57 protein-coding genes and 1 riboswitch (2 of these 58 only partly in view) are annotated in these 56,042 nt (G+C 57.1%); of the genes, 32 read left to right on the top strand and 25 right to left on the bottom strand.

Going from position 1 to position 56,042, the window contains the following annotated elements; all coding sequences use genetic code 11:
• A protein-coding gene (locus AC2FJB_RS05950; protein WP_117869361.1) for an AMP-binding protein crosses the window boundary here: on the top strand, positions 1-800 show its 3' portion. Its footprint begins 700 nt before the window's first position; the window shows 800 of its 1,500 coding nt (coding positions 701-1,500); its start codon lies beyond the left edge, outside the window; it ends in the stop codon at positions 798-800.
• A gap of 324 nt (positions 801-1,124) precedes the next feature.
• Positions 1,125-2,147 carry an alpha/beta hydrolase gene (locus AC2FJB_RS05945; protein WP_496717247.1) on the top strand — a complete coding sequence of 341 codons (1,023 nt, stop codon included), beginning with the start codon at positions 1,125-1,127 and terminating at the stop codon, positions 2,145-2,147.
• Between the two features lie 177 nt (positions 2,148-2,324).
• Here the strand turns inward: AC2FJB_RS05945 and AC2FJB_RS05940 are convergent, their stop codons facing one another.
• The 3 genes from AC2FJB_RS05940 to AC2FJB_RS05930 all read right to left on the bottom strand — a co-directional run bounded on the left by AC2FJB_RS05940 (position 2,325) and on the right by AC2FJB_RS05930 (position 3,682).
• The gene (locus AC2FJB_RS05940) at positions 2,325-2,666 is read right to left on the bottom strand and encodes a hypothetical protein (RefSeq protein ID WP_496717248.1); all 342 of its coding nucleotides are present in this window, start codon (positions 2,664-2,666) and stop codon (positions 2,325-2,327) included.
• 144 nt (positions 2,667-2,810) lie between these two features.
• On the bottom strand, positions 2,811-3,047 hold the full coding sequence (locus tag AC2FJB_RS05935) for a hypothetical protein (RefSeq protein ID WP_496717249.1): 237 nt from the start codon (positions 3,045-3,047) through the stop codon (positions 2,811-2,813).
• Entirely contained in the window at positions 3,038-3,682 is a 645-nt protein-coding gene (locus tag AC2FJB_RS05930) for a plasmid recombination protein (RefSeq protein WP_496717250.1), read from the bottom strand. Before AC2FJB_RS05930 ends, AC2FJB_RS05935 begins: the two co-directional genes overlap by 10 nt.
• Positions 3,683-3,810: 128 nt before the next feature.
• On the opposite strand from AC2FJB_RS05930, the gene AC2FJB_RS05925 reads away from it, so the two are divergent.
• Positions 3,811-4,035, top strand: a complete 225-nt coding sequence (locus AC2FJB_RS05925; protein WP_496717251.1) for a hypothetical protein — start codon at positions 3,811-3,813, stop codon at positions 4,033-4,035.
• Between the two features lie 126 nt (positions 4,036-4,161).
• Positions 4,162-4,338 carry a hypothetical protein gene (locus AC2FJB_RS05920; protein WP_162896785.1) on the top strand — a complete coding sequence of 59 codons (177 nt, stop codon included), beginning with the start codon at positions 4,162-4,164 and terminating at the stop codon, positions 4,336-4,338.
• A gap of 461 nt (positions 4,339-4,799) precedes the next feature.
• Here AC2FJB_RS05920 and AC2FJB_RS05915 read toward each other — a convergent pair whose 3' ends face one another.
• Positions 4,800-5,513, bottom strand: coding sequence for a GntR family transcriptional regulator (locus tag AC2FJB_RS05915; RefSeq protein WP_496717252.1), 714 nt, complete (start codon positions 5,511-5,513; stop codon positions 4,800-4,802).
• Between the two features lie 230 nt (positions 5,514-5,743).
• On the opposite strand from AC2FJB_RS05915, the gene AC2FJB_RS05910 reads away from it, so the two are divergent.
• The 6 genes from AC2FJB_RS05910 to AC2FJB_RS05885 all read left to right on the top strand — a co-directional run bounded on the left by AC2FJB_RS05910 (position 5,744) and on the right by AC2FJB_RS05885 (position 11,076).
• A complete protein-coding gene (locus AC2FJB_RS05910; protein WP_496717254.1) occupies positions 5,744-6,931 on the top strand; it encodes an ABC transporter substrate-binding protein in 1,188 nt (395 codons plus the stop codon).
• 94 nt (positions 6,932-7,025) lie between these two features.
• The gene (locus AC2FJB_RS05905; protein ID WP_299896066.1) at positions 7,026-7,895 is read left to right on the top strand and encodes a branched-chain amino acid ABC transporter permease; all 870 of its coding nucleotides are present in this window, start codon (positions 7,026-7,028) and stop codon (positions 7,893-7,895) included.
• 19 nt (positions 7,896-7,914) lie between these two features.
• The gene (locus AC2FJB_RS05900; protein ID WP_117869353.1) at positions 7,915-8,886 is read left to right on the top strand and encodes a branched-chain amino acid ABC transporter permease; all 972 of its coding nucleotides are present in this window, start codon (positions 7,915-7,917) and stop codon (positions 8,884-8,886) included.
• Positions 8,883-9,665, top strand: coding sequence for an ABC transporter ATP-binding protein (locus AC2FJB_RS05895; protein WP_117869352.1), 783 nt, complete (start codon positions 8,883-8,885; stop codon positions 9,663-9,665). Before AC2FJB_RS05900 ends, AC2FJB_RS05895 begins: the two co-directional genes overlap by 4 nt.
• A gap of 3 nt (positions 9,666-9,668) precedes the next feature.
• The gene (locus AC2FJB_RS05890) at positions 9,669-10,391 is read left to right on the top strand and encodes an ABC transporter ATP-binding protein (protein WP_117869351.1); all 723 of its coding nucleotides are present in this window, start codon (positions 9,669-9,671) and stop codon (positions 10,389-10,391) included.
• Positions 10,392-10,398: 7 nt separating this feature from the next.
• Positions 10,399-11,076 (top strand): aspartate/glutamate racemase family protein, encoded by a 678-nt coding sequence (locus AC2FJB_RS05885; RefSeq protein WP_117869350.1) that lies wholly within the window; start codon positions 10,399-10,401, stop codon positions 11,074-11,076.
• A 768-nt stretch (positions 11,077-11,844) separates the two neighbouring features.
• Here the strand turns inward: AC2FJB_RS05885 and AC2FJB_RS05880 are convergent.
• Together AC2FJB_RS05880 and AC2FJB_RS05875 are read right to left on the bottom strand one after the other, a co-directional pair.
• Positions 11,845-12,588, bottom strand: a complete 744-nt coding sequence (locus AC2FJB_RS05880; protein WP_496817956.1) for an FG-GAP repeat domain-containing protein — start codon at positions 12,586-12,588, stop codon at positions 11,845-11,847.
• On the bottom strand, positions 12,588-12,911 hold the full coding sequence (locus tag AC2FJB_RS05875; protein WP_170572242.1) for a 2Fe-2S iron-sulfur cluster-binding protein: 324 nt from the start codon (positions 12,909-12,911) through the stop codon (positions 12,588-12,590). Before AC2FJB_RS05875 ends, AC2FJB_RS05880 begins: the two co-directional genes overlap by 1 nt.
• A gap of 127 nt (positions 12,912-13,038) precedes the next feature.
• Between AC2FJB_RS05875 and AC2FJB_RS05870 the strand changes: the two genes are divergently transcribed.
• Positions 13,039-13,410 carry an OB-fold nucleic acid binding domain-containing protein gene (locus AC2FJB_RS05870; protein ID WP_117869347.1) on the top strand — a complete coding sequence of 124 codons (372 nt, stop codon included), beginning with the start codon at positions 13,039-13,041 and terminating at the stop codon, positions 13,408-13,410.
• Positions 13,411-14,214: 804 nt separating this feature from the next.
• Here AC2FJB_RS05870 and AC2FJB_RS05865 read toward each other — a convergent pair.
• A complete protein-coding gene (locus AC2FJB_RS05865) occupies positions 14,215-14,913 on the bottom strand; it encodes a glutathione S-transferase N-terminal domain-containing protein (RefSeq protein WP_496717256.1) in 699 nt (232 codons plus the stop codon).
• Between the two features lie 121 nt (positions 14,914-15,034).
• A riboswitch (SAM riboswitch) is annotated at positions 15,035-15,112 on the top strand.
• Between the two features lie 61 nt (positions 15,113-15,173).
• Here AC2FJB_RS05865 and metZ point away from each other — a divergent pair.
• Positions 15,174-16,379 (top strand): O-succinylhomoserine sulfhydrylase, encoded by a 1,206-nt coding sequence (metZ, locus tag AC2FJB_RS05860; protein WP_496717257.1) that lies wholly within the window; start codon positions 15,174-15,176, stop codon positions 16,377-16,379.
• 232 nt (positions 16,380-16,611) lie between these two features.
• Positions 16,612-17,715: a GTP cyclohydrolase FolE2 gene (folE2, locus tag AC2FJB_RS05855; protein ID WP_496717258.1), complete on the top strand. Its 1,104-nt coding sequence runs from the start codon at positions 16,612-16,614 to the stop codon at positions 17,713-17,715.
• A 340-nt stretch (positions 17,716-18,055) separates the two neighbouring features.
• On the opposite strand, the gene AC2FJB_RS05850 is transcribed toward folE2, so the two are convergent.
• Complete coding sequence (locus tag AC2FJB_RS05850; protein ID WP_496817952.1) at positions 18,056-18,805, bottom strand: hypothetical protein; 750 nt, start codon at positions 18,803-18,805, stop codon at positions 18,056-18,058.
• An 11-nt stretch (positions 18,806-18,816) separates the two neighbouring features.
• Here AC2FJB_RS05850 and AC2FJB_RS05845 point away from each other — a divergent pair, with 11 nt between their 5' ends.
• Both AC2FJB_RS05845 and AC2FJB_RS05840 read left to right on the top strand, forming a co-directional pair.
• Positions 18,817-20,265, top strand: coding sequence for a TrkH family potassium uptake protein (locus tag AC2FJB_RS05845; RefSeq protein WP_299644524.1), 1,449 nt, complete (start codon positions 18,817-18,819; stop codon positions 20,263-20,265).
• Positions 20,265-21,839 (top strand): thiamine pyrophosphate-binding protein, encoded by a 1,575-nt coding sequence (locus AC2FJB_RS05840; protein ID WP_496717261.1) that lies wholly within the window; start codon positions 20,265-20,267, stop codon positions 21,837-21,839. The genes AC2FJB_RS05845 and AC2FJB_RS05840 overlap by 1 nt, the downstream gene beginning before the upstream one ends.
• 51 nt (positions 21,840-21,890) lie before the next feature.
• Here the strand turns inward: AC2FJB_RS05840 and AC2FJB_RS05835 are convergent, their stop codons facing one another.
• Positions 21,891-23,630 carry a serine protease gene (locus AC2FJB_RS05835; protein ID WP_496717262.1) on the bottom strand — a complete coding sequence of 580 codons (1,740 nt, stop codon included), beginning with the start codon at positions 23,628-23,630 and terminating at the stop codon, positions 21,891-21,893.
• Positions 23,631-23,836: 206 nt separating this feature from the next.
• On the opposite strand from AC2FJB_RS05835, the gene AC2FJB_RS05830 reads away from it, so the two are divergent.
• Positions 23,837-24,766 (top strand): glycine--tRNA ligase subunit alpha, encoded by a 930-nt coding sequence (locus tag AC2FJB_RS05830; RefSeq protein WP_496717263.1) that lies wholly within the window; start codon positions 23,837-23,839, stop codon positions 24,764-24,766.
• 8 nt (positions 24,767-24,774) lie between these two features.
• Here AC2FJB_RS05830 and AC2FJB_RS05825 read toward each other — a convergent pair whose 3' ends face one another.
• On the bottom strand, positions 24,775-25,407 hold the full coding sequence (locus AC2FJB_RS05825) for a MarC family protein (RefSeq protein WP_496675070.1): 633 nt from the start codon (positions 25,405-25,407) through the stop codon (positions 24,775-24,777).
• Between the two features lie 78 nt (positions 25,408-25,485).
• On the opposite strand from AC2FJB_RS05825, the gene AC2FJB_RS05820 reads away from it, so the two are divergent.
• The 9 genes from AC2FJB_RS05820 (at position 25,486) to glmM (ending at position 37,754) form a co-directional block, all read left to right on the top strand.
• Entirely contained in the window at positions 25,486-26,007 is a 522-nt protein-coding gene (locus AC2FJB_RS05820) for a DUF6446 family protein (protein WP_496717264.1), read from the top strand.
• An 8-nt stretch (positions 26,008-26,015) separates the two neighbouring features.
• Positions 26,016-27,224 (top strand): sodium/glutamate symporter, encoded by a 1,209-nt coding sequence (gltS, locus tag AC2FJB_RS05815; protein WP_496717265.1) that lies wholly within the window; start codon positions 26,016-26,018, stop codon positions 27,222-27,224.
• Positions 27,225-27,233: 9 nt separating this feature from the next.
• Positions 27,234-29,453 (top strand): glycine--tRNA ligase subunit beta, encoded by a 2,220-nt coding sequence (gene glyS, locus AC2FJB_RS05810; RefSeq protein ID WP_496717266.1) that lies wholly within the window; start codon positions 27,234-27,236, stop codon positions 29,451-29,453.
• An 89-nt stretch (positions 29,454-29,542) separates the two neighbouring features.
• Entirely contained in the window at positions 29,543-32,083 is a 2,541-nt protein-coding gene (locus AC2FJB_RS05805; RefSeq protein ID WP_117869333.1) for a putative PEP-binding protein, read from the top strand.
• Positions 32,084-32,237: 154 nt separating this feature from the next.
• Complete coding sequence (locus tag AC2FJB_RS05800) at positions 32,238-32,912, top strand: cell wall hydrolase (RefSeq protein WP_299896120.1); 675 nt, start codon at positions 32,238-32,240, stop codon at positions 32,910-32,912.
• 74 nt (positions 32,913-32,986) lie between these two features.
• Positions 32,987-34,360, top strand: a complete 1,374-nt coding sequence (locus tag AC2FJB_RS05795) for a multicopper oxidase family protein (protein ID WP_496717268.1) — start codon at positions 32,987-32,989, stop codon at positions 34,358-34,360.
• Positions 34,361-34,461: 101 nt separating this feature from the next.
• Complete coding sequence (locus AC2FJB_RS05790) at positions 34,462-35,382, top strand: dihydroneopterin aldolase (protein ID WP_117869331.1); 921 nt, start codon at positions 34,462-34,464, stop codon at positions 35,380-35,382.
• Complete coding sequence (gene folP, locus AC2FJB_RS05785; RefSeq protein ID WP_496717269.1) at positions 35,379-36,377, top strand: dihydropteroate synthase; 999 nt, start codon at positions 35,379-35,381, stop codon at positions 36,375-36,377. The genes AC2FJB_RS05790 and folP overlap by 4 nt, the downstream gene beginning before the upstream one ends.
• A 33-nt stretch (positions 36,378-36,410) precedes the next feature.
• On the top strand, positions 36,411-37,754 hold the full coding sequence (gene glmM / locus AC2FJB_RS05780) for a phosphoglucosamine mutase (protein ID WP_117869329.1): 1,344 nt from the start codon (positions 36,411-36,413) through the stop codon (positions 37,752-37,754).
• Here glmM and AC2FJB_RS05775 read toward each other — a convergent pair.
• Positions 37,751-38,653 (bottom strand): DMT family transporter, encoded by a 903-nt coding sequence (locus AC2FJB_RS05775; protein WP_299896131.1) that lies wholly within the window; start codon positions 38,651-38,653, stop codon positions 37,751-37,753. The genes glmM and AC2FJB_RS05775 overlap by 4 nt on opposite strands.
• 134 nt (positions 38,654-38,787) lie before the next feature.
• Positions 38,788-39,810, bottom strand: coding sequence for a ketol-acid reductoisomerase (gene ilvC / locus AC2FJB_RS05770; protein ID WP_117869327.1), 1,023 nt, complete (start codon positions 39,808-39,810; stop codon positions 38,788-38,790).
• A 131-nt stretch (positions 39,811-39,941) separates the two neighbouring features.
• Between ilvC and AC2FJB_RS05765 the strand changes: the two genes are divergently transcribed.
• Both AC2FJB_RS05765 and AC2FJB_RS05760 read left to right on the top strand, forming a co-directional pair.
• Positions 39,942-40,397: an Lrp/AsnC family transcriptional regulator gene (locus AC2FJB_RS05765; RefSeq protein WP_117869326.1), complete on the top strand. Its 456-nt coding sequence runs from the start codon at positions 39,942-39,944 to the stop codon at positions 40,395-40,397.
• Positions 40,394-40,852, top strand: coding sequence for an Lrp/AsnC family transcriptional regulator (locus AC2FJB_RS05760; RefSeq protein WP_117869325.1), 459 nt, complete (start codon positions 40,394-40,396; stop codon positions 40,850-40,852). Before AC2FJB_RS05765 ends, AC2FJB_RS05760 begins: the two co-directional genes overlap by 4 nt.
• Before the next feature lie 6 nt (positions 40,853-40,858).
• Here AC2FJB_RS05760 and hutC read toward each other — a convergent pair whose 3' ends face one another.
• A complete protein-coding gene (gene hutC / locus AC2FJB_RS05755) occupies positions 40,859-41,560 on the bottom strand; it encodes a histidine utilization transcriptional repressor HutC (protein WP_496717271.1) in 702 nt (233 codons plus the stop codon).
• Between the two features lie 231 nt (positions 41,561-41,791).
• Between hutC and AC2FJB_RS05750 the strand changes: the two genes are divergently transcribed.
• Positions 41,792-42,919, top strand: a complete 1,128-nt coding sequence (locus AC2FJB_RS05750; protein WP_496717272.1) for an aminotransferase class V-fold PLP-dependent enzyme — start codon at positions 41,792-41,794, stop codon at positions 42,917-42,919.
• A gap of 12 nt (positions 42,920-42,931) precedes the next feature.
• Here the strand turns inward: AC2FJB_RS05750 and AC2FJB_RS05745 are convergent, their stop codons facing one another.
• The 3 genes from AC2FJB_RS05745 to AC2FJB_RS05735 form a co-directional block, all read right to left on the bottom strand.
• Positions 42,932-44,128 carry a UbiH/UbiF family hydroxylase gene (locus AC2FJB_RS05745; RefSeq protein WP_117869323.1) on the bottom strand — a complete coding sequence of 399 codons (1,197 nt, stop codon included), beginning with the start codon at positions 44,126-44,128 and terminating at the stop codon, positions 42,932-42,934.
• A gap of 74 nt (positions 44,129-44,202) precedes the next feature.
• Positions 44,203-44,451, bottom strand: coding sequence for a hypothetical protein (locus AC2FJB_RS05740; RefSeq protein ID WP_117869322.1), 249 nt, complete (start codon positions 44,449-44,451; stop codon positions 44,203-44,205).
• Positions 44,452-44,536: 85 nt separating this feature from the next.
• Positions 44,537-45,181 carry a pyrimidine 5'-nucleotidase gene (locus tag AC2FJB_RS05735; protein WP_299896145.1) on the bottom strand — a complete coding sequence of 215 codons (645 nt, stop codon included), beginning with the start codon at positions 45,179-45,181 and terminating at the stop codon, positions 44,537-44,539.
• A gap of 100 nt (positions 45,182-45,281) precedes the next feature.
• Here AC2FJB_RS05735 and AC2FJB_RS05730 point away from each other — a divergent pair, with 100 nt between their 5' ends.
• A complete protein-coding gene (locus tag AC2FJB_RS05730) occupies positions 45,282-45,929 on the top strand; it encodes a GntR family transcriptional regulator (RefSeq protein WP_117869320.1) in 648 nt (215 codons plus the stop codon).
• A gap of 3 nt (positions 45,930-45,932) precedes the next feature.
• Here the strand turns inward: AC2FJB_RS05730 and AC2FJB_RS05725 are convergent, their stop codons facing one another.
• Positions 45,933-47,810, bottom strand: a complete 1,878-nt coding sequence (locus AC2FJB_RS05725) for a glycosyltransferase (protein ID WP_496717273.1) — start codon at positions 47,808-47,810, stop codon at positions 45,933-45,935.
• Between the two features lie 81 nt (positions 47,811-47,891).
• Positions 47,892-49,058 carry a glutamine-hydrolyzing carbamoyl-phosphate synthase small subunit gene (gene carA / locus AC2FJB_RS05720; RefSeq protein WP_299896151.1) on the bottom strand — a complete coding sequence of 389 codons (1,167 nt, stop codon included), beginning with the start codon at positions 49,056-49,058 and terminating at the stop codon, positions 47,892-47,894.
• 183 nt (positions 49,059-49,241) lie between these two features.
• On the opposite strand from carA, the gene AC2FJB_RS05715 reads away from it, so the two are divergent.
• The gene (locus tag AC2FJB_RS05715) at positions 49,242-49,727 is read left to right on the top strand and encodes a GatB/YqeY domain-containing protein (RefSeq protein WP_117869317.1); all 486 of its coding nucleotides are present in this window, start codon (positions 49,242-49,244) and stop codon (positions 49,725-49,727) included.
• Positions 49,728-49,748: 21 nt separating this feature from the next.
• Here the strand turns inward: AC2FJB_RS05715 and AC2FJB_RS05710 are convergent, their stop codons facing one another.
• The 3 genes from AC2FJB_RS05710 to ctaD all read right to left on the bottom strand — a co-directional run bounded on the left by AC2FJB_RS05710 (position 49,749) and on the right by ctaD (position 52,665).
• The gene (locus AC2FJB_RS05710; RefSeq protein WP_299896154.1) at positions 49,749-50,240 is read right to left on the bottom strand and encodes a DUF2244 domain-containing protein; all 492 of its coding nucleotides are present in this window, start codon (positions 50,238-50,240) and stop codon (positions 49,749-49,751) included.
• A gap of 44 nt (positions 50,241-50,284) precedes the next feature.
• A complete protein-coding gene (locus AC2FJB_RS05705) occupies positions 50,285-50,884 on the bottom strand; it encodes a 2-hydroxychromene-2-carboxylate isomerase (protein WP_496717274.1) in 600 nt (199 codons plus the stop codon).
• Positions 50,885-51,006: 122 nt separating this feature from the next.
• A complete protein-coding gene (gene ctaD, locus AC2FJB_RS05700; RefSeq protein ID WP_117869314.1) occupies positions 51,007-52,665 on the bottom strand; it encodes a cytochrome c oxidase subunit I in 1,659 nt (552 codons plus the stop codon).
• Between the two features lie 305 nt (positions 52,666-52,970).
• On the opposite strand from ctaD, the gene AC2FJB_RS05695 reads away from it, so the two are divergent.
• On the top strand, positions 52,971-53,390 hold the full coding sequence (locus AC2FJB_RS05695) for an HIT family protein (RefSeq protein ID WP_496675096.1): 420 nt from the start codon (positions 52,971-52,973) through the stop codon (positions 53,388-53,390).
• On the opposite strand, the gene AC2FJB_RS05690 is transcribed toward AC2FJB_RS05695, so the two are convergent.
• The gene (locus tag AC2FJB_RS05690; protein WP_117869312.1) at positions 53,391-53,813 is read right to left on the bottom strand and encodes a MerR family transcriptional regulator; all 423 of its coding nucleotides are present in this window, start codon (positions 53,811-53,813) and stop codon (positions 53,391-53,393) included.
• 82 nt (positions 53,814-53,895) lie between these two features.
• Here AC2FJB_RS05690 and AC2FJB_RS05685 point away from each other — a divergent pair, with 82 nt between their 5' ends.
• Positions 53,896-54,837: a cation diffusion facilitator family transporter gene (locus AC2FJB_RS05685; RefSeq protein ID WP_496717275.1), complete on the top strand. Its 942-nt coding sequence runs from the start codon at positions 53,896-53,898 to the stop codon at positions 54,835-54,837.
• Between the two features lie 92 nt (positions 54,838-54,929).
• Here the strand turns inward: AC2FJB_RS05685 and AC2FJB_RS05680 are convergent, their stop codons facing one another.
• The 3 genes in view from AC2FJB_RS05680 to AC2FJB_RS05670 are tightly spaced (at most 39 nt apart) and all read right to left on the bottom strand, a layout consistent with a single transcriptional unit that may run on beyond the window.
• Positions 54,930-55,172 (bottom strand): hypothetical protein, encoded by a 243-nt coding sequence (locus AC2FJB_RS05680; protein WP_496717276.1) that lies wholly within the window; start codon positions 55,170-55,172, stop codon positions 54,930-54,932.
• Positions 55,153-55,809: a lipoyl(octanoyl) transferase LipB gene (gene lipB / locus AC2FJB_RS05675; protein ID WP_299896171.1), complete on the bottom strand. Its 657-nt coding sequence runs from the start codon at positions 55,807-55,809 to the stop codon at positions 55,153-55,155. Before lipB ends, AC2FJB_RS05680 begins: the two co-directional genes overlap by 20 nt.
• Before the next feature lie 39 nt (positions 55,810-55,848).
• Positions 55,849-56,042: the 3' portion of a DsbA family oxidoreductase gene (locus AC2FJB_RS05670; RefSeq protein WP_496717277.1), read on the bottom strand. 466 nt of this gene lie beyond the right edge of the window; only the last 194 of its 660 coding nucleotides appear in the window; its start codon lies beyond the right edge, outside the window; the stop codon is at positions 55,849-55,851.

Genomic DNA, 56,042 nt, shown 5'->3' with positions numbered 1-56,042 from the left:
GGGACCAGTGCGAAGAAGCGAAGGCGACATGGTTCTCTGTCGTGCCGACAATCATCTCGCACCTGCTCCACTCTGACATAACCCCGTCACCCAACACCCGGGATCGGTTACGCTTCGGCCGTTCAGCGTCATCCCCGCTTGCACCCGATGTGCAAACTGCATTCGAAGCCCGTTTCGAAGTGCCGATTGTTGAAACCATGGGCCTGACCGAAACCGCCGCCCAGATACTATCGAACCCATTGCCGCCGGGCATTCGCAAAATTGGCTCACCGGGCAAGGCGTTTGGCAATGAGGCATGCATCCTGTCGCCTGATCTGATTCCTCTACCACCTCATCTGCAAGGCGAGATCGCTGTGCGTGGACCAAACGTCATGCGCGAGTATCTCAAGAACCCCGACGCAACCGGCGAAACCTTCACCTCGGACGGGTGGCTTCGAACAGGTGACTTGGGCCATATCGACAACGACGGGTATTTCTTTGTCACCGGTCGACTGAAGGAACTGATTATCAAGGGCGGGGAAAACATTGCCCCTCGTGAAATCGACGAAGCATTGTATTCGCATCCTGACGTAATTGAAGCCGCCGCTTTTGCTCGCCCGTGCAAAACTTATGGTGAACGTGTGGAGGCGGCCGTTAAATTGTGTGATGGCTCCACGTTGTCGTCCGAACAACTTGTCGAGATTTGTGTCCAAAAGCTCGGCGCGTTCAAATCTCCAGACACGGTTTATTTACTGGAAGAATTGCCGAAAGGCCCATCCGGTAAGATCCAAAGGATCAAACTGCCTGAGATGACGCGGTGAGGGTTGAATTCTCGACACAAGTAAGCATCGAGTAGAACGAGTTGTGATGAGGCGCGCACAACTCATTTCAACCTGCCGCCGTTCGGGACTATGAGGGCGGTCTACGAAAGTTAGCTGACATTCGGACAGACAATGCGAATATCAGCTTCGTCCGCATAGCGGTCGCTCATGCCAAGTGCAGCGAATGACCGCAATGAGCCCCATGGGGGTCGTAGAATTTGTCGCTGGACTCGAGCTGTATTGATTGTAGCGTTCTACGCAGACCGTCGGAAAAAACCTGCATACTTGCAGTGTAGTCTTGGCATTTTAATGGGAGCATCTTTTATGGAAATTTCGAAACGCCTTTCAGGACTTTTCACGAAAGCATGTGTTGCCGTGACGGTTTTCGCGTCGTCTGCATTGGCTGATGGAGAATTTGGCTACGAAGTTGAGTTGGATGTGCCTTATGGAAAAGGCGTGATTAGTTCAGACGGGGCGTTGGTCGAGCGCGACCTGCTGCTGGATGTTTACACACCTTCGCCAAACAATGCCGATTATACCGCATCCATTTCGAATACCGACACGCTCAAGCCCGCTGTCATCCTGATCCATGGCGGGGGCTTTCAACGTGGAGGGCGGCGTCAAGCGCCATATACGGAATTTGATGCGATCCACGACCGCATGGAAGACTATGCTCATTTGCTCACACCAATGGGCTACGTTGTCTTTGTTGTCGAGTACCGTTTGGCCCCGGAGTTGCCAGAACCAGAAATGGCCTTGGATGCAGATTGGGTGGTGACGATAGAAGAGGATTTAACAGACGCGGGAATGCGACGCGTCAATTTTGCCCGAGGTTCACTGGGTCTTGGCCCCCTCGAAGGAGACGAAGGCAAAGTTGTTGTTTGGAAAACCATCCTTTCTGCGGCAGAAGATTTGGAAAAAGCAGTTAACTTCGTCCGTTCTTCGTCTGAGCGGTTCGGAATTGACCCGGAAAGAATTGCGCTAGGTGGTCACTCTGCTGGCGCGGCAACAGTCATTAACACTGCGCATGGCCTTGATGCGCCTGTAACGGCCATTTTTCCATTGTCACCGCCTCTTTCAGCGATTGATCTGTCCAAGACCGTCACGACGGCGGACGAGACACCGACACTGCATGTCATTTCACAATACGATGAACCCGCCGTCTTGGAAAAGGCCCCTGGCTTCACTGCGGCAATGCGTAATGCAGGCGCGGACTATGAATTGGTTTGGATCCCCGGGTTTCCCCATTTCTATCCTCACAATACGCCCTCACTCGGTGACGATGGAACACGACAAGCCTTGAGCGCGCGTTTGATTGACTTTCTTGACAAGCATCTGAGGCAGTAGGGCCTACCGGCGAATTTCGAAGGGCAGTTTTGTCCGCATTGCCGACCCTGGAGGAGGGCGACGTGAAGGTCCGCTTTAGACACTGCGAGCACCCCGAATAGCCAAAGCGGCAAAAAAAACACATTGAAGAAGGGCACGGATTGATCCGCGCCCTTTTTCTGTTCGTTTTGGGTGCCTTTAGCCGCTTACCCCTTGGGTTCCGGATCTGGTCTTGCCATCACCTTCGGCTTGCTCTTTTTTAACCCCCCGCAGTTTCTCGACTTCTTGGTCGATGCCTGCTGGGCGCAGCGGATGACGCTGTATCTTTTTTACGGCGCCGATTTTTGCAACGGCTTCAAAGAGTACGAAGACTTTGCGCCCGAAGGCATCGTCTTCCGTCGTGGCTTCAAGGAATGTAGGCAGCGTATTCGCAAAGGCCTCCATGATTTTTGCGGTGTCCTCGGCTTGCGCTTTGCCGATGTCTGCAATGATTCCGAGCGCGCGAAATTGCGCCGAGGAGAGGTTTGTCAGTAGATGCATGAGAAGTCCCTCTTGTTTAACATAATTTTTTGAGAGCACTTGCTCCCTGTGAAAGCCGGTGGGGGCTTCTCGCCGCCACCGACACTCATCACGTATGTTCGTTGGTCTTTAGCGAGAAAAAAGTTTGAGGGGAGTTTGACACCTTTAAACCTCGGGATCCTTGTTTTGCCCTGGTTGGTGCCATTTATTGATCGCGCGCTTGAGTGTCGTGATGCGCCCCACCAGTGACCGACGCGCTTTGATGATCTCTTTCTTCGCGCGGTCCGGAAGGGATGCCGACGCTGCGACAATCGCGTCATCCGCCGCTTTGATCTCTTCAAAATGCGCCTGCACCTCAGCTTGGGCTTCCTGCCATGCCTCCTCGCGGGCTTTTATGCGCAATGCAAAAATGCTCTTCCAAACAAGCGCGCGGCGAAGGATTTGCCATTAGGCTGTGTCATCTCCGCCAGCGTTTTGGGGTCGCCCTCCGCGACGGCCTTTGCGGTCTGTATTACGGTCGCGGCTTGGTTCTCGCGTTTGCCTAAGTGGGCTTCACGCTCTGTCAGCTGCCATTCTTTCTCTTCCCGCCATTTGCGCGGGCTAACGTGCTCCACATACTCCGGAAGGCTCGCGAGTCCCTCGTTCTCATTGGCGCTTGATGTCTGATCTTTGCGATGCTGATGCACTGTGTCTCGCAATGCCTGCTTGCGCCGCTCTCCGCGCTTCAATCCAAGCTCTGCAAACCAATCTCCAACGCTGTCCTGCGCCTTCTCATAGTCCTTGATCAGCGGATGCACCGATGGCTGCAGCATCTTGCGCCCGTCTTTGGTTTGTGAGCGCGGCAACACAACCGAGTGGATACGATAGGTGGTCTCATCAAGATCAGCCCGTGCGAGAATGACATCATCTCCAAAGCTGTCTTTGAGCCACGCCACAGCCGCTTGCTCAAATTGGTCCTGGCGACTCTCACCAAACAGGTGGTCTATGTTGTCGTGATCAAACGCTGCAAACCAGTCCTTGCGCGCTGTGATGATCACCTCACGCAGAGGACCATGACGCGTTGCACGCCATACAAAGTGCCAATGCCGCGCGCCGTCTTGCGGTGCGGATAGCCTAGGAGAAGATTTTCTCTGCGCGAGACCTCGATGCGTTGGAGTGTATGCTGTTGCGGCTGATCGAAGTTGTCGACACTGGACGGCGCACCGAGTTTATCTCAGATGAGAACCACGTGCCCGGCGGCTACCATATCGAAGAGTTGGAGCCGAAGGCGCGGGATCTGGACAACAAAATCCAGCCCCTGATGTCGTTGCGCACAACCCTGCAAACACTCGGCCGATTGCGTCGATCCGAGCAAATCGCGCTGACGCTGCGCGGCCAGGATATGACCTGACCTGCAACGATCCGGAGGCGCAAAGGCGCTTTCGGATCAAACCATCCAAACTGTTTTCTGCAAAAATTCCGTCGGTCCCAAGTTCCGACTGCCACTCACGGCTGACACCAACACAGGGACCCCGACATGGACAGTACACCCCTTCAGTTCACCGCTCAGGCCGTCAACGCGCCACAGGGCGCAAACAACCAAACACAGATCGCCCTGCGCGGTCTGCTCAAGCTGATGGCGCGCGCCGAGGTGCAAGCCATCGCGTCGCAACCCGCCGCCAATTTGAACCACCCCATCAAGGAAACGCCATGACTCTCCGCGCCGTCGTTTATGCTCGTTGTAGCTCAGACTTGCAGAAATCCGTCTCGAGGAAGAGCAGGGCTATCTGGCGATGCTCATCGACAAGATCACGCTGATGCCGGAAAAGGGAGCGCAAAACGGGTTGCAAGCCGAGATGCATCTCAGAAGCGGGGCATTGTTGGGTGGCAGCTCCGAGGACGAACCCGTTGTTGTCCCCTGTTGAGAGTGAGGGCGTGGAAGCGGGCGGGAAGAAGACATTCGCTGCTGACGCATAAATTGCCAGGCACTGAGTTAGAAGCGGACTTTCAAGTTATCAAACGTTCGATCAGTTGAAAACGGGCCACGGCCAATTTAGAGCTATACGATGAGCTTGTGCAATGAAGCGCCCTGAAGGTTACGAGATGATTGAATGCCGCAGATTGTGTGCCCACGAGCGACGCCAAAAAATCCTGCGGCACGACCCCAAATGCGAGTTACATTCGCCCGCTTAATATCTTCGCCAAATCAGGTTCTGTCTTTTGGGTTTGTTCGAGGTCCAGCGAATTCTGAACATGAAGAATATGGTGACGTATGGCGTCTTCGGCCGCTTGCGGCTGGCCATCTGCAATCGCGTCAATGATCGAAGTATGTTCGTCATCCGGGCAGGTGGCATTGCGGTTTGATCCGAACAGGGCAACGATCAGTGAAGTGCGGGTGACCAACTCTCGCAGAACGCGGGTCAGAACCGAGTTCTTGTGACATCGCGCCAGTTCGACGTGAAAGGCACCTGAAAGACGGATCATTTCAGTCCTGTCATCATCACTTCGTGCAATCTCTTCTTTCTCGACATGCGCACGTAGGGCTTGAACACCCTCATCACTGATGCCACGCGCCAGTTCTCGCACGATGCCAGTTTCAATCATCAGACGGGCAACAAAGACCTCGCGGGCCTCATCGGCGCTGGGGCAGGCAACATACGCACCACGATTGGAACGCAGATCGACGATCCCCTGGCTACTTAGCAGCAACAGCGCGCGGCGCACGCGCATTCGGCCGACGCCGAAGGTCTCACACAATGCCAGTTCGCTCAGCTTGGTTCTGGGAGCCAGTTTCTGCTCCATCACCGCAGAATAGATCCGATCAACGATCATTTGTTCATCAGGATCGGTTCGCAGGGTGCCTAGCTTGTCTTCAGATTCGTCCGTCATCTCGTCTCATTCCGGTGGGGTAAGCCTGAAATTTGTTAATAGCTGCAAGGCTTTCTTCTTACAATATATCGGAGTTTTGTTGACAATATCAATATTTCGCACAACAAAAAGTGTTGACAGAAATTGTTAACAATGCAGAACTTGACGCGTTCACCGGGATTCGACCGATGAAACAGTCTATTTTTGCAAGCGCCCGAAAGAGGCGCCGATACCTCAGTAGGGAGGAAATAATGAAACGCAGAACTCTGATGAAATCATCGGCTGCTTTGGCGCTGGCCGCATCCGTGCTTGGATCGGCCGCCTGGGCCGAGAACCCGGTCCTTAAGATAGGCTTTGTTGGCGTGACCTCTGGTCCGGCGGCGGCCTGGGGCATTTCCAATCAGCGCTCGATGGAAGCGCGAGCTGAATGGATCAATGAGGCTGGTGGTTACAAAATTGGTGACACCACCTACGATATCGAAATCGTCTCGTTTGACGATCAGAAAGACCCCAAGCGCGCCATCGCCGGTATGGAAAAGATGGCGCAAGAAGGTATCCACTATGTGGTCGGCCCCAACGTGGATGACGGTGCCGCAGCGGTGCGTCCGGTCGCCGAAGCGCAAGGGATAATGTACTTCCCCTATGCCTTCCCGAAAGAGCTGTACTCGGCCCCCGCATCGAATGCCGTTCTGGGTATGGTTGCCAATTATCAGTCCGGTCCCGCGATCTATAAATACCTCAAGGATGAAAAGGGCGTGAAGTCTGTTGCTTTCGTCGCCGCGAACGAGTCCGATCCGCTGAGCCAGCGGGATGGCGGTATCGAAGCGGCCAAGGCGTTGGGGCTTGAGGTTGTTTCCGACAACGTGACTTATCAGGTGGACACCACCGATTTCACGCCGGTGTTGACCCCGGTTATGCGCACGCAGCCGGACTTGCTGGTTCTGTCCGGCGTTTCCCCGGCCAATGCGCCTCAGCTGATCCGTTCAGCGCGCGAGCTCGGGTTCCAGGGTATCATCTCAACCGAAACCGCGCAGGATGCGACGGTTCTGCGTGAAGGGGCAGGCGATCTGGCCAATGGGTTCATTTCGGTTGGCGGCGCGTCAACGCCCGAGATAGCATCGGATGACATGAAGGAATTCGTCAAACGCTATACTGATATGTTCGGCGAATATAACGACGAGTCCAACACCAAGGTCTATGCGTTGGAGTACATTCTGGCGACGTTGAATGCCAACCCGGCTGGTATCGAGGATGTCGCGGCGTTCCAAACCACGATGGACACGTTCGAGGCCCCCAACCCGTTCATGAAGGGAGACGCCAAGATGCGCTATGTGGGCACGACGTCGTTCGGGCAAAAGCGTCAGATTGCCGTTCCACTTGTCGTCAATGTCTATCAGGACGGTGCGTTTGAAACGCTCTTTGTCGCTGAAGTCGACTGAGGCAATACTCCCAACCAAGGCAAAAGCCTACCGAGCCACTGACCTCCCGGGCTGATCTCCAGCCCGGGATACCCGAACCTTACGCGGGATACTCATGGAACAGATACTAGCAAATGGCATCTATCTGGGCGCGCAATATGCGATGATCGCCCTTGGATTGACGCTGATTTTCGCCCTGATGAACGTGCTGAATTTTGCCCATGGGCAGATGTATGTTCTTGGCGGTTTTGTCACCTATACGTTTTACGGACAGCTGGGCTGGCCGTTTGTGCTGGCGCTTTTGGCGTCCTGTATCACACTTGCAGTGCTTGGCGCATTGATTGAGCGTTTTCTGTTTGCGCCGGTCATACGTCGATCTTCCCGCGAGGAGAGCACAATGCTTCTGGCGGCAGGTTTGGCGTTCTTTTTCGACGCGATCATCTTGCTGGTCTTTGGCGAGAAGCAACGCGGTGTTCCCAAAATCGTCGACGGTGTTTTCAATTGGGATTTCCGATTGATCATGCCCTATGATCGCATCCTGATCTGCGTTTTGGCCATCCTGTCGATCATCTCGTTTATCTTGTTCATGCAGTATTCCAAAACTGGCCGAGCGCTGCGCGCGCTGGCGCAAGATCGGACGGCGGCGCAGTTGATGGGGGTCAACGTTGCCCGGTATTCGATGATCGGGTTCGCCCTGGGTGCCATGCTGGCCGGTCTGGTTGGTGGATTGCTGGTGACGATCACCGGCGTCAATCTTGGCATGGGCGGACCGACCTCGATCAAAGCCTTCATGATGGTGATGATCGGAGGTGCGGGTGTGATCTCAGGCGCGATTGCGGGCGGGATTATCCTTGGCTTTCTCGAAGCCATTGGTCTGGCCGTCCTCTCGCAGTATGGCGATATCACCTATCTGCTGATTTTCGTCTCGCTGATGATTTTCCTGGCCATCCGTCCGCAGGGGCTGATGGGCAAACCGTGGGGATAACACAGTGCCGAAACTCAACATGATCCAATGGGTCGGCTTGGCTATCTTCCTGCTGACCGTCTTCATCGCAATACCTGGTTTTATCACAGCATCGGGGCGATCCGACCTGTATTATACTCTGACCTCGGTGGCGCTCTTGTCTATAGCCAGCGCAGGAGTTTGGCTAACTTTCTATATCGGGCGCATCAATATCGGTCAGGGGGCATTTGCCCTGATCGGGGCCTATGTTTCAGCCGTTTTGGTGACCAAGGCCGGTATGTCCTTTTGGCTGTCGTTGCCGCTGGCGGGGCTGTTCGCCGCCGCTGTGGCGGTTGTGATCGGGGTTCCGATCCTGCGCCTGCGCGGTGTCTACTTTGCCATGATTTCACTGGTGCTGACGCAGGTGGTCACCCTGACCGCGCTGGCCTTGCCAATTACGAATGGGGCCAAGGGTATCACCTCGATCCCGCTGCCCGGAGGGGTGTCGGTTCTGGGCCTGACCCTGATCCCGGATTTCGCGACGCTGGAAAACCCAAGGCTTGCCTTCTACTACGCCGCCAGCGTGCTGATGGTGCTGACCTTTGCCGCCATGTATCGGCTGGTGAATTCGCGGCTTGGCCATCTGTGTCGGTCGATGCAGCAGAACGAGGAGTTGGCCAGTTCTATCGGCGTCAACATCTCGTACATCCGGGTCATCGTGTTCGCGATCTCGTCCTTTCTGGGCGGTATTGGCGGGGCGATGTTCGGCTCAATCGCACAGTCGGTTTACCCTTCCAGCTTTCAGGTCGCCGACAGCGTGAACTTCATGCTGAATTGTTTCCTGGGCGGTTTGGGATATGTCTTTGGCCCAATGCTGGGCACACTGGTTCTGTATTTCGGTTGGGACCTGCTGTTTGAATTGGGTCGCTTCCAACTGTTGGCCTATTCCAGCTTGCTGATCATCCTGATGTTGGTGCTGCCCAACGGCCTGCTGAGCCTTCGCCTTCCCGGTAAAAAGGGGGCCGACAAATGAGTCATCTACTGGAAATCCGCCATGTCACCAAGAAGTTCGGCGGTTTGACCGCCAACAGCGATATCTCCTTCAATGTCAATGAAAATGAGATCCTGTCAGTGATCGGGCCAAACGGGGCTGGAAAAAGCACACTGTTCAAGATGATCTCGTCCTTTTTGCCTACAACAACGGGGGAGGTGCTGTTCAAGGGCGAAAGGATTTCGAACCTGAAGCCGCATGTGGTGGCGCGTAAAGGGGTCGTTCGCACGTTTCAGGAAACGACTATCTTCAAGTCGATGACCGTGCGCGAAAGCATCATCGTCGCGCAGCATTTGCGGGCCCGCGCCTCATTGGCGGGGTATTTCTGGGGCACCAGGATGGCGCATGAGGATGTCGACAGCTTTGGCCAATATGCCGACGATCTGATCGAATTCCTTGGCATGACCGAGATCGCCAATGAGCAGGCCTCGAACCTGCCACAAGGGAACTTGCGGGCGCTGGGAATTGCCATTGGATTGGCCACTGATCCCAAGGTCCTGCTGTTGGATGAACCCTTTGCCGGGATGAACCATGACGAAACCATGAAAATGGTCAATCTGGTGCGCAAGGTGCGCGATGACCGGGGTGTTACGGTGCTGTTGGTGGAACACGACATGCCTGCGGTGATGAATATATCCGACCGGATTGTGGTTCTAAACTTTGGCGAAATGATCGCCGAAGGGACGCCTGGGGAAATCCAGAACAACGAAAAGGTCATCGAAGCCTATCTGGGCAGCGCGGATGACGAGATCGGGATCTGAGCCATGACAAAGATGTTAGAATTCAAGGATGTCGAGCTCTACTACGACCATGTCTATGCGCTGAAGGGTGTGTCGATCGATCTGGAGCAGGGAGAAACCGTTGCGCTGATCGGCGCCAACGGTGCGGGCAAAAGCTCGATCCTGCGGGCGATCACAGGGTTGGCTCAGGTCAAGGCCGGCTCGGTTTCTTTTGAGGGTGAACAGATTGACGGTGCCAATCCGGCAGACATCGTATCCAAAGGTATTGCAATGGTGCCCGAAGGACGCCGTGTCTTTCCCTATATGACTGTGAAAGACAACCTGCTGATGGGGGCGTTCACCCGGTCGAACAAAGCAGGCATCCAGCAAACGCTGGATTCGGTCCTGGAACGGTTCCCACGGCTGAAAGAGCGCTATTCCCAATCGGCCGGCACCCTGTCGGGTGGCGAACAGCAGATGATGGTCATCGGACGTGCGCTGATGGCAAAACCGCGCCTGTTGTTGCTGGACGAGCCGTCGCTGGGCATCGCGCCCAAACTAGTACAGGATATCGCCCGTTCGATCGTGGCCATCAATCGAGATGAGGGTGTTTCTGTGCTGCTGGTCGAACAAAACTCGCGCATGGCGCTGTCGATTTCGCACCGGGCCTACGCGCTGACCACCGGTAATGTCGTAATTTCTGGAAAATCCAAGGAACTTCTGACCGATCCCCGGATCAAAGCCGCCTATCTTGGCGGAGAAGTGTGAGGATGTTGTGAAACTGCTTGTCGTCAATCCCAACACCACCAGTTCCATGACCCGAAAGATTGAGGCGGCGGCCCGGGCTGTTGCGGATCCGGAAACTGAGATCATTGCCACGAGCTCGCAAGATGGTCCGGCTAGTATCCAAGGCTATCTGGATGTTTCCACTTGCGTGCCTGGATTGTTGGACGTTGTTAAAGAACATCCGGATGCTGATGCCATTGTTGTCGCTTGTTTTGATGATACCGGTGTTGATGCGGTGCGCTGTGTCACATCGGCTCCGGTTATCGGTGTGGGCGAGGCCGCATATCACGCGGCGTCGATGATCAGTCCAAAGTTCAGCGTCATCACGACATTGTCCCGCTCTCTTGCAGGATTGGAATCGAACCTGTTGCGCTATGGTTTAGACCGCCGTTGCGTTCGTGTTCGCGCATCAGACGTACCGGTTCTAAAACTTGAGGAAAATGACCCGAACACCGTCGACAAAATCAGGGCCGAGATTCGGGCCGCTATTGATGAAGACAGGGCTGAGGCCATTGTTTTGGGTTGTGCAGGGATGACAGACTTGATGTCGCATTTGTCCGAGGAATTTGGTTTGCCGGTTGTTGATGGCGTTGTGTGTGCTGTCACCTTCGCGGAGGCGTTGGTCAAAGCCAAACTAACAACGTCGAAGCTCTGTTCTTATGCCTGATCATCACAATCGGGAACTTGCGTTGTGTCGCAAATTATCGAAGTGCGGAAAATACCCGCCCGCCAACACAGATCTCCCACAACAACAGCAATTTTGAAAAATCCAGGGATCCAAGGTATATCGAATTGCTTCATTCGGATCATGTTCGCAACCTCGATCCTATCTAACTTAGCTTTTGCATGCCCGAAGGATGTGATTCAGTACATGTGCCAAACAAGCTGATTAGCAAACCGGCAAGCGTGTTCGATCAGGATTTCAAAAATTTCAACCTGACTTCCTGTACATCGGCTGTCCATCCGAACCGCTTCAGGATCTTGTTTACTTTTCAAATATCGGTTCTGCAAAGTTCAGAGCGACCAAGATGTGCGTCTTTGTATTGGCGCGCTTCGGAACGGGTAGGGAGGCACGCTAAGATGCAAAGCAAGCGCTTCTTTGGGGTATGTCCTTCAGCTTTTGGTCTGGGTTTTGGTGACGCGCGAATGGCTGCTTTCGGGAAGCCGCATTGCAGCGAACCAATACTTCTTGGACAGCTGCAAAGGCCCGATTTTGACGTTCGCGCTTGGGCAATGCCCGATGGATCACAATCAGGGGTGACAACTTCTCGACCGCAACTGAAAGTACAACTAACGAACGGGCTAAGGTCGCTGCCCCCTCGGTTTTGCGGTCTCCCGGCGCTGTGCGCGTTCGCGGTCGAAATCGTCCACTGGACGATTTCCTTTCAACCGCCCACCCCCCCCCAGGGTGTTTTTGGCCAGATGAAGAGGCGGATCAGCAGTTCAGGGCTTGGGCTAGGCTTTTGTGGCCTTTGAACGGGCCCAGGTCAGATTTGATCCAGCCGTTGTCATAGGAGACGCTGACGATCCGCGACCAGTCGGCGCTGGCTGCGATCAGTTCAGGGCGGTCGCCGCAGGTGCGCAGGCCGCCGGAAATGAAATCTTCACCGATCCTGTGGTTGGTCAATCCGGGCAGAGCGGCGACTTCTGCCAACCCGCCGTCTTTGAAGCGCCAGATACGCAATGTTTTGGCCAGGTGAGGGCGGTCGATGTAAGCGATCTCGATATGCCCGTCGCCGTCCAGGTCGGCGGCCCCAATCGGGGCGAGCCAGCGGAAGCGGGTACCGATATGAGGCGTGGCTGCGATCTTTTCTCCGGCGGCGTCGTAGATCGCTAGTTGAGCCCCTGATTTGTTGTGGGATTCAACGACAATTGCTTCGCGTGCACCATCTCGGTTGACGTCTGCCAAGCGCGGAGCGATGTCTTCGAACACGCGATCCTGTGGCAGGCGAACAGTTACGACCGTATTGCCGGTCGTGAATTCCAGCGCGCCATATTCGATAGTGTCACCCAAGACGCCATGGGCGTAACGAGTGGTTGGTTCTGTGAAGCGGGCGTCGTTAATGGTATCTGCCGTGCCAGCTAGTGGCAGCGTGAGCCAAAGTCCAAAAGGTAAGAAAGCGCCGCGCGCCCGTTTTTGCCAAAAGCAGCGGGGCAGCCACGGCGCCTTGTTGTGCATCAGATTTGTTTTTCGGGCATCTGAACGACCAGCCCGTCCAGCGCATCCGTGACTTTGATCTGGCAGGTCAGGCGCGAGCGGGCCGGATCGGGCTCGAACGCAAAGTCCAGCATGTCTTCTTCCATGTCATCCTTTGCCGGAATTTTCTCGACCCAGTCGGGATGGACGTAAACATGGCAGGTCGAGCAGGCGCAGGCGCCGCCGCAATCGGCCTCGATGCCGGGAATGTTGTTGTCACGGGCCCCTTCCATGACGGTCAGTCCGTTGGCGACCTCGACTGTATGTTCGGTACCGCCGTGCTCGACATAGGTGATCTTTGCCATTGCGTGCGTCTTCCTTTTGCGATGTTCGATTTCTTCCTTAGTGAAGGCATTTAGGTCTTTCCAGCCTCATTTGCGACTCAGTGCGCCGTGTCTGGACTTTCTTGCCATTTGTTCTACTTTTGTTCTTATGCTTGTTACACCCATTCGCCCTGTGGCTTCAAACCGTGATTGGCCGCGCCCGCCGTCTTGTCTGCCTTCCAACCAACTGGATTCCCCGTCCGAGGGTGCGCGCGTGGCTGTGGCCGGGCTGGTGATCCTGCGGCAGAGGCCGGGGACGGCCAAGGGCGTGATCTTTCTGACGCTTGAAGATGAGACCGGGATCGTGAATGTGGTGGTCTGGCGCAAAATCTACGAACAGTTCCGCCGTGCGGTGATTTCGGGGCGGTTGCTGAAAGTGACAGGCCGGATGCAGCGGGCGCATTCAGTGACCCATGTGATTGCGGAAGATATCGAGGATATTTCGGGGATGTTGGATGTGCTGGTGCGGGGCGAGGGGTAGGCCAGCTTTCACGGGCAAAAGCCGACGTCTGCGTTGCCGCCTTGCGCGCACCAAGACCTGTGCTCGCCTGGTTGCCCCCTGATGCAACGGCGGAACAGAGGCGCTTTTTTGCCACTTTGGCGCTGGTTGGTCGACTCTTTGATGCCGCGTGAGTAATGGCAGGCAACTCTATGTGTCGCCTGTGTCAGAACGCAGACGCGATTGCACGCTACTCACATCATCTCAGAGTCGGTTCAGATGCCCAACGTAACACAACATGGATCTTTCGAAAAAAACGTCCAGCTGGATGAGAGCCAGATAACCAGTCGCCTCGGGGAGCTCTTGGCGCTTACACGCTCAAAGGGATATGTGCATACCGCCAGAATGATCGAAGAAGCATTGAATGCCCATTCTTTCGAGCACAGACATCTTGGGAAAACCCAAAAATACCTCTCGGAATTGCAACATCTAAAGCGCAAAGAGATGACACGTTTGGTGGAAGAAACCGGTGAAAAAATGCACTCGGTTCCCAACTTTCGTTCGGCGCGCTCGAAGGTGCCGGGTGGCCTTTCTTTCGATACGAATGAGCGACCCGCAGAACCAGTTGGGACAAACGCGGTAAGGAAAACGCAAGCGGCTTTTGTCCTGACGCCCCGGATGCGCGTTGACCACAGAAATACTGCCGCGTTGCGCCGTGGGGTTTGGAGGAATAGACTGATGTCTTTCCCTGCGGAACCCGAATTCAAGTTTCGCTAGCCGATCCCGCCGCGGCCGAGGCAGCCAGGGCCGATGATTAGCGTCAATCCAAACGGGTTTTCAACGCAGTCATCGTTTGAACAAGACCTCCTGCGCCTGCTTGTCGCGATTGTCTCCACGTAGATCTGCGTGCAGAGCGCGCCCGGCCTGAACGCCGGGGCGGGCGCCGACGGCCTTCAGCCAGCGCGCAAAGTGGGGTTTGTCCTCCAGCACTTGCTGCTGCCCTTCCCACAGGCTGGCCCAGCCCCAGATCGACATGTCTGCAATCGAATAGAAGTCTCCTGCAACGTATTCGTTCTCGGCCAGCCGTCTGTCGAGTACCCCGTAAAGACGACCGACCTCGGCCCGGTAACGGTCTTTGGCGTAGGGCAGGTCCTGTGGGGGGCTCAGCTGAGGGGCGTATTTCAGGAAGTGATGCGCCTGACCGGCCATTGGACCAACGCCGCCCATCTGCCACATCAGCCATTCTTCGACGGCGATCCGATCACGCTCGGTCTTGCCATAGAACCGCCCGGTCTTGCGGGCCAGATACATCAGGATTGCGCCGCTTTCAAAAACCGAGATCGGTGCACCATCTGGCCCGTCTGGATCCACGATTGCTGGCATCCGGTTGTTCGGGGCGATCTTCAGGAATCGGGGGTCGAACTGATCACCCTTTCCGATATCGATCAGATGAGTGGTGTAGGGCAGCTCCATCTCTTCCAGAGCGATGGACACTTTCCAGCCGTTCGGTGTGGGCCAGAAAAACAGATCAATCGGGTCAGCCATGTGTTCTCCTGATGTTGGGGGGATCATGCGGGTTTCTGCCGGCTCGGCAAGTGCGGCTTACGAAAGCGTGACCGAATGCAAGCCGGGCTTGACCGCAAACCGCCCGAGGCGTATTGCCATCCCAGAGCTACGTGGCGATTTGTTACCGGATTGCGGGCCACGCTAAACAACACCGCTAAAAGGTCAGGATGAAAGACCCCTTTCGCTTGGCCGCGTCTGGGGTTTTTTGTTTGCCTCCGCCAGAGGCTGAAAGGAATGAGATGAGCGAGAACTGGAACAAGCGCACACAAGCCGTCCATGGCGGTATCCGCCGCAGTCAGTACAATGAGGTGAGCGAGGCGATTTTCCTGACGCAGGGCTTTGTCTACGAAAGCGCCGAACAGGCCGAAGCCCGGTTTCTGGAATGCGGCCCCGATGAGTTCATCTATGCCCGCTATGGCAATCCGACCGTATCTATGTTCGAACAGCGTATAGCGGCACTTGAAGGTGGCGAGGACGCGTTCGCGACGGCCTCGGGCATGGCGGCGGTCAACGGTGCGCTGACCTCGATGTTGAAGGCCGGGGACCATGTTGTTTCAGCAAAGGCACTGTTCGGGTCCTGCCTGTACATTCTTGAGAACATCCTGACCCGTTTTGGCGTCGAAGTTACCTTTGTGGACGGCACCGATCTGGAGCAATGGCAGGCAGCGATCCGCCCGGACACCAAGGCGGTCTTCTTCGAATCCATGTCGAACCCGACTCTTGAAGTGATCGACATCGCATCCGTGTCCGAGCTGGCCCATGCAGTCGGTGCCATTGTGGTGGTGGACAATGTGTTCTCGACGCCAGTCTTCTCGCGCGCGATAGAACAGGGCGCGGATGTGGTCGTTTATTCGGCAACCAAGCACATTGACGGGCAGGGCCGTGCGCTGGGCGGCGTCATCATCGGCACCAAGGACTTCATCCGCGGAACCGTTGAGCCGTATCTGAAGCATACCGGCGGCGCGCTCAGCCCGTTCAACGCCTGGGTCATGCTCAAAGGTCTGGAAACCATGGCGCTGCGCGTCAATGCGCAGGCCGACAGCGCGCAAAGGATCGCGGAGGCGCTTGAAGGGCATCCCGCTCTGTTGCGTACCCTTTACCCTGGTTTGAAGACCCACGCGCAAAATGCTCTGGTTCAATCGCAACTTGGCGGGAAGGGCGGAACCGTGTTGTCTCTGGATATCAAGGGTGGCAAGGACGCGGCTTTTGCTTTCCTGAATGCGATGACCATTCCTGTGATCTCCAACAACCTAGGCGATGCCAAGTCGATCGCGACGCACCCGGCGACCACCACCCACCAGCGTCTGAGCGATGCACAAAAAGATGAACTGGGCATAACGCCGGGCCTGATCCGTTTTTCAGTTGGCCTGGAAGACGCCGGGGACTTGATGGCGGACATCCAACAGGCATTGGAGGCTTCGCAGAAAAAAACTGGAGCACAGTGAAAAGCCTCTTACCGCCTGGGGGCGTCGCGTTGTCTGTGAACGCGGCGTCTTTTCGGGTGGTATTCACAGTTGAGGCCTGACCTTTGCGTCTGCGAAAGGCGTAATTCGTTGCGAAATGACGGTTTTGCGCCGGTTTTTTCAATCCGGACTGCTATTTCCTGCGTAATGGGTTAAAATAGTAAGTGACCTGCAGCCGTATATATTCTGCCGACCATTCGAGGAACCGCAGCCGATGAACGTTCACCCGCGCGACATTGATGATACTCCGGATCAGGAAAAAGCCGCCGAGGCTCTGAAGGTTCTGCGGCAATGGGCGGAATCTGCGACGGCATCCGAGATCAGCCAACTGGATCCGGCTATTGCGCGGCTGGTGCACGGCCTGACTGCGGTGAACTATCCTTCGCTCTCACGCGAGTACCCGGATGGTTTCTCAGTTGACGCGGATTACCGCGCGACATTGCCTGATTTGCAAAACGGTCCGTCCAGCCTGATCCGCGGTGCCAAGCAGCAGATCCAGCATGTCGGCATCTCGAATTTCCGCCTGCCGATCCGATTTCATCGGAAAGAGGGTGAAGACCTGACGCTTGAGACGTCAATAACCGGTACCGTCAGCCTTGAGGCCGAGAAAAAGGGCATCAACATGTCCCGGATCATGCGGTCATTCTACAAACATGCTGAGCGCACATTCAGTTTCGAAGTGATGGAGGCGGCGCTTGACGACTACATGACCGATCTGGACAGTTTCGATGCCCGTATCCAAATGCGGTTTTCCTACCCGGACAAGATCAAGAGCCTGAGATCGGGTCTGGAAGGGTACCAGTATTACGACATCGCTCTGGAACTGGTGGAATCCAACGGTGTGCGCCAGAAGATCATGCATCTGGACTATGTCTATTCCTCGACCTGCCCGTGCTCTTTGGAACTGAGTGAACATGCCCGTTCCACGCGGGGACAATTGGCGACACCGCATTCGCAACGTTCTGTCGCGCGGATTTCCGTGGTCGTCGATTGCGACGCCGATTGTCTGTGGTTTGAAGACCTGATCGAGCTTTGTCGACGCGCGGTTCCGACCGAAACGCAGGTCATGGTCAAACGTGAAGATGAACAGGCATTTGCCGAGCTAAACGCCGCCAATCCGATTTTTGTCGAAGATGCGGCGCGCTTGTTCTGCGCTGAATTGCTGGCAGATCATCACGTCGGTGATTTCCGGGTTGTCGCCAGCCATCAGGAAAGCCTGCACAGCCACGACGCCGTGTCGATTCTGACCGAAGGACCAACCTTTGCGGCATCCAGCTTGGATCCAAGACTGTTCACAACCCTGTTTCACGTTGGGTGAATACACCTGCGTAAGCGGTTAGAATTTAATCAGAGATTTCATCTGTAGGCGCCCCTTTGCCGCAATGCAGCAAAAATGCTGCATCTGCGCGGTTTTTTGTTGTATGTCCATAGGGAATGCAGCAGCCGTTGTATGCCAATTGAATGGTGAACGGCCCTGAAAGGAGGCCGAGACGTGAGACGCCTTGGACTGCAAGACCGAAACCGTCGCTCGAGAAATCGAAGCGGACAAGGCACTTTAGTCACAAATCTCGGGCTGCATCGTTTTTACAGGAGAAACATGTAATGAATCCGATTACCCAACCGCTGGAGTTTCAAGCTGCGGCAATTCGCATGGCAGGCTACGCAATGGTCAACCAGATAAAGATCATGCAAATTGTGGCCCGTTCTGCGTTTGAACTGCCCATGGCACCTGTGCAAGCACTGCACTCGGCTGCATCAGCTCCTGCAAAACCGATTAAAATGACGACGGTCAAGGCCAATGCTACCGCGCCGCGCGTGTCAAATTCAACGGCCCAAAAGACCGCTGTTGCGAAGAAACCGGTAAAGAAGGTTGTTGCGGTTACACCGAAACCCGAACCCAAACCTGCAGAGTTTTCCGCGAAGCCACGCGCCGCCGCCACCCCTAGGGTTGAAACTGCAGTGAAAGCCAAACCAGCACCAAAACCGGCACCGCAGCCAAAAACAGAAACGAAACCGGCTGTATCTGGTGCCAATAACGTTAAGCCGGTTGCACGGAACGCGACCCCTGCCGCGTCTTCCTCGGGTGCAGCAGCCCCGGTGAAAAAACCTCGGGCCCGACCTGCGGATTCCGCGACCAAGGCGCCCTCCGCACGGTCCAAAGCTGCTAAGACGCTTGAAAAAACCGAATCGACCCGAGCAAAACCCGCGCCCCGTACGCCCAAGGCAGCATCTTCGAAGCAAGCGCCTTCTGCTACGCAGCCAAAACCCGCGGCAGCGGTAGAGCAATCAAAACCGCAGGCGCGCAAAACCCGGTCGCCGTCGAATCCACCCGCGATGCCGGGGGCAGATACCAAAACAGACGCGTAATCCGGGATCATCTGCTTGACACGGTCGGGCTGGCGCGCCAACGCTGCGCGTTATGATGGATCTTCGCCCGGTCGGATATGTGATTGGCTTGCTGGTCGCCATTCTTGGGGCGACCATGTTGTTTCCTATGCTTGCGGACATCATCGAGGGTCGCGGCGAGTGGAATGTCTTCCTGGAAAGCGCGATCATCACGATGCTGACCGGATCCGTTCTGGCGATGAGTTGTTCGAATGGCGTGGGCGAGGGGTTGACCATTCGGCAGACCTTTCTGTTGACAACAGGGGTCTGGGTTGCGCTGCCCGTCTTCGGTGCAATTCCGTTTCTGTTCGGTGAAACCGAGCTGCGCTTTGTCGATGCGTATTTCGAGGCGATGTCAGGACTGACGACGACAGGTTCGACCGTGATATCAGGGTTGGACACGCTGCCGCAGGGGCTTTTGTTGTGGCGGGGTATCCTGCAATGGCTGGGGGGTATCGGTATCATCGTTGTCGCCATGGTGTTCCTGCCGGAATTGCGGGTTGGTGGCATGCAAATCTTCCGATCGGAAGGATTTGAAACCATGGGAAAAATCCTGCCACGCGCGCAAGAGATTGCGGGACAGATTTCCCTGATCTACGTCTTTCTGACTCTTGTATGCGTGCTGGTCTATGCCGGGTTAGGGATGAGTTTTTTTGACGCGTTGGTGCACGCATTCACGACGATGTCTACCGGCGGTTTTTCGAACTATGATGCCTCGTTTGGAACATTTTCAGGCCCGGCCGAATATGCTGCATCCGTCTTCATGATTTTGGCGGCTCTTCCCTTTGTGCGCTATGTCCAATTGGCCAATGGTCATACGGCGTCCTTATGGAAAGACAGTCAAATACGGGCATTTCTGGCGACCATTCTGGTTCTGGTTGTCATCATGTCAGTCTTTCTGACCTCGGTCTTTCCCCATCACTGGGAACAGGCGTTCCGCGAGTCGTTGTTCAATATCACCTCGATCATCTCGGGGACAGGATATGCCAGTGTCGATTACATGGGGTGGGGCAGCTTTCCGATCATGTTGTTTTTCCTGATCGGATTGATCGGTGGATGCGCGGGGTCGACGGCGTGTTCGATCAAGGTTTTCCGGTATCAGTTGCTGTTTGCCTCGATCAAAAGCCAGATCAAACGGATCAGGTCCCCTCATGGCGTGTTCATGCCGCTCTATGATGGAAGGCCGGTCGGACGGGACGTTCTGACCTCGGTGATGAGTTTTTTCATGTTCTTCGTTCTGTCGATGGGCGTGTTGTCCTGGGCGTTGGCACTGACAGGTCTGGACTTCATTACTTCCGTGTCCGGGGCCGCGACAGCGCTGGCCAACGTTGGTCCGGGTCTTGGCGATCAGATCGGGCCTGCGGGTAATTTTGCAGGTCTTAACGATACGGCCAAATGGCTGCTGACAACCGGAATGCTGGTCGGGCGGCTCGAGCTTTTGGCCGTATACGCGATCTTCACCGTTCAATTCTGGAGAGGCTGATGAAAAGACCCCTTGGCGCGCAAATCTCGCATATGCTCAAGGATCGTGGTGTGGATGTGATTTTCGGCATTCCCGGTGTCCACAATCAGGAAATGTATCGCGGTATCGAAGAGGCCGGAATCACGCATGTTCTGGCCCGGCACGAGCAGGGGGCTGGTTTCATGGCTGACGGTTACGCGCGTGCGACCGGCCAGCCCGGCGTCGCCTATGTGATCACCGGTCCCGGTTTGTGCAACATCATGACCCCGATCGGACAGGCCTACAGCGACTCGGTTCCGATGCTGATTCTGTCCTCCTGTCTGGATGAAACACAGGCCGTCCGGGGCCAGTTGCACCAGATGAAAGATCAACGTGCCGCCGCCGGTACGGTTGCGGATTGGTCTCTACAGGCCGATTCCGCCGAAGCTGCCTATGGGCTGATAGAACGGGCGTTTGAAGAATTCGAGCTTTTGCGCCCGCGACCCAAGCACATTCAGGTGCCCATCGCACAGTTGGAGGCCGAGGCCGACCCGGCGCCGTTCCCCAACCAGCCCGCGCTGCGCACCAAAGCGTTGCCGCCTGACGTGTCATCGGTTGTGTCCATGTTGAACCTGGCCCGCAGGCCGCTGTTCATTCTGGGTGGGGGCTGCAAATCCAATGAATGGCGGCAGATTCTGACGCAGCTGGGGGCGGCGTGCTTTACCACCTATGCCGGACGTGGGCTGTCGGGCGCAAATTATCCGCTGGATTTCGGGTCCATGTTGCCGCGTCCTGGCAGTGCCGAGGTGATAGCATCGGCTGATCTGGTGATCGCGGTAGGGGCCGAGCTGGGCGAGGTCGATTTGTGGCGGCATGAGTTGGGGCACAAGGCGACCTTGATACGCGTTGATCTCGACCCCGAGGTTCTGTCTGATCGCCGCCGCGCCGCCATCAAGCTGCAAGTCGACAGCCAGAGCTTTGCCCGCGCCCTGTGGCACGCAACCCAGGACATGAAACCAGCAACGGGCTGGTCAGCCGAGGAAGTGGCCGACACGCGCGCCCGCTGGCGTGCTGAGGTGGATGCCGGGCGGCCGGGAATCGTGCCGATTGCAGATGCCCTGCGTGCGGCCATGCCGGCCGACACCATGATCTATTCGGACATGACGCAATTTGCTTACGTAGCAAAAGAGGTATGGGACATGGCCTATCCTCATCACTGGCATCATCCGACGGGGTTTGGCACTCTTGGCTATGGGTTGCCCGCCGGTATTGGCGGGGCGGTTGCCCGACGCCGCAAACCCACGGCCGTTATCGCCGGGGATTACGGGTTCCATTACACGATGCAGGAACTGGGCGTGGCGGTTGAACTGGGTTTGTCGCTGCCCATCATTCTATGGGACAACGGCAAACTGAAAGAAATCGAGGACAGTATGGTGCGCAGTCAGATCGCCTCCAATGCGGTCATGGCCCACAATCCTGATTTCTGCAAACTCGCCCAAGCCTTCGGTGCGCGCTCTTCAGCACCTTCGAATGTGGCAGAGATGCAAAGTGCAGTCCGAGCCGCATTCGACGCGCCTGTGCCAACCTTGATCCACGTGACACCTGACATTCTGTAACAAAAAAGCGCCGCACTTTCCTGCGGCGCTTTTTGTTGATGTGCTGTCGGATCAATCCCAGCAGCGAACCAGAACCGTCATCCCGGTTGCGCGCCGGTTCAACTCATTGGGCGAGATCCGTGTGGTTTCCTCGCTCGCCTGACCGGCCACTCCGGCCTCTGCCAGAATTTCGGTCAACCGATCAACGGTGGCCGCAAGGCTGACCGAAGCGGGCAGGGTGCGCCCTTCGGACGGTGTAGGCAACAGCATTCCGACGACGTTGCCGCTGTCATTGAAAACGGGGCCGCCTGCGTCGCCGGGTTGGGCGTTCAACGCCAGACGCTTGACGCCCGCCTCACCTTTCAGCCCACGAACGTCAGCGACCTGCCCGAAGGTCAGAGAAGGGCCGCCCAATGCGCCCTCATAGGAATAGCCGGACACGGCCACCTCCGACTTGATGCGCGGAATGGCGGCACTGAATGCGGCGACGCTCATGGGGGCGAGTGTCTTTGCAGGACGCAGGACTGAAACGCCAAGTTCAGGGTCTGTCAGGGCCAGTTGAACCTCCTGATCACCATCCAGCGTGATCCGCGTGCACCTGTCTGCGGCCTCAGAAACCGTCAGTACTGTCCCATTCTCATCCGCGAAGAAACCAGAGCGCGTCAGTCGGGGCTTGCGGACCTGAAGGCCCGACACCAGATCAATGCGCTGTTCTGCGGATGCACCGGCGGCGGCATCCAGAACCGCATCCGTTGTGCTGAAGCTGGACCTCATCGCTGACAGAACTCGCAGGCGACGTGCCTCGTCTCCTTCGGGCCAGACAAGGGTGAAACCCTTGATTTTTCCATCCGCCAATTGCGCTTGTGTAAAGGACACTATGCCGTTGCCGCGTCCTTCAAGGGTAAACCGGTCGCGGCCCAGTTCACGAGAGCCATTCAGCGGAACGATCTCAAGCGATTGCATCACCTCGTAAAGGGCGCGGAGCGTGTTCTTGTCTCCCTCCTGGCTGATCAGGAGCGCCTTGGCGTTCAGGTCAGAGATGCTTTTGAAATGTGCGAACGGGGCTTCATAACGATCAAGGCTCAGAGCGCCCAGAGGCATGTCGAGCACAATCCCGGCCTTGTCGTCGGAATACCGCTCCATTCCGACAGAGATCAGCGGCGCGTTGTATTCATCCATCAGGGCCTTGCGCTGCAAAGTGGTCAGCACCCCCGTTGCATCAAACCCGTTATAGCGCTGCCAATCGCTCATCGAGCGGCGGGTGCCTTGCCCGAACGCACCATCAATGGTCGAGTTGTAAAACCCGGCCGCGCGCAGAGCCGTTTGCAGATCTTTGCGTTCCTGCGCGGTCAGCAGACGTTCGGACTGCAGCGCCTGTGCGCGGTTTTCATCCGAATTCTGAGGCGTGACCACGGCCGGGGCTTCTTCCAGTTGCGCTGCCGGTTCAATTGGTGCCGCGACGGTGCCACGGTTCAGTACATTTGCTCCGACGGGCCAGAACTGTTGTCCCATCGCACTGGAAAATGCGATGTAGCTGTCGCGCGGGATCTGGCCCTCGGTCTGATAAACGCGCAATACCTGTTCGGCGTCAGTGCGTGCATAAGGGCCGATCACGATTGCATACCAGCCGCTGTTCAGACGAAATCCGTTCACGTCCGGTAACGCGCCGGCATAGGCCTGTGCCCGCTCTTGTGCTTTGCTCAGCGAGGGCTGAGCCTCGATCTGGACCCAGACGCCGGGATCTTGTTGCGCGGTTGCGGCGCGCAGGCCGACCAGAAGAAACAATAGGATTATTGAAAATACGCGTGTCATAGTCTGCCCGTTTTATGCAGTGTTCGTGCTTTGGCACAGAATACGCGAATTCACTTGCGAAACGCCATGCCATGAATGCGGGGAATTTGCTGTGTGGCCCTGCAGATACAGGCTTGGCCCCAAGCCCCGTTGACGCCCCTTGGCCCCTTGCATAGGAAGGGCAAAACCGACCGGAACCGGGCGTAAAGGCGCCCAGAGGGAATGTCATGACCGAACCGACCAGCGCACCGCGTTCATTTCAGGAGATCATCCTGCGGCTTCAGACCTATTGGGCGACAAAAGGCTGTGCGATTCTGCAGCCCTATGACATGGAAGTTGGGGCCGGAACGTTCCATCCCGCGACGACCCTGCGCGCGCTGGGATCCAAGGCTTGGGCCGCGGCTTACGTTCAACCGTCGCGCCGCCCGACGGATGGGCGTTACGGTGAGAACCCGAACCGGTTGCAGCACTACTATCAGTATCAGGTGCTGATCAAACCCAGCCCACCGGATCTGCAGGAACTGTATCTGGGGAGCCTGCAAGCCATCGGTATCGATATGGATCTGCATGACATCCGGTTCGTCGAAGATGACTGGGAAAGCCCAACACTCGGCGCGTGGGGCCTGGGTTGGGAAGTCTGGTGTGACGGAATGGAAGTAAGCCAGTTCACCTATTTTCAACAGGTCGGCGGGCATGACTGCGCACCGGTATCAGGCGAACTGACCTATGGGCTTGAGCGTCTGGCCATGTATGTTCTGGGCATTGATCACGTGATGGACATGCCGTTCAACGATCCCCAGTCGCCCAGCCCTTTGACATACGGCGATATCTTCAAGCAGACCGAAGAGGAATACGCCCGCTGGAACTTCGATGTCGCGAACACCGAGGTCCTGCTGCGTCACTTCGAAGAGGCCGAAGTCGAGTGCGCCGCCATCCTGGCGCAGGAGGATGTGGACCCCAAGACTGGCAAACGCATCATCATGGCGCATCCCGCCTATGATCAATGCATCAAGGCGAGTCACATCTTCAACCTGCTGGACGCGCGCGGGGTAATCTCAGTGACAGAACGGCAGGCCTATATCGGGCGAGTTCGGGCGCTGGCCAAACAATGTGCGGATGCATTCGTGCAGACCGAGGCCGCCGGGTTTCAGGCCTGATGAGGCAATCAGGCCAGTCCGGGCAAAAGTGCTTTGAGTCCGTCTGCGATCATGCTGACGGCAATGGCGGCAAGGATCATGCCCATGAAGCGGCTCATGATCACGCGCGCGTTGCTGGACAATCGTTCAGCCAGCCACGCGGCGTTCCAGAACGTGATCAGAAGCAGGCCAACTATGGTGAGGAATACTCCTGCATAAACAAAGGCTTCGACCGGAGTTTGGACCTGATGTGCATACAGGATCAGGGTGGTTATCGTGCCGGGGCCCACCAGGATAGGAAAGGCCAGCGGGTAAAAGGCCACAGTGTCTGGTTCGGGGTAAGCCTCCTTCTCTCCCTTCGTTCCGTGGTGAGAGGTGCTTTCGTTTCCGTTCAGCATGTTGAGGCCGATCATCATGACGACCAGGCCACCGGCGACGCGCAGGTGATTGACGCTGATGCCAAAAAGGCCAAGTGCTTGACTTCCAACCAGCGCAAAGGCACCACCAAGGATCAGGCAATAGATCACCGTCTTCACCGCAATCTTGCGCTGGTCGGCGGCAGGCAGGTCCTGAGTGACGCTCAGAAACACCGGCAGGTTGGTAACCGGGTTCATGATCGCAAACAATGCGCCGAAAAAACCGACAGCAAGCGTGGAATCCATGGTGTTGACCTCATTAATGCCTGTACCCGGATGAAACCTGTCCTATTTTACAAGAACTTGAAAGAGGCGGTTTAAGAGATGACGGGAAAACTGCTGGCAATTGTCCTGTTGCTGTCGGCCCTGGTCGCCGGGGCCGGAATGTATTATTTGCAGATCTACGGTTTCTACTATGAGGTCGAAGCGCAACCCGGTCAGGACGTGGTCCTGATGACGGAAGAAGGCGATACGCCCGTCCCGATCCCCTATTCAGAGTTTCAGGCGATCGACGCAGACAGTTCTCCGATCCGCTACCGCGGCTGTTTTGAAACGGATCTAAAACCGGATCAGATGGCCGGATTTATTCCTGTCGAAAACCCCGAACCATTGACCGCGCCGGGTTGGTTTGACTGTTACGACGCCGTGTCGCTAGGCGATGCGCTGAAATCAGGTCAGGCTCAGGCGTTCTTGGGTGTGAAAAACATCCATTTCGGCGTCGACCGGATTGTGGCGGTTGCCAAGGACGGCAAGGGGTATGTCTGGCACGCGTTGAACAATTGCGGTGAAAAAGCCTATGACGGTACGGTAGTGGGTGAGGAGTGCCCAAAACACCCTGATAACTGAGGAAAACCATGGCCGACGCCGTTTTGATCCCGGACTTCATTACTGCAACTCTGGGCTTTGCGGTGTATTTGTTGGGTGCCCGGATTAACAGCAAAGTCGCGGTTCTTAGACAGTTCAACATTCCTGAACCGGTCACAGGCGGCCTTTTGGCCTCGCTCGTGGTCTTGCTTCTCTATCTCGTTGCCAATGTTGAGCTGTCATTCGAGTTGCAGACCAGGGACGCTCTGCTGGTTCTTTTCTTTGCCGGAATCGGGTTGAACGCGCGGCTTTCTGACTTGATTGCCGGTGGTAAGCCTTTGGTGATCCTGCTGATTTTGACGCTTTTTACGATCTTTGCGCAGAACGTTATAGGCGCGGCGGGGGCTTCCTTGTTTGGCTATCCGGTGCAAGCCGGCGTTCTGTTCGGTTCGGCCGCATTGATTGGTGGACACGGAACCGCAATCGCATGGGCACCCGAAGTGGCCGGCGCAACGGGTCTGGACGGTGCAACCGAACTTGGCGTTGCTGTGGCAACGCTTGGTCTGGTGCTTGCAGCGCTGGTGGGTGGCCCCATCGCCCGTCTTCTGGTGGAAACACGAGGCCTGTCGCCGGACCGCCCTGACGAAGAACATACGGTCGGACTGCCGGAAAAAACGACCGCGGCCACCGAAATTGACCATATGACCATTATGCGCGTGCTGCTGCATCTGAACCTTGCGATTATTCTGGGCTATGCGCTGGGCGAGGCGATTTCGGCAGCGGGGCTGAAACTGCCGCTGTTTGTGCCTTGTCTGATCATGGGCATCGTGATCTCGAATGTCCGAGCGGCCATCGCTCCGTCGGCGCCGCCGGTTGCGCGTACACCGTCACTGGCATTGCTGTCTGAATTCGCTCTTGGTGCTTTTCTGGCAATGTCATTGATGAGCCTGCAGTTGTGGACCATCGCGGAACTGGGCATGGCAATTGCGGTGATCATGTCGGCGCAAACTCTGTTCACGGTCGTTTTCGTGATTTGGGTTCTGTTTCCCTTGATGGGCTCGAACTATCGGGGGGCGGTGCTGGCAGCGGGCTTCGGGGGATTCGCCCTGGGCGCCACACCCACAGCGATTGCAAATATGACCGCGGTAACCAAGCGATATGGGCCTTCGCCTATTGCCTTTATCGTGCTGCCCCTTGTATCCGCCTTCTTTGTGGATATCGCAAATGCCATCGTCATTCAGACGATCGTAAATTTCTAAGGACCGACAATGCCCGACTTGCTGATCGAACTGTTTTCCGAAGAGATTCCTGCGCGGATGCAAGCGCGAGCAGGTGAGGATCTGAAAAAGCGGATTGCCGATGGTCTGGTCGAGGCTGGCTTGACTTATTCAAGCGCTGCCACCCTGACGACACCCCGCCGTCTGACATTGGCGGTGGAAGGTCTGCTGGCGCAAAGCCCGACAATCCGGGAAGAGCGCAAAGGACCCAAGGTCGGCGCGCCGGACAAAGCGATTGAGGGTTTCCTGCGGGGCGCGGGCATGACCCGCGACCAACTGGAAGAGCGCGAGACGCCCAGGGGCGCCGTTTATTTCGCCACCATCGAGAAGGCGGGTCGTCCGGCCGCCGAGATCATTGCCGAAGTGCTGGAGGCCACCATTCGCAATTTCCCATGGCCCAAATCCATGCGTTGGGGCAGTGGCAGTCTGCGGTGGGTCCGTCCGTTGCATTCCATTCTGTGCATCCTGACCGATGACGCCGGGGCGCAGGTCGTTCCGATGGAGGTCGATGGCATCCGTTCCGGTAACACCACAGCTGGTCATCGTTTCATGGCCCCCAACCGGTTCCCGGTTACGTCTTTCGAGGACTATGCCGCCAAGCTGAAACGCGCATTCGTGATTCTGTCACCGGATGAACGCGCCGAGCACATCTGGAATGATGCGCAGAACATGGCTTTTGCCGCCGGTCTGGAAATTGTAGAAGACAAGGGACTGTTGGCAGAAGTGGCCGGTCTGGTCGAATGGCCCGTGGTTTTGATGGGCCAGATCGATGACGAGTTTCTGGAACTTCCGCCCGAAGTGTTGCAGACCTCGATGAAAGAGCACCAGAAATTCTTTTCGGTGCGCAACCCCAAGACAGATCGGATCGAACGGTTCATCACCGTCGCCAACCGCGAAACCGCTGACAATGGCGCGACCATACTGGCAGGGAACCAAAAGGTGCTGTCGGCACGTCTGGCCGATGCCAAGTTCTTCTGGGAGAACGACCTGCGCATTGCCAAGTCGGACATCACCCAATGGACCCGTGCGCTGGAGAACGTGACCTTCCACAACAAGCTGGGCACCCAGGCCCAACGGATTGATCGCATCGCGGCGCTGGCCCGTGAACTCGCGCCGGTGACGGGCGCCGACCCGGATCAGGCCGAGAAAGCCGCGCGTCTGGCCAAGGCCGATCTGAGTTCCGAGATGGTCTATGAATTCCCCGAACTTCAGGGGCTCATGGGGCGTTACTATGTCGAAGCGGCAGGCGAAGACGCTGCCGTGGCTGCTGTGGCGCAGGAACACTATTCGCCGCTGGGCCCATCGGATGACGTGCCAACCGCGTCGCTGTCGGTGACCGTGGCACTGGCGGACAAGCTGGATACGCTGACCGGGTTCTGGGCGATTGATGAGAAACCTACCGGGTCGAAAGACCCGTTCGCGCTGCGTCGCGCGGCGTTGGGTATTACTCGGTTGGTGTTGAATAACAACCTGCGTCTGAAGCTGGATCGATTTTTTGACAGCCAACTGGTTCGCGCAGAAAGTGCCGCGAATGATGCGCTGGCGACCGATGATATCAATGCGTTGTTGGGTGAAATCGCGGACCATGGCGTCTTTGGTGCGGCTTTCCAGGCGGTCAAGGAAAAGCTGGCTGAGATGCCGAACGGCGACTTCCTGAGATTGGAAAAAAAGGTTCCCGATACGTCCGATGACCTTTTGTCCTTCTTCCATGACAGGCTCAAGGTCTTCCTCCGAGATGAGGGCATCCGCCACGACATCATCGACGCCTGTATCGCGAAGGATGGAAATGACGACCTCAATCTGCTGGTCAAACGTGCGCGCGCGTTGAATGCCGTGATCGCGACCGAGGATGGGGAAAACCTCGTGCAGGGGTTCAAACGGGCCAACAACATCTTGACTCAGGCCGAGGAAAAGGACGGAGTGGAATACTCCTACGGAGCAGATGTGAAATTCGCCGAGACCGACAGCGAGAAGGCGCTTTTTGCGGCTTTGGATAGGGCTCAGTCGCAGATCGATGTGGCTCTGAAGTCCGAAGACTTCCCAATCGCTGTGGCCGCCATGGCCGCGCTGCGCGGACCTGTGGATGGGTTTTTTGAGGACGTTCAGGTCAACACCAACAATGACGTTGTCCGCCGCAACAGGCTGAACCTGCTCAGTCAGATTCGGCAGGTTTGTTCCAGCGTGGCCGATCTGTCGCGGATCGAAGGTTAAAACCTCGGGCACGCAGCGATGTGTGCCCACAACGCCCTTGCACGAAGGGCGCAAGCGCTTATGCTGCACGCAAATCAAAAGGTGCTGCAGTGCAGAATAATCCGCATACCACGCTCATTACACCCGATGCTCCGGTCACGGCTCATACGCATGGCGGGCGGGCCAAATGTCTGCAACGACTGGTTCGGCTGGACCTGCCGGTGCCCCGGACCGTCGCGTTGTCGTTTGATGCAGTCCACCAGATTGCGGAAGGCGATGTTCCGAACCTTGACGCGATCCTTGAGCAATTCGATCCGGCGACACTGCTGTGCGTCCGACCAAGTTCCGAAGATCCCGACTGGGGTGGGCCCGGTGCGGTTCTGAACATTGGTATGAATGATGCACGCTACGTGGATCTGTCCGATACCATGGGGGCAGAGGCTGCCGCAGCGCTGTATCGCAGGTTTGTTCAAAGCTATGCGATCCACGTGGCGCGGCTGGACGCGGACGTGTTCGATGACATCGACATGGATGGCAGCGAAGGTCTGCGCCATTCCCTGCGCGCATACGAAGATGAAACGGACGAAGCCTTCCCGCAGGACCGCGGTGAGCAGTTGATCGGGGTTTTGCGCTCGATGGCCCGCGCATGGGACGGGACATCCGCACGGCTGCTGCGGCAGGCCAAGGGCGCCCCCGCAGATGCTGGTCTTGGGCTTGTCATTCAAGAGATGATCCCAGGGGTCGGACAAGGTGAGTGCGGGTCAGGTGTGCTTCAACTGGTCGACTCCACCACCGGAATGCCGCAGATCACAGGGCGCTACCTGAGCCAGAGCCAGGGCCGGGATGCGCTGGGCGAAGATGTGGCAGCGCTGTTTCTTGAAAAAGACCCGCGTGGACCGTCGCTTGAAGAAGTCGCACCCAAAGCGTTTGCCGAGTTGAAGGAACAAGCTGCGCTGATGCGCAAAAAATTGCGCGAAGAAATGCAGGTCGAGTTCGTCATTCAAAACGGCAAAGTGCATATTCTGGATGGCGTCCGGGTTCAGAGAACTTCGCGCGCGGCGATGCGAATTGCCGTTCGTCTGGCTGAAGACGGGATCATACCGCCGCAGGAGGCGGTGATGCGTGTCGACCCCCACGCGTTGAATGAACTTTTGCACCGGCAGGTCCATCCGGAAGCGCGGCGTGATGTGCTGACGACGGCCATCGGTGCCAGCCCGGGCGCTTCAACGGGAAAGATCGTGTTTACATCTGCAGAAGCGCAGGCCAGTGCCGCGCGCGGGGAGGCCTGTGTCCTGGTTCGCCGCGAAACCTCGCCCGAGGATGTGCGCGGGATGCATGCTGCCGTTGCGGTTCTGACTGAAAAAGGCGGGATGACCAGCCATGCCGCCGTGATTGGTCGTGGGCTTGGCTTGCCCTGTATCGTTGGCGCTTCTGACATCCGGTTCCAGACAAAACAGAAGATGCTGACTGCGCCCGATGGTCGTGTCTTCAAAACTGGCGATGTTCTGACCATCGATGGCAGCTCTGGACAGGTGCTGGCGGGGCAGCCTGCCATGCTTGAAGCCGCGCTGGATGATTGCTTTCAGACATTGATGGCGTGGGCCGATGCCGAGCGTGATATTGACATCCGCGCCAATGCCGACACACCGGCCGATGCGCAAACGGCGCGCAATTTTCAGGCGCAGGGGATCGGCTTGTGCCGGACAGAGCATATGTTCTTTGAGCCCGGCCGCCTGATCGTGATGCGCGAGATGATTTTTGCACAAACGTCGTCGGGCAGGGCGGCTGTGCTGGAACGATTGCTTCCGATGCAGCGTGAGGACTTTGTTCAGCTGTTCAGAATCATGGAAGGGCAGCCCGTCTGCATTCGCCTGTTCGACCCTCCATTGCACGAGTTCCTGCCAACCACGCGCAGCGGTCAACGGGAATTGGCCGAGGCGCTGGATTTGCCGGTTTCCGATGTCGAGCGTCGGGTTGATGCGATGACCGAATACAATCCGATGCTGGGCCTGCGCGGTGTTCGTCTGGGTGTGACCGTGCCTGAAATCTATGACATGCAAGCGCGCGCGATCTTTGAAGCCACGCTGGATGCCAGAAAGAATGGTGCCCCCGTCGTGCCCGAAGTGATGATACCGCTGGTATCCGCGAAACGAGAGGTCGAACTGGTCAAGTCCCGCATCGATACGGTGGCGGCGGCGGTAGCGTCAGAACGAGGGCAGGAGTTTGAATATCGGCTGGGTGTGATGGTCGAAACCCCGCGCGCCTGTCTGCGCGCAGAAGAGATTGCCCCGCAGACCGCGTTCATGAGTTTCGGAACAAATGACCTGACGCAGATGACCTATGGTCTGTCCCGCGACGACGCTGGGCGCTTTATGTCGGCGTATGTTCGGCAGGGAGTGTTTCGGGAAGATCCGTTCCACGTTCTTGATCCGGATGGGGTAGGGGAACTGCTTAAGCTTGGAGCTGAGCGGGGGCGCGCTGCGAAACCGGATGTGACCCTGTCTGTTTGCGGAGAACACGGCGGAAACCCCGAATCAATCGCCATCTGTCGCGATCTGGGGTTCGACTATGTGTCATGCTCTCCGTTCCGGGTTCCTGTCGCTCGGCTGGCTGCCGCTCAACTGGCGATTTCCTCCAGACTTGGGGGTTGACAGGGCCTGAAAACCCAAGGATTAGTGGGTTATCTGGACACTCGTAGGCGAAATTTATCTTCGTTACGGGCAAGATTCCACTTGCATTTTTCCTAAGACTGGACCTTTGCGCTCGATTGCGTTAGATGCCTCGTCGCGCCCGCCGGGGGAGGGTATGGCGCGTGAAGTGCCTGTGCGAGGTTATCTGATGCTACGTTACATAATGGCTGTTGCCACAATGGCGGCAACCGTGCTGCCGAGTGCGTCCTTCGCCGAGAGGGAAGCGATTGATACTGCAAAGAAAGAACTTGTCGCCCGCAGCGAATTGCCGGCGCAAAGCTTTCGTGACTATTTCAAACTGTTCCAGCCCCGTAAGGCGGCTAAACCTGTTGAAATAACATACTCCAAGGACTGGCTTGACCAACGGCCCAAGGCGACCGGTGACGAAAACTGGAAGTGCCTGTCCGAGGCGTTGTACTTCGAAGCCCGTGGCGAAAGCGTGCGCGGTCAGTTTGCAGTGGCCGAGGTTATTCTGAACCGGGTCAAGAGCAGCCGCTTTCCGAGTTCATTGTGTGGTGTAATCCGCCAGGGGACCGGTAAGAAATACCAGTGCCAGTTCACGTACACTTGCGACGGCCGCAAAGAAGTCATTCATGAGAAGAAGGCCTATGAGCGCGTATCCAAAGTCGCTCGTGCAGCTATTGATGGTGTTGGCAAAGAGCTGACCGAAGGGGCGACGCACTACCACACGACAGCGGTCCGTCCATCTTGGTCGCGTGTCTATAAGCAGACTGCGCGGATTGGTGTGCATATTTTCTACCGCCACAACTATCGGACAGCGAGCAACTGATTGACGCACCCGCGCTGGAAGCTTGATGGCGCGATGCGGGTTGCAGTCTATATTACGGGCTCAGGAGGCCCGTAATGCTTTTCACCCGACGACACATTCTGAAAACAGCCGTCGCAGCCACAATTCTGCCGGTCGCGGCCCGGGCCGGTTATCCGCCGCTCAAGGCGCATGTGACCCGCCAACGCGTTGCACCTCAAGGGTTTCCTGACACAACAGTCTGGAGTTACGGTGACACAGTCCCCGGAACGGCCATAAGGGTCGATCAGGGCGCACGCGTTCAGCGCAAACTGGTGAATGACCTTCCGCAAGCAACATCGGTCCACTGGCACGGGATCCGCATAGACAACGCCATGGACGGTGTGCCCGGTTTGACTCAGGATGCCGTCGTACCGGGCAGTTCTTTTGACTATGACTTCGTCGTTCCCGACGCGGGCACCTATTGGTACCACGCGCATAACCGGTCGATGGAACAGGTGGCCCGCGGGCTTTACGGGCCGCTGATCGTTGCAGAGGCCACTGCACCGGATGTCGATCAGGATCTGGTGCTGATGTTGGATGATTGGCGGTTGAACCCTGAGACCGCACAGATAATGGATGATTTCGACAATGGCCATGATCTGAGCCATGCAGGTCGGCTTGGGAACATCCTTACCGTCAACGGATCATTCGATCCTGTTTATGCGGTGCGAAGAAACGAGCGGCTGCGACTGCGACTGGTCAACGCGTCCAATGCCCGGATACTGGATCTGGATCTGGATGGTCTTGTGGGGTGGATCGTCGCGTTGGATGGAATGCCTTTGGAAAAGCCACTAGAACTATCCGGCTCTTTCCCGCTGGCGCCGGCGCAGCGCGCGGATCTGATTGTCGATGTCACCGCCGAAGGAGATACGGCAAGCTTGGTCAGTGTCGAAAGGGATGGATCCTTTGGTCTGGCGCGGTTCGAAGTCAGTGGTAGTGCTGCGAAGGCGCACAGGCAGGGTGTGTCAGCATTGCCGTCTAATCCCTTGCCTGAGATCGGAAATTTTCAAGAAGCACAAACGCACCAGATGCGTCTGCAAGGTGGTGCAATGCGCTGGCTGGAAAGTGCCCGGCTGGGCGAAGCTGAATTGTCGGGCCGCGAGTTGGCGCAGTTGGGCAAGTTCTGGGCGCTGAATGGTTACGCCGAGCGCCCCGAAGAGCCGTTTCTGGATGCTGCTGTCGGTAGTTTGCACAGGATTGAGTTTGTGAATGAATCCGCCTTTCCGCATGCGATGCATCTGCACGGACATCACTTCCGACTGATCCTTGGTGATGGTTCTCTTGGTCCCTGGCGCGACACTATTCTGGTCGGGCGAGGACAGGCTCGCCAAATCGCATTGATCGCGGACAATCCGGGGAACTGGTTGCTGCATTGCCATATGCTGGGGCACGCCGCGTCCGGGATGATGAGCTGGTTTCGGGTCTTCTGACGACGCATTCGGCGGTTGGAATGGCGCTTGTTTGAATGCTATAGGCCCTCGCAACGCCTATAGTAGGCGAACTTTGAAACGAGCCCGAAAAGGCCTGACCCATGAGTTCTGAAATCCGTCTGGCATTCGCACACCCGTCCGAACGGTCCGAGGCGACGTCCCCCCGGGGGCCGTTGGATCGTATCTCGTTGCGCGACCATATTGTCGAAGTCGAAATCGGTGCCTTCCAGGCCGAGCGGGGAACAACCCAGCGGATCTGTTTCAACATCGTGGTCGAAGTCCGGCCTCTGACAGACCCGATTGATGATGATGTGGATCGCATCCTGTCTTATGACAGGGTAACGGAATCCATCGCCTATGAGCTGGCGGCCGAGCGCCTGAATCTGCTTGAGACATTGGCAGAGCGTGTTGCGGAACGAATACTGCTTGAGCCTCAGGCTGTAAGGGTCTTTGTTCGCATCGAAAAACTGGATCGGGGTCCGGGCGCATTGGGGGTTGAGATCGTGCGCGGAAAAGACTCGGTCCACCACGAAGTGGCCGAAGAAGAACGCCCGCACCCCCGCCTTGTGTTCCTGTCGAATGACGCCATTGCCTCGGATAGTCTGACGGGTTGGATTGATCAGTTGGAGAACCGTCGGCGTCCACTGATCCTGTGTGTCGGGGCGTCGGAACTGGCCGCTCCACAAACGGGACATGCGATGACGCAGCGCCGGATTGACCTATTGGCCATCGAACAGAATGCGTGGGTTCTGGCGGCACGAGATCATCGCTGTGTGGTGGTCTCGACGCGGACCGAATTGGATTGGGCGATGAAGAACGGCCAAATCTGCGTTTGGGCGCCATCCAAGATCGTATTGGACGCCGTTGACGGCCCGTCCGCTGCCCCGTCGGATGCCGTAGCGTTGGCTGCATGGTTTGCCGCGACCTTTGAGGCGAGCGAAATGATGGTGATCGGCGGCGCTTTGCCGACGGAACCCAAAACGCCATTGCGCGCTATTGCGGTGGATCAGGCCCAGCTGTGAGCGCCTATTTCAGACCACTGGTCCAGCATGGAGCGACTCGTCCCACAGACGCTGTGCCGCTGGCCGGCCAACCGCTCTGGTTCACCCATGTCGAGGCCCTGCGGCGCGGGTCCGAACCCGAAATCGTCGCGGCCTCGGACGTTCCGTCGGATCACCTTTGCCGTTTGAGCCGACCGCGGGCTGACGTCGCAGGTCTCGACATGCACGTGCCTCATATCATGGGGATTCTGAATGCCACGCCGGACAGTTTCTCGGATGGCGGTGTTCACAGCTCGGCGAACGCGGCCCGTGCGGCTGCAGTCGAGATGGTGGCGCATGGGGCAACAATTCTGGATGTCGGTGGAGAATCCACCCGCCCGGGTGCTGATTTTGTTCCGGTGGAGGAAGAGATTGCACGAACCCGCCCGTTGATCGAAGCGATCCGGTCAGAAACAGGCGCTTTGATTTCCATCGATACACGCAAGGCCGACGTCGCCAAGGCCGCCTGTGACGCCGGGGCGGGGTTGGTCAACGATGTCTCGGGCTTCACCTTCGATCCGGAATTGGCACCGTTCTGTGCCACGCAAGGTTCGCCTGTCTGTGTCATGCACATGCAAGGTGATCCGGCAACGATGCAGGACGATCCCCAATACGACAATGTTCTGCTGGATGTTTGCGACTTTCTCGAAAGCCAGATTGCGATGCTGGAAGGCTTGGGCCTGAGCCGCGATCTGATCGTCGTGGATCCCGGGATCGGGTTTGGGAAGACAGAGGATCACAATTTGACCCTTCTGCGCAATCTCAGCCTGTTCCACGGGTTGGGCTGCCCGATCCTACTGGGCGTGTCGCGCAAGGGCTTCATTGGGTCCATCGGAAATGAACCTCGCAAGACTGCCCGCGCACCGGGATCAATTGCAGTGGCTCTGGCAGGATTGTCTCAGGGCGTGCAGATCATTCGCGTTCATGACGTGGCCGAGACCTCTCAGGCCTTGCGCCTATGGGCTGCTGTCCGGTAATCCGGTCGCACGATAAATCACGGAGTGACACTTATGCGCAAGCTGTTCGGAACCGACGGGGTGCGGGGCACCGCCAACACGCATCCGATGACGGCAGAGATGGCGCTGCGCATCGGGGCAGCGGTCGGGCGGTACTTTCGACGCGACGCGACAGGTGTGCACCGGGTTGTCATCGGTAAGGATACACGCCTGTCCGGCTATATGTTGGAAAATGCGCTGACGGCCGGATTGACGTCCACAGGAATGAATGTGTTGCTGCTGGGACCCGTTCCGACCCCCGCCGTTGGTCTCATGACCCGGTCCATGCGAGCCGATTTGGGCGTCATGATCTCGGCCAGCCATAACCCTGCCGAAGACAACGGGATCAAGTTCTTTGGCCCGGACGGCTATAAACTGTCCGATCAGGCCGAGGTCGAAATCGAAAGGCTGATCGACGATGGCGTCAGGCCAGCCCAGGCGCAGAATATCGGTCGGGCGCGCCGGGTTGACGATGCACGGTTTCGCTATGGCGAGCGTGTGAAATCGTCGTTGCCGCGGAATGTGAGCCTGGATGGTTTGAAAGTGGTGATCGATTGTGCAAACGGCGCAGCCCACCGCACCGCGCCGGAAGTTCTGTGGGAGCTGGGTGCAGATGTGATTCCCGTGGGAATTGCGCCCAACGGCAAAAACATCAACCTCAACTGCGGATCGACCAAGCCACATCTGGCCGCTGAAACCGTTGTCGCGCATGGTGCCGACGTGGGCATTTGTCTGGATGGCGACGCGGATAGGGTGGTTGTGGTCGATGAAACCGGTCAGGTGGCTGACGGCGATCAGCTTATGGCTTTGCTGGCGACGGCGTGGAAGAAATCGGGCCAGTTGAAGGGCGATGCCCTGGTCGCGACTGTCATGTCCAACCTGGGTCTGGAACGCCACCTGACAGCGCAGGGTTTGCGTCTGGAGCGAACGGCTGTCGGCGATCGCTACGTGGTCGAACGGATGCGTGAAGGTGGGTTCAACCTTGGCGGGGAACAGTCCGGCCATATCGTGATGAGCGATTATGCCACCACCGGTGACGGCTTGATGGCAGGCCTGCATTTCCTGGCGGAAATGGTTCTGTCGGGGCGCAAGGCGTCGGATCTGTCCAAACAGTTCGAAACCGTGCCGCAGTTGCTGAAGAATGTACGTTATTCCAGCGATCAAACCCCGTTGGAGGTGCAAAGTGTACAGGCGGCAATTGCCGATGCCGAGGCACGGTTGAATGGGCAGGGCCGGTTGTTGATCCGCAAATCCGGGACCGAACCGTTGATCCGCGTGATGGCTGAATGCGAAGACGATGGGTTGCTGACCCAAGTCGTTGACAGCATCGTCGCCGAGGTCGAGGCCGCCACAAGCTAGTGCCCGAACAGAACCTTGCGCAGGCTGAACCATTGACTGATGGCCATGCCTGTCAGGATCAACGCAAGGGCGATGAAAAAGCGCAGGGGCAGGGCCTCGGACAGAACCCACGCGCCGAATACCATTGACCAGATGGGCACCTGATAGTTCACCAGTGTCAGAAACACAGAACCTGCGCTGCGGGTAATGGACACGCGCAGCAGGGTGGCGAATGCCGTCGGCACCAAGCCCAGCACGATCAGAGCAAGTGTGGGGCGCGTGCCTTGCCATCTGGGCAAGCCTTCGGTCATCAGCATGATTGGCACCAACAACGCAGCCCCAACCAGCAGGGTCAACGCAGCAAGCGCCAACGGGTCGACAGGCGGACAGCGACGGGTCAAAATCGACGAAGACGCATAGCACAATGCGGCAGTGATACAGGCCAATTGGGCCAGAGGTTCGGCTCCCTGGCCAAGCTGTGCCAGACCGGGGCCGATCAATACCAAAGCTCCCGAGAAGCCCAGACACACGCCCAGCAGGCGACGTAGATTAAGCGGCTCGTCAGAAAAGAAATGCGCAAGCGGCAATACCATCAGTGGAATGGCGGCCATGGACAACCCAGCAAAGGCGGATGGTACGAATTGTTGCCCCCAGCTGAGCAGCATGAAGGGTACGGCTGTGGATAGAACACCAATCAGAAGTATCGAACTCCCAAGGGCAGGCGTCAGAACAGGCATTTTGCGCCCGGTTACCCACATCAGCAACAGAAGCGTTACGGCACCCAGGGTGGTTCTGGACGTGGCGACCGTGATCGGCCCATAGCCTTCCAGCGCCATCGCAACGACCATGAACGTTGCGCCCCAGATCAGGCCCAGCGTAAAGACGCCGCTCCAGTCCTGTTTTGTCGGCTGTTGCACCATTGGTTTGTCCTGTCGGGCAGCGCAAGTTCGCGAAATAGATTAGTCTGATCGGGCGTTTATGTGCCGCGCCACTTTTTTGTGTAAACGAAAAAGGGCGACCGCTGTGGCCGCCCTGATGCTGACTAAGGTCAGGCTTAGTTCTTTTCTTTGTCGACCATTTTGCCGGCCGAGATCCACGGCATCATGCCGCGCAGCTTGGCGCCGGTTTCTTCGATCTGATGCTCGTCATTGGCACGGCGCGCCGCTTTGATGGTCGGCTGGCCAACGGCGTTTTCCAGCATGAAGTCACGAACGAATTTACCCTGCTGGATGTCGTTCAGGACCTCTTTCATACGCGCTTTGGTTTCGTCGTATTTCAGGATACGCGGCCCGGTGACGTACTGGCCGTACTCTGCGGTGTTCGAGATCGAATAATCCATGTTGGCGATGCCGCCTTCGTAGATCAGATCGACGATCAGTTTCACTTCGTGCAGACACTCGAAATAGGCCATTTCAGGGGCGTAACCGGCTTCGACCAAAGTCTCAAACCCGCAACGGATCAGTTCGACCAGACCGCCGCACAGAACAGCCTGTTCGCCGAACAGGTCGGTCTCACACTCTTCACGGAAGTTGGTTTCGATGATGCCCGAGCGGCCGCCACCAATGGCCGAGCAGTAGGACAAGCCGATTTCCAGCGCCTTGCCGGTTGCGTCGTTGTGAACCGCGACCAGGCAGGGAACGCCGCCGCCCTTGGTGTATTCGCCGCGCACTGTATGGCCGGGGCCCTTGGGGGCCATCATGATGACGTCGACGCCTTCTTTCGGCTCGATCAGGCCGAAGTGAACATTCAGGCCGTGCGCAAACGCGATGGCCGCACCGGGCTTGATGTTGTCGTGGACGTATTTTTTGTAGGTCTCGGCCTGTAGCTCGTCGGGCATGGTGAACATGATGACGTCGCACCAGGCCGCCGCTTCGGCGATGCCCATGACTTGCAAACCTTCGGCTTCGGCTTTTTTGGCCGAAGGCGATCCTTCGCGCAGGGCGACGACCAGGTTCTTTGCACCGGAGTCGCGCAGGTTCAGCGCGTGAGCGTGACCTTGCGAGCCATAGCCGAGGATGGCCACTTTCTTGTCTTTGATCAGGTTGATGTCGCAATCGCGATCGTAATAGACGCGCATTTCGCCGGTCCTTTCTGGTTAGGTTGCGGCGGTTGTATCTGCCTGTTCGCGCAATGGCGATAGGGTTGGGCTTGAGTATTTGCAAAAAAGATGAAGAATAATTCGCGATAACTGGAGAAAATAAAAAAATCATGCTTGATGATATTGATCGACGCATTCTGCGCCACTTTCAAGCAGACCCGAGCCTGACAACAGCGGAACTGGCCGATCTTTGCCGGATCAGCGCGGGTGTCTGCTGGCGGCGGATCGAAAAGATGCAGGCCGCAGGGATCATCGAAGGGCAGGAGGCCGTGATAGACTGGGCCGCGATGGGATATGCAGTCGAGGTCTCGCTTCGGATCACGCTTGACAAGACTCAAGCCCGTGCGTTCGACGAATTCACGCAGGCGGCGCGTGATGTGGCAGAGGTAATCGAGATCCAGACCTTTCTGGGTCGTGTCGACGTTCGTCTTTCCGTCATTGCAAGAGATATGAAGCACTATCAGCAGCTCTATCGCGACCGGATTCTGACCCTGCCTCATATCGCCGATATCGAGGCCCTGATGCATATCGCGAGGGTCAAGCGGGACGAGGTACTGCCGGTATGATTGAGCTGGATGAGATCGATCGCGGTCTTCTTCGCGCACTGCAACAGGACGCGACGCAAAGTGCCGGAGCGTTGGGGCGCAGGTTCGGGTTATCTCAACCCGCCACGTGGCGTCGTATCCGCAGGCTGGAAGAAACCGGGGTAATCAAGGGCCGACGGCTGCGCCTGAATGCCGAGGCGCTTGGGTTTGGTGTTACCGTCTTTCTGGGTATCAAACTCGGGCGAAAAGGCCAGATCAGCCTTGAAGATTTTGAGCGCGCCGTCAGTGCCGTTCCCGAGGTGCAGACAGTCGAGCATGTGCTTGGACTGTATGACTATCGACTGCGTGTCGTGGCCCGAGACTTGGCCGATTTCGAGCGTGTATTGCGGCGCCGGATCATGACATTGCCGGGCGCGGGCGATGTCGAGGCAAACGTGCTGCTTAGCGAAGAACGCCTACCTGGGCCGATCGGTTGAATACGCTCAGTATTTGGTACGAATACAATAACCCGGATGGTGTGTCATACGCGCAAAGGTGAGTGGTTTGTCTTCTTTCCACGTTGTGCGTTCCATCTGAATCATGGATGTCCCTGCCGTGGTGCCCATGAATTCTGCCAACCGCGCATCCGCAGAAATGGCGCAGAAAGCAACCTCGGCGTCGGTAAAGGGCGCAGCCGTCAACAGCCACTCATGTGGCCCCTGTTCGATCAGGTCCGCGTCCTCTACACTTGGAACAGCCTCAATGTTGATCCACCGTTCTTCCATCTGAAAAGGCCGATTATTTGCATAATGCATGCAGACAATATGCAGAACGCGCACATCCGGTGCCACGTTGATTTGTGACGAAAGCCATCCGGGGCTGGTGACTACGTTCCGTTCAACAAGCGCGTAGCGATAGGTTGCATTCTGGCTTTCGACCACTTGCCGCGCCAGTGAAAATTCGAGTTTGGCGTGTTTGCTGGGCTCTTTCTTGACACGTGTTCCGCTCTTGCGTTTGCGTTCGACAAAGCCCTGATCGGCCAGTTCCCTCATGGCTCTGTTCACAGTGGCCCGGGCGCAATTGAATTCCTCAGCCAGCTGAGTCTCTGTCGGCAAAAGCGATCCTTGTGGCCAGACACGGCTTTCAATGCGTCGTTTTACTTCGTCTCGAACGAACTGGAAGCTGATCCGCTTTTGTATCGTCACGGGTAAATATGTCCCTTCAAGTATAAAGTGTGCGCATCTGTTCAGAATCAAGCAGAAGTGTAAAGGGGAAGTGACACTACTTGGCGTCATTTCTCGTGTTTTCAGGGACGTAGGCGGAAAAAAGTTACTGTTTCCGCTACTTTACATGGGGTCAAACTTTTGTCGCGAATGGGCTTTACCCGCACGGGCAAAGGGGACAAAACTTCGAAAACGCTTTGGAAAGGACGCCTCATGCCTGCCTTGTTGGATACCGTTGACCCGAACGGGCTTGAAGAATTCTCGGTCGTGTTTACCGACCGCTCGCTGAACCATATGTCGCGGAAGTTTCAGCAGGTGATGCGCGACATTTCGGACATGCTGAAAGACGTGTACAACGCGGAAGGTGTCGCAGTTATTCCGGGCGGTGGAACCTATGCCATGGAAGCGGTCGCCCGACAGTTTGCGCGCGGCGCGGATGTGCTGGTGGTTCGCAACGGATGGTTCTCGTACCGGTGGAGCCAGATCATTGAGAGCGGTTCCCTGACAAACTCGACCACGGTCATGAAAGCGCGGGAGACTGGCAATGCCAGCCCATCGCCTTTTGCGCCTGCTCCGATCGAAGAGGTCGTCGCCGCGATTCGCGAACAAAAGCCCGGTGTTGTTTTTGCTCCGCATGTCGAAACCTCGGCGGGGGTCATTCTGCCGGATGATTATGTGACCGCGCTGGCAAGCGCGGCGCACGAGGTGGGTGCATTGATGGTGTTGGATTGCATTGCGTCGGGTTGCGCCTGGGTGGACATGAAAACTACCGGTGTCGATGTTCTGATCTCTGCGCCTCAGAAGGGGTGGAGCGCGTCGCCATGTGCCGGTCTGGTCATGCTGTCTGAACGGGGCGAGGCACGGCTGGAGCAGACCAGTTCTGACAGTTTCGCCATTGATTTGAAGAAATGGCGGCAGATCATGCAAGCCTATGAAAACGGCGGCCACGCCTATCACGCCACGATGCCGACCGATGCTTTGCTGGCTTTCCGCGACACCATGGCAGAGACTCGAGATTATGGGTTCGAAAAACTGCGTGCGGCGCAGTGGGCGTTGGGCGACGGTGTGCGGTCGATGCTGAAGGACAAGGGCGTTGTTTCGGTTGCCGCCGACGGTTTCGGCGCGCCCGGAGTTGTGGTCAGCTACACCTCGGATCCCGAAATTCAGAACGGCAGGAAATTTGCGGCACTGGGTATGCAGATTGCCGCTGGTGTCCCGTTGCAATGCGATGAGCCCGAAGGGTTCAGCACTTTTCGGTTGGGCCTGTTCGGGCTCGACAAGCTGTACGACGTGGACGGCACCATCGCGCGTTTGAAGCGGGTGCTGGATCATGTTCTGTAAGCGGACCGGGCCTTAGCGAACGCCAAGGCCCATCTGCATCAACGTCTTGCGCACGCTTGGCAGAGAATAGAGCGCGCTCAGACCCATCGCCCGTGCATCCCGCAGCGGACGTGCCTCGATCATCGAGGCGCGGTTCAGCAGATCAATGCCCTTGACGCGCATCTCGACCTCGGTGTGACGGGCCTTGTGATAGGCGTCCAGCATCTGTGCGTCTCCCAGACCTTCGGGCCGGGCTTGCGCCAAATCCAGCAGGCACCGCAGATCGCCCAACGACATGTTCAATCCCTGTGCTCCGATGGGTGGCACCACATGCGCGGCCTCAGCCATCAGGGCAATGCGTTCCCCCGCCAGCCGTTCTGCGGATTGGCTGATGATCGGCCAGATCGTTCTGCGGGAGGCCAAATTCAGCGGGCCGAACAAACCGCAAGAACGAGCGGTCATAGCGGCTTCGAATGCCTCGGGTTCAAGGTTCAGGAGTTCAACGGCCTTCGGTCCGCGTTCCATCCAGACAATGGCGGACGAGGGCTGCCCTTTCCAGTCAGGCAGAGGCACCATCGTGAACGGTCCCCCGGATCTGTGAATCTCGGTCGAGACATTCTCGTGTGGAATTGGGTGTGTCACCGCAAAGGCCAGCGCCTTCTGCCCATATCGTGTCGTGTGCACTTTGATCCCGGCGGCTTCGCGCATAGGTGAGTTGCGACCATCGGCGGCAAGCACCAGTTTACACCGGACGCGGTTTCCATCGCTCAGGCCCACGCGGGCCTCGGCGGTTCGGGTGAACAAGCTGGTGGTTCCGGTGCCGGGGCGGAAATCGACATTGGGCAATTCAGCCAGTCGCGCCACCATTTCTCGGCGCAGCAACCAGTTGGGCAAGTTCCAACCGAAAGGGTGTTCAGAAATGTCGGCTGCGTTGAAGTCGCGGACAACGCGCGGCTCGGGCACGTCGCCGCCCGCGTCAACGATCCGCATGATTTGCAGCGGAGCCGCGTGAGCATCCAGCCTTGCCCACAGACCGCATTGTTCCAGCAGGCCGCGCGCAGGCTGCAAAAAAGCTGTGGTGCGCAGGTCTGACCCGTCCACATCCCGCTCGGTGATCGGAGGGCTCGGATCAACGCAGATCACTTCAAATCCTGCCGTTCCGAATACCGCCGCAGCGGTCAGACCGGCGATCCCACCACCAGAAATCAGGATGTCACAGCTGTCGGTCATGGCGCCTCTCATCATTCCGGGCAGAACCTAATTCGGATCTGCCCCGAGTGCCAAGTGACATCCTGTCCCGTATTTCAGCCGCGCGAAATCAGGACGAGGATCAGAAACATCACCGGCACCATCATAAGGGCGGGGATGTAGAGGCCGGGAAGGCCGAACAGCATTATGGAACAGCCCCACATACTGAAAATGGCAGCGACAGTATAGTACAGATCTTCTGGCTTAGCGTTGGCCGCGTCGCGCGCCAGCCACCCCATAACCGGAATTGCAAAGAAAAGACGTTGCCAAATCGGCAGGCGTCCGGGCATCTCGATCGCGCTCATCGGGGTCTCCATCTGTTCGTCGCTGCTGCGCATATAGGGACGCAGATGCAGGTGCGGAACGTGCAGATCGTCGCACTGTGACAGGCTATCGCAGGCGGGCCAAAAACGCGGTCAGATCGTCCGTGTGATGGTGGATGTGATCGGCTTCATGCCGGTCAGGAGAAACATGAACCGTACGCATTCCCATCTCGTGCGGTGCCGCAAGATTGCGAGGGTCGTCTTCGAACATCGCCGCCATTTCGGCCTGAAGGCCGTCCTTTTCAAAGATCGCTTCGAACGCAGCTTTTTCGGGCTTTGGTCTATACCCTGCGTGTTCGACACCATATATCGCGTCGAACAAGCCTGTCAGGCCGCGTGCTTCCAATACACGTTCCGCGTAGGGCGCGCTGCCGTTGGTGTAGACGATCCGCCGACCTGGAAGGGCGCGTATATGGTCGGCCAGTTCCGCATCCGGGTCCATGTGGCTCATGTCAACCTGATGTACCGCGTGCAGATAAGGGTCGGGGTCCAGATCATGTTCGGCCATCAATCCGGCCAGCGTTGTCCCGTATTCGCGCCAGTAATGCGCGCGTAGCCTGTCGGCCTCGGCCCGTTCCACACCGATGGCTTGCACCACATAGTCCGTCATCAGAACTTCGATCTGATCGAACAGCCGCATCTGCGGCGGATACAGGGTGTTATCCAGATCGAACACCCATTGGGTGACATGACTAAACGAAGGTTTGACCATGGCTTGGGTTTAGGGCGCAGTCGGGCGGTTTTCAATGCTGTACTTGATCGCCGCCCCCTGACACGGCTAGACATGTCCGAACGAGGAGACAAATGATCCCATGAGCCAGACCCGATCCCCGACCAAGGACGCCTACAGCCTTATTCTCGAAGCCATCGATGTGGGGGTCTACAAGCCCGGTGATCGATTGGTCGAAAGCGAATTGGCTGAACGGTTCGGCGTGTCGCGCACTCCGATCCGTGAAGCGCTGCAACGCCTGGAAACCCAATCCTTGCTGGAACGGGACGGGAGGTCATTGATCGTGGCGTCTCTGGACCACAACCAGATGGCCGAGCTTTACATTGTGCGCCGGGAACTTGAAGGGCTTGCCGCACGGCTGGCCGCAAAACACGCTACTGAAGAAGAGATCAAGGTTCTTCAGGATATGGTTGTTGAAGACGACAAACTTATCGATGACCCAACGGCTTTGTCGCGCGCCAACCGACGGTTTCACGAACAGATTCATCTGGCGTCACACAACCGCTATCTGGTTCAGCAGCTCGATCTGGTCCACCGGACGATGGCCCTGATGGCGACCACTTCTCTGGCAGTTCAGGGGCGTGGTGAGATTGCACAAAGTGAGCATAAGGGAATTGTAGAAGCCATCGCCGCCCGCGACGAGGAAGCCGCGGGGCGGGCGCTGAAGGAGCATATTTCAATCGCGTTCATGACTCGTCTGAAACAGGATGCCAGTCGTCGCGATAAATGAACGTCAGGCCAGCGGAATGTCTTCGCTGGCCTGACCATGTTGGGTTTTGTCCCAAAAAAACGGATTTGTCGCCAGCTCCCACAGCGCTTTGTAACCGGCAACCACACCTAGTGGAAAATACAGAAACATCGTCGGGACCCAAGGCAGCAAGAAACGGCGTTCACGCGCGGATACAGCGATGATCCCGGCGCAGATATTCAGGGCCTCGGTCGCCAGAAACAGCCAGACCAACACTGTTGCCATCTGGTGTGACAGGATTTGCTCCATCGGATTGGTTATGCCCATGGCGTATAGCCAGAAAATCCAGAGAACAGGGGCCAGCAGGAATTGACCCAGCGTGCCCAGAAAGAACGTCTGTAGGCCAAAAAACTTCACTGCACCCAGGTCCGCATACAGTTTCCGAGGGTTACGCATGTGCACAAGATAGGTAACCATGAAACCCTTGAGCCAACGTGAGCGTTGCTTCACCCACGGCCAGGCTCGAAAGTTTGCCTCTTCGAATGTCGTGGTATCCACCATCTCGGTCCGATAACCGGCCCGGCAAAGCCGCACGCCCAAATCGGCATCTTCGGTAACATTGTGGGCGTCCCAGCCGCCCAGTTCCAACAGCTTCTCACGGCGGAAAAAGAACGTCGTTCCCCCAAGCGGGACGACCAGGCCCATACGTGCGATGCCCGGCAGGATCACACGAAACCAGCTGTTGTACTCAATGGTAAAACAGCGTGACCGCCAGTTTGTGCGAGGGTTATAGTAATCCAGAACACCTTGCAGGCAAACCACCTCGGGCGAAGCTTGAGTGAAATGCGCCACCACACGTTCGATCTGATCTGGCTGAGGTGCGTCTTCGGCATCCCAAACGCCAACGATGTCACCACGGCAAAAGTCCAGCGCGTAATTCATGGCGCGCGGTTTGGTGGTCAGCCCGTTCAATTCCGGGACGACAACAACACGCATCCAACTGGGCAGAGCCGTCTGCGCAAGGGCGTCGCGCGTCACGTCGTCCGTTTCCTCAAGCACGAGAATGACGTCCAGAAGCGCTTTGGGGTAGGTCAGCCTTTGGAGCCGCTGCACCAGAGCATTCGCGATTTCTCGTTCCTTGTACAACGGCACCATGATGGACACGCAGGGGTGTCGAAGCGCGATTGCCGCCTCTGGTGGTTCGGTCGGCTTTTTCATGTGGTCGCCGAGGTAGGCAAGGGTGCCAATTGTCCGAAAGGCTGCAAAAAGAACCAAAGTCCCCACGGCCGCGCCCAACAAAACCATCAATCCAAACGCGGGGAATAGGGCGAAAAGAAACAACACACTCACCGCTGTTGCGGATGTTACGAGCCGGGATCCGGCGGTCCAGTTGCGGCAGCTTTGTGCGGCGTTTACACGGGTTTCGGCAGCATTTGCGAGTGTCTGCGAGAAGTGCAGTGCAATGACCCGGTCGATCTGATGAGAATCCGCAAGAACCGGCAGGATGGCATGGTCGCAATCCTGCATCTCGGCAACAACGGTCGCAAAACGATCAGGCCGGGCGGTGGCGACCAAAAGCAGCGGGCCGATGCGCATCCAAGGAATAACACTGTGTTCAAGCCAGAAATCCACTGGCTTCAGTTCGCACAATCCGTGCATTGGTGGGATCTGTTCAAGGTCCGCGATTTGCCACTCGAACTGCGTGGATAGGGCCGTCAGAACGTCTTGCCTGTTGGCATATCCTTCGCCAACCAAAATCTCGCCAAGGGGCGCCTTCTGTCTGGCCTGCAGGCTCAATGCGTGGTCCAGTTGCGAGCGGGTGATGACCTCGTTCTCCAACAGGCAAGTGCCCAGCGGTTTGCGAAAACCGGGCGCCGGGAACGGGGCGGCGGTTGTAAAATCCTGGAGGTTAAGCTCAACCATAATAAAACCCTGGCACAGTTACCTGCGCTCAGGGTTGTTCAAACAAGGTTAACGTGCCGTTAACTCTGGAAAGTTCCGGCGTTATGCCTGCTCTTTTTTCTTTTCCATCGCATCGGCGAAACGTTCGAACAGATAGAAACTGTCCTGAGGCCCGGGCGATGCTTCGGGGTGATATTGTACCGAGTATACAGGTCTGTCAGTCATGCGGATACCGCAGTTCGAGCCATCAAACAGCGACCTGTGGGTCTCAACAACGCCTTCCGGCAGAGACTGCGCGTCCACGGCAAAACCGTGATTCATCGAGGTGATTTCGACCTTGCCGGTGTCCAGATCCTTGACCGGGTGGTTCGCGCCGTGATGACCATGGTTCATCTTGACTGTCTGACCGCCCAAAGCCAGGGCCAGCATCTGGTGGCCAAGGCAGATACCGAAGACGGGCAGATCGGTTGTGTCCAGGATTTCCTTGATCATCGGCACAGCATAGGCACCAGTTGCGGCCGGGTCGCCGGGACCGTTCGACAGGAAAACGCCGTCTGGCTGATGGGCCAGCACTTCGGCTGCGGTCGCTGTCGCTGGCAATACGGTGACATCGCATCCAGCCGAGGCGAGGCAGCGCAGAATGTTGCGCTTGGCACCGTAATCCACAGCCACGACTTTGTGGGCAGGGGCCTCTTGTCGCTTGTACCCGTCAGGCCACGCCCACCGCATTTCATCCCAGCGATAGCTTTGGGCACAGGTGACTTCCTTGGCCAAGTCCATACCTTCCAGCCCGGCAAAGCCGCGGGCCGCAGCAACCAGGGCTTGGATGTCGAAATTGCCCTCGGGGTCATGAGCCAGCGCCACATGCGGCGCACCTTGCTGGCGGATGGCGCGTGTGAGGCGACGGGTATCAACGCCGCCGATGGCGATACGGCCACGGCGGGCAAGCCAGCCCTTCAGGTCCTCGGCCGAGCGCCAGTTGGACGGCTCGGTCGGATCCCATTTGACAACCATGCCAGCGGCGACCGGATCGCCGGTTTCGTCATCTTCCGGGTTCACGCCGACATTGCCGATATGGGGGAAGGTAAAGGTTACGATCTGCCCGGCATAGGATGGATCGGTCATGATTTCCTGATATCCGGTCATGGCTGTGTTGAAGCAGAGTTCAGCCACGGTCTGTCCGGTTGCACCGAAGCCGAGGCCGTAAAACAGTGTTCCGTCGGCCAAAGCCAGACATGCGGTGGGCTTGGACGGGACGTTCTGGGCCATGGCGCGACTCTCCTGCAAGGTAAACCGGCGCATACCTAAGGGGGTTGGGCGCTTGGGTCAAGTCCGTTCATTTTTTATGCTATCGTTATTTTTCAATAGGTTAAGACTGATTGCCCCCGGTTGTAACACGCTTTTTGTTTAGATATGTTCGGGGTTCCGTTGTCATGGGGATGGACAAGCCAAATGGACATGCGATCACGGGTGAATGCCGCCCTGAAGCAAGCAATGAAAGACAAGGCAGCCGAGCGTCTATCGACGCTGCGGTTGATCAACGCGGCCATCAAGGACCGTGACATCGCCGCGCGCGCCTCGGACAACGAAGAGGTCAAAGGCTGCGGTGATGCAGAGGTTCTTGAAATACTTGGTAAAATGACCAAGCAACGCAAGGAAAGCGCGCGCGCTTATGAAGAGGGCGGACGCCTGGATTTGGCCGAGCGCGAGATGCAGGAAGTTGCCGTCATCGAAGAGTTTCTGCCCAAGCAGCTGGATGATGATGAAGTGTCAAAAGCGATTCAGGCCGCGATTACTTCAACCGGAGCCGGTTCCATTCGTGACATGGGAAAGGTCATGGGCGAGCTGAAGACCCGCTATACCGGTCAGATGGATTTCGGCAAGGTCGGGCCGATGGTCAAGGACCACCTCTGCGCCGCGTCAAACGGAAACTGCTGAGTCATCCGATGCTCAAGGCAATTACTGCGCGATTGGTTCGCGCAGTTTTTTGACCAATTCGTCATAGAGCGTGATGCGCTCATCCTCAGACAGGAACGCTCCTATTTCGACCTCGCGCCCGTCCCCAATAAGGGTGACGTAATGAGGGACAGGGCCGCCTTTCTCGTGCATTTCAGGTCGCGCCCAGTACCGATTACAGGACCATTCCTGCGACCCGTTGCCTGGTGTATGGTGGACGAGGTGGGCCTCGGTACCAGTTAGCGTCAATACCTCGGAAACGCTGCGCGCCCGATAGTTCGCCTGAAGGGCAAACCACAGGCCCAACACCGAAATCAGCAGAAACGGTAACAGTCCCCACAGTACTACTGATCCGAGCACGGCCAGCAGCGGGATCAGGCCGAACAGAAACACTGACAGGACAGTGATCATTGCCCCGCGTCGCGGCAGAGAGTTATGCGGCCAGAGGCGCAGTTCCTGTTCGGTTTCGGATGTCTGATTCCATTTGTACGGCATACCGGAAACATAACGCGGTGCTGCGTCAAGTCGACGGGTTTTGATCAGACGACGTGGCCGACACGCGCCCAAGACAAGGCGTCATCCAAACGGTCGTCGCCCCAGAACACTTCTTGCCTCACGACAAAGCTGGGAGCACCGAAAACACCCAGTTTCACGGCAATATCCGTTTCAGCTTCCAGTGCCGCGACGATATCCGGGCTGCGCGCACGTGCCAGTGTCAGACGGGGATCTTGCTGGCAGCGCAGCAAAGCTTCGGACAGAGCGATTTCGCTGCCTGCGTCGACGCTTTCCTCAAACCAGATACGGTACAGGTTTTGGGTAAAAGATTTGCCCCATCCATCCATCATGCCAAGGACAGCGATCTGATTGGCCAAGGCCAGGTCGGAAATCGGATAGGGTGCCGGCAGGCTGGCGTGGATGTGATACTTGGCACAGCGACGTTCGATGTCGCGCCACATATATGTGGATTTTTCCGGTTTACCGGCGAACGGGATATTCTGCTGTGCTGACATGATCGTGCGCACATTGAAGGGCCGCCAGTTAACAGTGGCGTCATGTTCAACGCGCCAATCGTCCAGACGCATCACGGTAAGGAAGCTGTATGTGCTGCCGATTGAATACCAAAAGTCGATTTCCGGCATTGCCGATCCTCCGACTGTTCTGCGGGGGTATCATAGCGGATTTTGGTGCAATTGGCGAACCGGCTGCGAAGGCAATGAAAAACCCCGCCACTTGGGCGGGGTTTCTTTGGATCAGATCGGGATCAATGCGCGTGGCCCTTGTCCCAGTCTTCCTGCTTGGGCAGCTGCTCGAACGTGTGTTCGGGCGGCGGCGTGGGCAGGGTCCATTCCAGCGTGTCCGCGTATTCGTTCCACGGGTTTGGACGCGTTTCTTTCGCACCACGGAACAGGGCGTAGAACACGATGCCAAAGAACAGCAGGAACGAGGCGAACGAGATGAACGCACCGATCGACGAAACGAAGTTCCACTGGGCGAAAGCCTCTGGGTAGTCGATATAGCGGCGCGGCATACCCTGACGACCCAGGAAGTGCTGCGGGAAGAAGGTCAGGTTGGCGCCGATGAAGAACATCCAGAAGTGAACCTTGCCCCAGAACTCTGAGTACTGACGGCCGGTCATTTTGCTGAAGTAGAAGTACACCCCGGCAAAGATCGCGAATACAGCGCCCAGCGACATCACGTAGTGGAAGTGCGCGACCACGTAGTAGGTATCGTGATAAGCGCGGTCCACGCCAGCCTGCGACAGAACCACACCGGTCACACCGCCGACGGTGAACAGGAACAGGAAGCCGAAGGCGAACAGCATCGGTGTCTTGAACTCGATGGAACCACCCCACATCGTCGCAATCCACGAGAAGACTTTAACCCCTGTCGGAACCGCGATGACCATTGTGGCCAGCATGAAATAGGCCTGCTGACGCAGCGACATGCCAACGGTGTACATGTGGTGCGCCCACACGACGAAGCCCAGAACACCAATCGCGATGATCGCCCAAACCATCGGCAGATAGCCGAAGATCGGTTTACGCGAGAAGGTCGCGATGACATGGCTGATGATGCCGAATCCGGGCAGGATCACGATGTACACTTCCGGGTGACCGAAGAACCACAGGATGTGCTGATACAGGATCGGATCGCCGCCGCCGGCCGGATCAAAGAAGGTGAAGCCAAAGTTGCGGTCCATCAGCAGCATGGTGATCGCGCCCGCCAGAACCGGCAGAGCCAGCAGAATCAACCACGCGGTGACAAAGATCGACCAGCTGAACAGCGGCACCTTGAACAGGGTCATGCCCGGGGCACGCATGTTCAGGAAGGTTGTGATCATGTTGATCGCGCCGAGGATCGAGGAGGCGCCCGATACGTGCACGGCAAAGATCGCAAGATCCATGGACATGCCGCCCTCGGTCGTCGACAGCGGCGGGTACAAAACCCAGCCGACGCCCGAACCAAGCTGATCGTTACCCCCGGGGCTGAGCAGCGAGGCCACACCCAGCGAGGTACCAGCGACATACAGCCAGAAGGACAGGTTGTTCATCCGCGGGAACGCCATATCCGGCGCGCCGATCTGCAACGGCATGAAATAGTTGCCAAAACCGCCGAACAGGGCCGGGATGACAACAAAGAACATCATCAGAACACCGTGGTAGGTGATCATGACGTTCCACAGATGCCCGTTGGGTGTACATGGGTCGGCCATGAAGCCTTCCAAGCACATGTACTGAACGCCCGGGTGCATCAGCTCGAGCCGCATGTAGACGGTCATCAGAACCGAGATCAGACCGGCAAGCGCCGAAACGACCAGGTATAGAATCCCGATGTCCTTGTGGTTGGTCGACATGAACCAGCGCTGGAAAAAGCTGCGCTCGTCTTCATGGTCGTGGCCATGAATGGCTGCGTCTGCCATTATAGGTGCCTCCTGTTGCAACTGCACCGCGCAGTCGGACCTCTCCAACGCGCGGGATTCCTGCTGGTTTTAGAATGTGGAGAGGGCACCTTCAATGGCCGAGTTTGATCTGGATCAAGATTAATTGTCGCGGGCAGGCGGGTGCCGCGCGGTTTTCCGGCCTTCAACATGGGGTATCTGGGCGTGGCGGATGAGAATTCAAGCCCGGCCTGTCGATGCGGCAAGCGTGTTGGCAGAGTTCCGCCTTGACCGCTGCCTGCGCGCGTCTCAGAACGGTGCCAACACCCGCAATCCAGAGGTTTGAGATGGCTGATTACGACCCCGACAATATTTTTGCGAAAATCCTGCGCGGAGAAATCCCGTGCACGCGCGTGTACGAGGATGACGAAACGCTGGCTTTCATGGATATCATGCCACGCACGGACGGGCATCTACTGGTGATCCCCAAAACGCCCTGCCGCAACGTACTGGACGCTACGCCCGAGCAACTGACGGCAGTTATGAGAACAGTGCAGAAAATGGCCCGGGCCGTTAAGTCCGCATTTGACGCGGACGGGGTGACAATTCAGCAATTCAGTGAGGCGGCAGGCGGGCAGGAAGTCTTCCACCTGCATTTTCACATCTTGCCGCGCTACGAAGGCGTTTCCATGCGCCCACCGGGCAAGATGGGGGATTTCGAGCTTATCGGGGACCACGCGAAAAAGATCAGCGCCGCACTCGCCTGATCATTCGGCGCCATGTGGCCCCATACATTCGCCATGATCCTGAAACGCGTGCAGCACGGCACAGACGTGGTCGTGCTGCCCGTCGCAGGCCGCTGAAATTCGGGTCAGTTCCGCCTCGAGGTTTTGAAGGCGGGCAATACGATCCCGGAGGTCGGCCAGTTGCTTTTCGGCAATTTCGTGCGCCCGGTTAAGGTCGCTGCCAGACGCGCCCTCAAGGGACAGCAAGCCCACGACGTCGGCCAGTGGCAATCCCAGATCACGACAATGGCGAATGAAGATCAGCTGCTTTAACGCGGTATCGTCATACCGGCGTTGATTGCCCGCCGTTCGCTCTGGCCTGGGCAAAAGGCCTTTGTCTTCATAAAACCGGATTGTGGGAATTTTCATTCCGGTTCGGCGCGATAAGTCCCCGATTGAGTACATTTTTCCGTTGCGGCCTCTTGAACCTCTAGTGGCTAGAGGAACTACATGCTCTGGGAAGCCGCAACAAGGGACAGGAAACGACATGGCACACCAGCATTCCCACACCGGACATGGTCAACATCATAGTCACATCGATCCGGACGCAGGTGATGCGCGCGTCGCCTGGGCGATTGGGGTGAACATGTTCCTGACTGTGGCTCAGGTCATCGGTGGCATCATTTCGGGCTCTCTGGCGTTGATTGCCGATGCGCTGCACAACTTTTCGGACGCCGTCGCGCTGATAATCGCGTTTTTCGCCCGAAAGATAGCCCGGCGCCCCGCCGATGCCCGTATGAGCTTTGGCTATGGCCGGGCCGAAGTCGTCGCCGCATTGGTCAATTACACCACGTTGATCGTGCTGTCTGTCTATCTGTTCTACGAAGGAGTGATACGGTTTTTTGAACCCGAGCCGATCAACGGGTGGATTATGGTTTGGATCGCCGCGCTGGCATTGGTGGTCGATCTCGTAACCGCTGCGCTGACGTATGCTCTGGCCAAGGAGAGCATGAATATCCGGGCCGCATTCATTCATAATGTTGCTGACGCATTGGGATCAGTCGCCGTGATCGTGGCGGGAACCGCAGTGATCCTGTTCGGCTGGACATGGGGGGACCCGGTGGTGACGATCCTGATCTCCGTCTATATCATGTGGCATGTCAAAAGTGAGATAGGTGAGACGATCCGCATTCTGATGCTAGGCGCACCGCTCGACCTGGAACCAGAGCAAGTTGCGGCGGCTATTGAAGAAACAGAAGGGGTGGCCGAAGTGCATCACATGCATTTGTGGAGCATGCAGGAACGGCAGCCCGCGCTGACGGCTCATCTGGTCATCGATACAGACGCCTGGCAAAAGGCCGAAGAGGTGCGGAACAGTGTCAGGCTAACCCTTCTGGATCGTTTTGGGGTAGGCCATGCGACGCTCGAACTGGAACAGGCCGACCGCGCCTGCGTCGGTTCGTCCCGATTTGGGCACCAGGAAGAATAGCGGTGCCTTAAAAAGAATTGCCGTTCCGATTTGGGGTCGGAACGGCAGACTCGTAACCAAACACTTCTCGGATTTCGAGGGCGAGCCCTGGATCACCGGTTAACATACCACTCACTCTTGATTGGCAGTTCCATATTACTCGTTAACTGGGCCTTTGTATCTACCTGAGTTAAAAAATGCTTAAAGACTTCCCTAAATCCACCGAATTCAGGGTTAATTGCCTTACGCATGGGAAACAGAGCCACCCGGTCACAAGGATTGTTGTTTGCTACAGTAGAGCGCAGCGATTCGCTGCGCAGCGATTGGCAGTTGAGTTCAGGAATCAGCAGATCCAAAAACGTCTGCGAATGTCTTTTCCAGAGCTGCATCAATATCTGCCATTGTCACCGGCAGCCCCAGATCGACCAATGACGTCACGCCGTATTCGCTTATCCCGCATGGGACGATGCCCGAAAAATGTTCCAGATCCGGTTCGACATTCACTGAGATACCGTGAAAACTGACCCATTTGCGCAGGCGCAAACCAATGGCGGCGATCTTATCTTCCGCCGGTTTGCCGGTCGCCGTCAAAGGCTTGTCGTCACGCCGAACCCAAACCCCCACGCGCCCGCCACGAATCTCACCTTGTACATTGAACTCCGCCAGCGCTGAAATCACCCAGGTTTCAAGCTGCTTCACAAAACGGCGCACATCGCGTCCCCGTTTGTTCAGATCCAGCATGACATAAGCCACACGCTGACCGGGCCCGTGATAGGTGTATTCGCCCCCGCGTTTGCTTTCATAAACCGGAAACCGATCAGGGTCGGTCAGATCCTCGATCTTGGCTGAGGTTCCCGCAGTATAAAGCGGCGGGTGTTCCAACAGCCAGACACATTCCTCGGCGTCGCCACTTGCGATTGCGGCGACCCGCGCCTCCATAAAGGCAACGGCGTCGTCATAGCTGGTCAGACCATCGGTGATTTTCCATTCCATGTCGGCCTCATAACCGTCCAGATCGGTCAGGGAAAGGGGTCAGGCGGCCTCAGACAGGCAACGTTGCAACACCTGTGCATAGGTTTCAGATCCTTGCGCGCCGGTCAGCAGATATTTTCCGCCAAATACCATGGATGGCACACCTGAAATGCCCCGGCTGGTCCAGGACTGCTGCTTTTCACGTACGGGGGCTATGTGTTTTCCGCTTTCAAGCGCTTGTCGCGCTTTATCCG

This window comes from Ruegeria sp. CDSC085 (genome assembly GCF_059610465.1).
Note: the sequence above shows the minus strand (reverse complement) of the source record. Positions and strands in the feature narration are given on the sequence as shown.

Excerpts from the sequence above, each read along its gene's own strand:
- AC2FJB_RS05945 (WP_496717247.1), top strand. The coding sequence starts at position 1,125 with ATGGAAATTTCGAAACGCCTTTCAGGACTTTTCACGAAAGCATGTGTT.
- AC2FJB_RS05940 (WP_496717248.1), bottom strand. The coding sequence starts at position 2,666 with ATGCATCTACTGACAAACCTCTCCTCGGCGCAATTTCGCGCGCTCGGA.
- AC2FJB_RS05920 (WP_162896785.1), top strand. The coding sequence starts at position 4,162 with ATGGACAGTACACCCCTTCAGTTCACCGCTCAGGCCGTCAACGCGCCA.
- AC2FJB_RS05915 (WP_496717252.1), bottom strand. The coding sequence starts at position 5,513 with ATGACGGACGAATCTGAAGACAAGCTAGGCACCCTGCGAACCGATCCT.
- AC2FJB_RS05910 (WP_496717254.1), top strand. The coding sequence starts at position 5,744 with ATGAAACGCAGAACTCTGATGAAATCATCGGCTGCTTTGGCGCTGGCC.
- AC2FJB_RS05905 (WP_299896066.1), top strand. The coding sequence starts at position 7,026 with ATGGAACAGATACTAGCAAATGGCATCTATCTGGGCGCGCAATATGCG.
- AC2FJB_RS05900 (WP_117869353.1), top strand. The coding sequence starts at position 7,915 with ATGATCCAATGGGTCGGCTTGGCTATCTTCCTGCTGACCGTCTTCATC.
- AC2FJB_RS05895 (WP_117869352.1), top strand. The coding sequence starts at position 8,883 with ATGAGTCATCTACTGGAAATCCGCCATGTCACCAAGAAGTTCGGCGGT.
- AC2FJB_RS05890 (WP_117869351.1), top strand. The coding sequence starts at position 9,669 with ATGACAAAGATGTTAGAATTCAAGGATGTCGAGCTCTACTACGACCAT.
- AC2FJB_RS05880 (WP_496817956.1), bottom strand. The coding sequence starts at position 12,588 with ATGCACAACAAGGCGCCGTGGCTGCCCCGCTGCTTTTGGCAAAAACGG.
- AC2FJB_RS05875 (WP_170572242.1), bottom strand. The coding sequence starts at position 12,911 with ATGGCAAAGATCACCTATGTCGAGCACGGCGGTACCGAACATACAGTC.
- AC2FJB_RS05870 (WP_117869347.1), top strand. The coding sequence starts at position 13,039 with ATGCTTGTTACACCCATTCGCCCTGTGGCTTCAAACCGTGATTGGCCG.
- AC2FJB_RS05865 (WP_496717256.1), bottom strand. The coding sequence starts at position 14,913 with ATGGCTGACCCGATTGATCTGTTTTTCTGGCCCACACCGAACGGCTGG.
- metZ (WP_496717257.1), top strand. The coding sequence starts at position 15,174 with ATGAGCGAGAACTGGAACAAGCGCACACAAGCCGTCCATGGCGGTATC.
- folE2 (WP_496717258.1), top strand. The coding sequence starts at position 16,612 with ATGAACGTTCACCCGCGCGACATTGATGATACTCCGGATCAGGAAAAA.
- AC2FJB_RS05845 (WP_299644524.1), top strand. The coding sequence starts at position 18,817 with ATGATGGATCTTCGCCCGGTCGGATATGTGATTGGCTTGCTGGTCGCC.
- AC2FJB_RS05840 (WP_496717261.1), top strand. The coding sequence starts at position 20,265 with ATGAAAAGACCCCTTGGCGCGCAAATCTCGCATATGCTCAAGGATCGT.
- AC2FJB_RS05835 (WP_496717262.1), bottom strand. The coding sequence starts at position 23,630 with ATGACACGCGTATTTTCAATAATCCTATTGTTTCTTCTGGTCGGCCTG.
- AC2FJB_RS05830 (WP_496717263.1), top strand. The coding sequence starts at position 23,837 with ATGACCGAACCGACCAGCGCACCGCGTTCATTTCAGGAGATCATCCTG.
- AC2FJB_RS05825 (WP_496675070.1), bottom strand. The coding sequence starts at position 25,407 with ATGGATTCCACGCTTGCTGTCGGTTTTTTCGGCGCATTGTTTGCGATC.
- AC2FJB_RS05820 (WP_496717264.1), top strand. The coding sequence starts at position 25,486 with ATGACGGGAAAACTGCTGGCAATTGTCCTGTTGCTGTCGGCCCTGGTC.
- gltS (WP_496717265.1), top strand. The coding sequence starts at position 26,016 with ATGGCCGACGCCGTTTTGATCCCGGACTTCATTACTGCAACTCTGGGC.
- glyS (WP_496717266.1), top strand. The coding sequence starts at position 27,234 with ATGCCCGACTTGCTGATCGAACTGTTTTCCGAAGAGATTCCTGCGCGG.
- AC2FJB_RS05800 (WP_299896120.1), top strand. The coding sequence starts at position 32,238 with ATGGCGCGTGAAGTGCCTGTGCGAGGTTATCTGATGCTACGTTACATA.
- AC2FJB_RS05795 (WP_496717268.1), top strand. The coding sequence starts at position 32,987 with ATGCTTTTCACCCGACGACACATTCTGAAAACAGCCGTCGCAGCCACA.
- AC2FJB_RS05790 (WP_117869331.1), top strand. The coding sequence starts at position 34,462 with ATGAGTTCTGAAATCCGTCTGGCATTCGCACACCCGTCCGAACGGTCC.
- glmM (WP_117869329.1), top strand. The coding sequence starts at position 36,411 with ATGCGCAAGCTGTTCGGAACCGACGGGGTGCGGGGCACCGCCAACACG.
- AC2FJB_RS05775 (WP_299896131.1), bottom strand. The coding sequence starts at position 38,653 with ATGGTGCAACAGCCGACAAAACAGGACTGGAGCGGCGTCTTTACGCTG.
- ilvC (WP_117869327.1), bottom strand. The coding sequence starts at position 39,810 with ATGCGCGTCTATTACGATCGCGATTGCGACATCAACCTGATCAAAGAC.
- AC2FJB_RS05765 (WP_117869326.1), top strand. The coding sequence starts at position 39,942 with ATGCTTGATGATATTGATCGACGCATTCTGCGCCACTTTCAAGCAGAC.
- AC2FJB_RS05760 (WP_117869325.1), top strand. The coding sequence starts at position 40,394 with ATGATTGAGCTGGATGAGATCGATCGCGGTCTTCTTCGCGCACTGCAA.
- AC2FJB_RS05750 (WP_496717272.1), top strand. The coding sequence starts at position 41,792 with ATGCCTGCCTTGTTGGATACCGTTGACCCGAACGGGCTTGAAGAATTC.
- AC2FJB_RS05745 (WP_117869323.1), bottom strand. The coding sequence starts at position 44,128 with ATGACCGACAGCTGTGACATCCTGATTTCTGGTGGTGGGATCGCCGGT.
- AC2FJB_RS05740 (WP_117869322.1), bottom strand. The coding sequence starts at position 44,451 with ATGAGCGCGATCGAGATGCCCGGACGCCTGCCGATTTGGCAACGTCTT.
- AC2FJB_RS05735 (WP_299896145.1), bottom strand. The coding sequence starts at position 45,181 with ATGGTCAAACCTTCGTTTAGTCATGTCACCCAATGGGTGTTCGATCTG.
- AC2FJB_RS05730 (WP_117869320.1), top strand. The coding sequence starts at position 45,282 with ATGAGCCAGACCCGATCCCCGACCAAGGACGCCTACAGCCTTATTCTC.
- AC2FJB_RS05725 (WP_496717273.1), bottom strand. The coding sequence starts at position 47,810 with ATGGTTGAGCTTAACCTCCAGGATTTTACAACCGCCGCCCCGTTCCCG.
- carA (WP_299896151.1), bottom strand. The coding sequence starts at position 49,058 with ATGGCCCAGAACGTCCCGTCCAAGCCCACCGCATGTCTGGCTTTGGCC.
- AC2FJB_RS05715 (WP_117869317.1), top strand. The coding sequence starts at position 49,242 with ATGGACATGCGATCACGGGTGAATGCCGCCCTGAAGCAAGCAATGAAA.
- AC2FJB_RS05710 (WP_299896154.1), bottom strand. The coding sequence starts at position 50,240 with ATGCCGTACAAATGGAATCAGACATCCGAAACCGAACAGGAACTGCGC.
- AC2FJB_RS05705 (WP_496717274.1), bottom strand. The coding sequence starts at position 50,884 with ATGCCGGAAATCGACTTTTGGTATTCAATCGGCAGCACATACAGCTTC.
- ctaD (WP_117869314.1), bottom strand. The coding sequence starts at position 52,665 with ATGGCAGACGCAGCCATTCATGGCCACGACCATGAAGACGAGCGCAGC.
- AC2FJB_RS05695 (WP_496675096.1), top strand. The coding sequence starts at position 52,971 with ATGGCTGATTACGACCCCGACAATATTTTTGCGAAAATCCTGCGCGGA.
- AC2FJB_RS05690 (WP_117869312.1), bottom strand. The coding sequence starts at position 53,813 with ATGTACTCAATCGGGGACTTATCGCGCCGAACCGGAATGAAAATTCCC.
- AC2FJB_RS05685 (WP_496717275.1), top strand. The coding sequence starts at position 53,896 with ATGGCACACCAGCATTCCCACACCGGACATGGTCAACATCATAGTCAC.
- lipB (WP_299896171.1), bottom strand. The coding sequence starts at position 55,809 with ATGGAATGGAAAATCACCGATGGTCTGACCAGCTATGACGACGCCGTT.